The organism is Rhodospirillales bacterium (genome assembly GCA_028824295.1).
In the GTDB taxonomy this organism is placed as follows: Bacteria; Pseudomonadota; Alphaproteobacteria; order TMED109; family TMED109; genus VXPW01.
In genome coordinates this window covers 1-55,329 of sequence record JAPPED010000016.1, presented here as the reverse complement: position 1 = coordinate 55,329, position 55,329 = coordinate 1, and the positions used below count along the sequence as shown (strand labels likewise).

Genomic DNA, 55,329 nt, shown 5'->3' with positions numbered 1-55,329 from the left:
TCACCGAGGCGCCAGCCATCTGCGCCTATCTCGCCGATGCCTTCCCGGAGGCCGGGCTGGCCCCGCCCGCCGCGTGGCGCGGCGCCTATTACCGCTGGTTGTTCTTCGCCGCCGGGCCGCTCGAAGCCGCGGTCACCAACCGCAATTTTGGCCTCGCCCCGCCGGAGGATAAGGAAGCGATGGTGGGCTACGGCAATTTCGGCCTGACGATGGATACCCTGGAGAAAGCCCTCGGCGGCGGCGGTTATGTCGCGAGCGAGACGTTCACGGCCGCCGATGTCTACGTGGGCTCGCACATCCAGTGGGGACTCCATTTTGACCTGATCGAGAAGCGGCCGGCCTTCGAGGCGTACTGGTCCCGGCTCGAAGGGCGAGAGGCGTATCGCAGGGCGACGGCCCTCGACCATGCGGCGGTCGGCGGCGGCGAAGACTGATGCTTCGCGGCCGGCCTGACAGTTTCAAATTGCGAGAAAGCAGGGCGCTTCGTCTCCTCGCAACTGCGGCATGATCCGCTGCATGAAGGCGCCGAAGAGCGGCACGGTGAACGCCTTGTCACCGTGCGCGGGGCTGAAGATCATTCCCTTGGCGATCAGTGAGTTCCGCAGGGGTGCCACCGTGGTGACCTTCCACTCGAGGACATGGGCGACATCGCCCGACCGGTGGGGGCCCGGGTTCAATCGCGTAGCGGTGACGCTCGGAGCCGAGCTGGTCGCGTTCTCCGTGGGCTTCATCCCGATATCCGCGCAGCGACTGGTGCCGGATGGTCCGGATCGGGCGTTGGCTTTCGAGGGCCGGATGCAGTTCCCGCGCGGCGGTCGTACCGAGGGTGCCGGAGCATGCCGCGCCGGGTCACATCGCTGACTGCTGCCTGCACGTCATCGGGGCTTCGCCCCTGCCGGGCAAACCCTCCTGATATACACAGTAATCCTCTAAATCTATGGTTAAGGCGTACATATTGGGTCGGGGCAACGCCATGAAGTCACTCGAAGCGGTCAAGACGCTGGCGCTGTGGGACCGGCAGGACAAGTCCGTCTTCGCGGTGGCCGACCTGCGCCGGATCTTTCCCGAACGCTCGGAGAAGACCTTTTCCGAGGGGCTGCGGCGACTGGTTGCGCAAGGTGTGCTCGAACGGGCGGCGAGAGGCACTTACGTAAATGCGCTGTCGCAGCGGTCCCGGAAGTATCTGGTCGAGGAGATCGCGGCCTGCATGCGACGGGGCGAATACAGCTATGTCAGTCTGGAGTCGGCGCTCTCGGAATTCGGCGCGATCTCGCAGGTCCCCATCTCCCGGATCACGGTCGTGACGACGGGCCGGGGTGGGCTGATTGATACCCGCTACGGGGAGATCGAGTTCACGCATACCGCCCGCCCGGTGCGCAACATTCTGGCGAACACCCTGGTCATGGAGGGCCGGCCGCTGCGGATCGCCAGGATCGAGACCGCGCTGCGCGACCTGAAGCGAGTCGGACGCAATCTGCACACGGTCGACATGGAAGCGTATCGCGACATTCTCGCCGAGCAGGCTGTGGCATGAGGCAGGATTTCCACTACCTGGTGGATACGGCCATGCGGGATCCCGATCTCGACGGACTGCGCCCGGTCGTCGAGAAGGAACTGTTGCATCACGAATTGCTGTTCATGATGGAACGCGGAGGGTTCCTCGACGAACTGACGTTCCAGGGCGGTACTTCCCTGCGACTCTGCCATGGCGCCCCGCGGTTTAGCGAGGACCTGGACTTCTCGGGCGGGCCGGATTTCGAGGCGGAGCGGTTGGCGGGTCTGGCCGACGCCCTGGAGAAGGGACTCGCGGAGCGCTGCGGCCTTGACGCATCCGTAACCCTCCCGAAGTCCGCGCGGCGGCGCCCGCTGTCGGAGAGCGTGTCGGTCGCCTCCTGGCGAATCGCCATCCCCTCTCCTTCCGGCCGCAGCGACCTTCCCATGCTGAGGGTCAAGCTCGACATCGACAACGCGCCGAGCCACACGCGGGAGGTGCGAAGGATCGCCCGACAATATGCCGTGCTGCCCGATCTGGACATGCTGATCGCCGTGCAGAGCCGAGAGGAGATCCTCGCTAACAAGCTCGTAGCCTTTCCCTCGTCCGTAGCAACACGGGACCGGCCGCGCTATCGCGACGTCTGGGACATGCACTGGCTGCACGTGCAAGGCACGGAGATCCGCGCGGACCTGTTGCAGGCGAAGATGCGGGACCACCGCACACCTCCATCCTGGCTGGAGATTGCCGCCAACAGCGTGGGGGACATCGTCCGATTCCCGGCGTTCGGCATGGAAATACGGCGCTTCGTGAGCCGGGACGCCGCCCGAGAAACACTCGATAGTCCGCGCTCCATGGAGTTCCTGGCGCAGGAAGTGGAACGTCTGATGGAAGCAGCAGTGCGAAGCCTGGAGCGGGAACCCTGACCGGCAGGTGAGCCTGATCCCGGCTTGCTGGCCGACCACGTCATAGAAGGATATTCACCGGGATTGGCGCGACAGCGGGACCACTGGCGAAACTGTCGACCTCAATTGAGCGTGACGGACACGGCTCCGCCATGCCGGTCGGGCGTCTCTGATTCAAACCGACGGCGCACCGCGGCCACCACGACAGCAGTCACGAGCATCAGGCCGGGCGAGGTCGCGAGACGCGCATGCCGGTGGATCAGGGGTCCCGACCAGCGCCCCGAGCACGGCGGGCACGGCCAACGCTGGGAAGAACCGCAATCCCTGCCTCGCGGTCGACGCGAGCCCGAACGCCAGGATGTTCATGCGAGGTGATGCTGCTGTCGATCGTCATCGCATACAGTGTTGCGCCCCTCCTGGCGAAGTGGCCGGACCCGCACACTTGGGAAAGTCTCCGATCGACGACAATGCGCTCTTGTCTTCGTACGACTACATTCTTGTATTGTTAGCGAACGCCGACATCTGAATCATCATGCAAATCCGAACCCCCTTGGAACTCGGCCTGACCATCCGGGACAGACGCCGAAAACTCGGGCTGACCCAAGCCGAACTCGCCAGCAAGATCGGGGCAGGACGGCAGTGGCTCGTGGCCTTCGAACGCGGTAAATCGCGTGCCGAAGTCGGTTTGGTCCTCCGCGCTCTAGCAGCGCTGGATCTCTCGTTGACGATCCATCCGGACGATCTCCCGCGGGAACCAGGCAACGGCCCGATCCCCGTCGACATCAACGCCGTCGTCGACGCTGCCAAGAAAGCTCGGGAATGACCGAACCCCTGGAAGAACCGGTCTTGGGCCCGGAAGTCCCAGACTGCGAGTTCACACCCGCTCGGACAGCCAGATCGCGAGCCGGGTCGACGCCCGCACCGATCGCCTGAGCACCCGATATCCCGGGGCGGCCGCGGCCCCTTCCGCGCGGGCGGTGTCCCGGTGCCCGAGTTCGTCCGCACGGAATTCACGGATCTTCTCCCTGAGTTCCGGCTCCGACTCGCCGAGCGCCCGCTCCTGCCTTGCGTAGTGCCCGTCGATCACCTCCTCGACGGCCTCCGTGCAGGCCATGGCCCCCTCCCGACCCAGGAGTGCGGTCGCCGCACCCAGCGCGTACCCCGCCACGTGCCAGAGCGGCAAAAGGACCGTCGGCCTGACCTCGCGGTCTGCGAGATCCTCCGCAAACGACGCGAGATGCCGCTCCTCGCCCTCGGCCATCTCCCGGATGACGGGCCCGGCGGACGTGTCGCCCAGCACGGCGAGCTGACCTTCATAGATGCGCTTCGCCCCGTACTCGCCCGCATGGTCCACGCGGAGGATGCGCGCGATCCGCTGTTCGGGGGTCGGATCGCCGGGGAGGCGCAGAGCCTGCCGTCGTCGTGTCCGTCGCCGCTTGGTCACTGAGCAACCCCCCGGCTCCGGGCAAGCGCCACGGCCGCGAGCCCTGCCATCGCCAGCGCGCTCACCACCACCCAGCCCGCGATCGACAGGCCGAGCAGGCTCGCCGGGATCTCGTCGCAGCGGACCAAGGGGGCGTTCATGATGGCGTCGAGGAGTTCATCCGTCGTCTGGGCGTCCGCACCGGTCGCCGTGCAGGTATCGGGCCCCGGCCACCATTGTTGCTCCACGCCGACATGCCGGAAACCCAGTCCCGCGGTCACCAGGAACGCCGCGCCGACCGCGGCCACCATCGCCCGTCGTGCGATCCCCGCCCGGTGCGCGAGGAGGCCCACCGCCGCGAGGGCGCCGGCGCCGGCGAATCCCCAGCGCTGCTCGATGCAGAGATCGCACGGCGGCAATCCGAAGCCGTACTGCATCACCAGCGCCGACGCCAATGCCACGATCGAGGCAACCACCGCCAGCGCGAGATACCCGGGCGGCGTGCCTGTCACCCATCGCACGACCGCCACCACGGCATCCGCCCGCACGTCCCGCTCCTAGGCCAGCGCTGCTACGGCGACGACGGCAGCCGCAAGCACCAGGCCTGCCCAGGTCGCCACACGCGCATGCCGGCGGATCAGGGCCTCGGCCCGCTCCCCGAGGAAGGCGGGCAGCGCCGCCACGACGAAGAACCGCAATCCGCGCCCCGCCGCCGACGCCAGCCCGAACGCCACGAGATCCATGCCCACGACGCCGCTCGCGATCGTCACAGCCTTGTAGGGGAGCGGCGTGAACGCGGCGAGGAACACGATCAGCGCGCCCCCGTCGGCGTACCAGGCCTGGAACTTCACGAACGCATCACCCATCCCATAGAACGCGAGGATCGCCGCGCCAATCACATCCCAGAGCAGGTACCCGATTGCGTAGCCGAGAAAGCCGCCGGCCACCGATCCCACCAGTGCGATCAGCGCCGTCCGGATCCAGCGCTCGCGGCGGGCGAGCACCATGGGGACGATCATGGCGTCGGGCGGCACGGGGAAGAAGGAGCTCTCCGTGAACGCCACCGCGGCGAGCGCCGGCTCCGCGTGGCGGTGCCCCGCGAGCCTCAGCACCCACGCGTAGAGACGCCCCAAGCCAGCGGTGAGGGCGTCCACCATCGTCAGAGCCGCCCGCGCCCCGGCGCCGCGGCCAAGAGCGCCCTGGAATACGGGTGCCGGGGGTTTCCGAACACGTCACTGACGGGCCCGGTCTCCACGATCTCCCCCTTCGACATCACCGCCACTCGGTCGGCCACCTGCGCCGCCACCCGGAGATCGTGCGTGATGAAGAGCATCGCGAGCTGGAAGCGCTCGCGCACGTCCGCCAGCAAGTCGAGCACCTGCGCCTGCACCGAGACATCGAGCGCTGACACCGGCTCATCCGCGATCAGGACGTCGGGCTCCAGGGCGAGCGCGCGGGCAATGCAGATCCGCTGGCGCTGGCCGCCCGAGAACTGGTGCGGGTAACGCCCGAGCGCATCGTCCCCGAGCCCCACGAGGCCCAGCAGCCGCTTCGCGCGCTCCAGCGCCTCCTCCCTCGACACCCCGTAGTTGACTGGGCCCTCGATCAGCGCCGCCGCCACGTTTCGCCGCGGATTGAGCGAGCGGAACGGATCCTGGAAGACCATCTGGATGCGCCGGCGGAACGGCCGGAGCGCCCGGGGCTCAAGCTGCGCGATGTCCTCGCCGGCCAGCAGCACCTCCCCGCTGCTCGCCCGCGTGAGGCGCACCGTGCAGCGGGCAAGCGTCGACTTGCCCGAGCCCGACTCGCCCACGACCGCCAGCGTCTCGCCTTTCCGCACCACGAGCGAGACGTCGCGCACCGCCTCCACCGTCCGGCCGCGCTGGAACCAGCCGCCCCCGGCGAACGTCTTGGACAAGTTCCGCACCTCGAGCGCGGCGCTGTCGGCCTTGCCGTCCCGCGCCTCCGGTTCGAGGCCCGGCACCGCTTCCAGCAGCATGCACGTGTACGGGTGCGACGGCGACCGCAGGATCTGGTCACGGGGCCCCTGCTCCACCACGCGCCCCGTCCGCATGACGACGACCCGGTCGGCGATGTCGGCCACCACCCCGAAGTCGTGCGTGATGAACAGCACGGCGCTGCCGCGCGCCCGCTGGATGGTCCGCATGATTTCGAGGATCCGCGCCTGCGTCGTCACGTCGAGCGCGGTCGTGGGCTCGTCCGCGACCAGGAGCGCGGGCTCCAACGCGAACGCCATCGCGATCATCACGCGCTGGCGCTGGCCGCCCGAGAGCTGGTGCGGGTACGTGTGCACGAGACGCTCCGGATCCGGGAGCTGAACCGAGCGGAACAGCTCGATCACCCGCTCGCGCCGCTCGGATGGGTTCAGGACGCCATGCGTCTCGAACACCTCGCGGACCTGCTCGCCCACCGTGAGGACGGGATTGAGCGCGGTCATTGGCTCCTGGAAGATCATCGCCATGGCGCGCCCGCGGAGCGAGCGGAGCCGCGCCGGCGGCGCCGTCCGCAGGTCCTCGCCCTCGAGCTCAATCGCGCCGCCCGTGACCCGGAGCTGGCCCGGCGGCAGGAGACCCAGCACCGCCTGCGCGGTCACCGACTTCCCCGACCCCGATTCGCCCACGAGGCACACGATCTCGCCGGCCTGCACGTCGAACGACACGTCCTCGACCGCGTGGGCACGCTCCGCGTCCACCGGGAGCTCCACGGTGAGGTCGCGGATCGAGAGGACCGTGCGGTTCGCGGTCTCCGTCACTGGAACCGCCCCCGGAGCCGCGGATCGAGCGTGTCCCGGAGCCCGTCGCCCAGCAGGTTGACCGACAGCACGGTCACCGCGAGGAAGGCGCCCGGGAAGAACAGGATCCAGGGTGCGATCTGGAAGAAGGTGCGCCCCTCGGCCATCACGTTCCCCCAGCTCGGCACCTCGGGCGGCATGCCCGCGCCCAGGAACCCGAGGATCGACTCGACGATCATCGCCGAGGCGCAGACGTAGCTTCCCTGCACGATCAGGGGAGCCAGCGTGTTGGGGAGCACGTGGCGGACCAAGAGCCGCGGCAGCCGGGCGCCGGCCGCGACGGCCGCCTCGACGTAGGGCTCTTCCCGGACCGCCAGCACGACGCTCCGCACGAGGCGCACCACGCGCGGCACCTCCGGCACCGCGATCGCGACGACCACCGTCGTGAGCGTGGCGCCCGAAAGCGCGATCAGCGCGATCGCGAGCAGGATGCCGGGGATCGCCATGATCCCGTCCATGACCCGCATCACGATCCGGTCGACCCCCCGGACGTAGCCGGCGACCAGGCCGATCCCGAGCCCGGCCGCGAGCGCCACCGCGGCCACCATGAGCCCGACGCTCAGCGAGACGCGCCCGCCGTGGAGCGTCCGCGCCAGGATGTCGCGCCCGAACATGTCGGTCCCGAAGGGGTGCGCCGCCACGGGGCTCGTGAGCCGGTCCTCCGGAGTCATCCGGAGGGGGTCCATGCCGGCGATCGGCGGCGCCAGCACCGCGGTCACCACCACCAGCGCGAGGAGCGCCATCCCGATCTGGACCGAGCGGTTCCGGCGGATCGCGTTCATTCGCGGATCCTCGGATCGAGCACGCTGTACAGCAGATCCACGATCAGGTTGGTGATCACGTAGGCGGCGCTGAACACGAGGATCAGCCCCTGGATCACCGGGTAGTCGCGCCGGAGCACCGAATCGACCGTGAGCCGGCCGAGGCCCGGAATGTTGAAGACGCTCTCCGTCACCACCACCCCGCCCACGAGCAGCGCGAAGGCAATGCCGATCACCGTCACCACCGGCACCAGCGCCGGGCGGAGGGCATGCCGACGGAGCAGCCGGAACGTGGTCACCCCCTTCGCGCGCGCGGTCCGGATGTAGTCCTCGCCCAGCACCTCGAGCACGCTCGCGCGGGTCACCCGGGCGATCAACGCGATGAAGACGAACGAGAGCGCCACCACCGGCAGCGCCAGGTGGCGGAGGAAGGGCACGGCGCCGTCCGCCAGGGGCCGGTAGCCCTGGACGGGCAGCAGCGAGAGCTTGATCGCGAAGACGTAGATCAGGATGTAGCCGATCACGAAGACCGGCACCGCGAAGGCGAGCGCCGCGCCACCCATGAGGCAGCGGTCGAGCCAGCCGCCTGCCCGCCAGGCCGCGGCCACGCCCAGCGGCACCGCGACCACGACCGTCAGGATCAGCGTCCCGATCGAGAGCGCGAGCGTCGGTTCGACGCGCTGCGCGATCAGCTGTGCGACCGGCAGGTTCGAGAAGATCGAGATCCCGAGATCGCCCGTCAGCACCTGGCCGATCCAGGTCAGGAACTGCACGTGGAGCGGCTCGTTGAGCCCGAGCCGGTCGCGGATGCGCTCGATGTCCTCGGGCGTCGCGTAGTCGCCGGCGATCACCGCCGCCGGGTCACCCGGTCCCAGGTGCAGCAGCAGGAAGACGACGACGGCCACGACCGCCATCACCGGGATGGTGGCCAGCAGCCGCTGCAGCAGGAAGCCGGTCACCGGATCGGGCTTCCGCTCAACGCTTCGCGATGTTCCAGAAGAGCGGGATCGGCGATTCGAGGATGCCCTCGAGGTCGGACCGGAACGCCACCGGGTTGAACCATTCCCCGAAGTTCACGTACGGCACCAGCGCGAATGCCTGCTGCTGCACTGCTTCGGCGCGCGCGAAGCGCTGTCCCGGGTCGTTCTCGAACGCGAACGCCTCGCGGAGCTCCTCCATCACCGGATCGCACGGCCAGCCGAACCACGCCCGCTCGCGGCACCCGCCACTCGTCACCACGCTCGCAAGCGGGTGCACGACGTCCATGCCGATGAACCACGTGGGGAAGATGTTCCAGCCGTTCTCCTCCGGCGGCGCGTCGAGCGCGCGGCGGCTGGTGAGCGTGCTCCAGTCCATCGCCTGGAGCTCCACGTTCACCCCGGCGTCCCGCAGGACGCCCGCCAGCATCAGCGCCGCGCCGCTCAGGATCGCGACGTCGGTCGGCTGCATCAGCACGACGGGCCGGCCGTCGTAGCCCGCCTCCTCGAGGAGCGACTGTGCCAGCTCGGGGTCGAACCCCATCAGCGCCTCCGCCCCGGCGTCGGTCTCGTAGGGGCTGCCGCAGCCGAAGTACGCCGGGCACGAGCGCCAGTGCTCCTCGTTCCCCACCACGGCGCGGAGGAACCGGGGCTGCTCCACCAGCCACAGCATCGCCTCGCGGGCCTTCGGGTGGTCGAACGGCGGGTACAGGTGGTTGAGGCGGATGTGCCCCTGCACGCCGACCGGGTCCAGGCGCTTCACCGTGACGTCGGGCGACGCCTCCATGATCGGCAGGAGGTCGTGCGGCGGGAGCTCGAAGTAGTCGATCTCCCCGGCGAGGAGCGCGTTCATGGCCGTCGCGGTGTCGGGGACGTAGAGCCACTCCACGCGGTCGACCTTCGCCACCTTGCCGCCGGCACCCCAGCTCGGCGGTTCGCTCCGCGGCACGTAGGCCTCGTTCCTGACGTAGACGACCCTGGCGCCCGGGACCCACTCGTCGGCCACGAACACGAACGGCCCGGACCCGATCACCTCGGGGACCTGCTCGAAGGGATCGGTCAGCGCGTGCCGCTCCGGCATGATGAAGAGCACGTTCGAACTCGCCTTGGAGAGCGACTCCAGCACCAGCCCGTACGGCTGCGTGAGGGTCAGGCGGAACGTCGCGTCGTCCACCGCCTCGAGCGCCGCGGTGACGTCCATGAGCTTCTGGCCCATGCCGTCGCGCGCCCCCCAGCGACGGATCGAGGCGACGCAGTCGGCCGCCGTCACCGGCGCGCCGTCGTGCCAGGCGAGCCCGTCCCGCAGCCGGAACGTCCAGGTCAGCCCGTCGTCGGACACCTCCCAGGTGTCGACCATCTGCGGCTGCACGTTGAACTCCGCATCGACCGCGAACAGCGTGTCGTAGACCATGTACCCGTGGTTGCGGGTGATGTAGGCCGTGGTCCAGATCGGATCGATGTTCTTGAGATCCGCGTGCACCACGGCCCGGAGCACGGTCTCCGCGCTGGCCGGGAGGGCCAGCGCGATCGAGGCCGCGAGCGCGAGGGCGGCGCTAGTCCGTGACACGCAGCGCATCTTCGGCGATCCGGGCAAGGAAGCTCGCGCCGATCGCAAGGTTGTCGTCGTTGAAGTCGTAGCTCGGGTTGTGGAGGGAGGCCGAATCGCCATTTCCGATCCAGGCGTAGGCTCCCGGGCGCTCCAGGAGGAAGAACGAGAAGTCCTCCGATCCCATCACCTGCATCTGCTCGGTCGTCACGGCTTCGCCGGTGATCTCGGAGGCGACCCGGCCGGCGAAGGCCGTTTCCTCGGCGTGGTTCACCGTGGGCGGGTAGCCCCGCTGGTAGTCGACGTCGGCCGTGGCGCCCAGCCCGCGGGCCACGGTCTCGCACACCTCCGGGAAGCGCTTCCGGACCATCTCGCCGGTCTCAGGCGAGAAGTAGCGGATCGTCCCGCAGAGCTCGGCGCTGTCGGGGATCACGTTGTACGCGTCGCCCGCGTGGAACTGGGTTACCGAGATCACGAGCGTGTTCTTGGGATCGCTCGTCCGCGACACCAGCGTCTGCACCGCCTGCACGATCGCCGCTCCGGCGATGATCGGATCGACCGACTGGTGGGGCATCGCGCCGTGCGCCCCCTTGCCCTGCACCGTGACCTTGAAGTTGTCGGCTGCGGCCATGATCGGCCCGGGCGCCACCCGAAGCTTTCCCTGCTCGAGGCCCGGCATGTTGTGCATGCCGAAGATGTTGCGCACCGGGAACCGCTCGAAGAGGCCGTCGTCGAGCATCGCCTTGGCACCCGCGAAGCCTTCCTCCGCCGGCTGGAACACCAGCACCACGTCGCCCTCGAAGTTCCGCGTCTCCGACAAGTACTGGGCGGCGCCAAGCAGCATGGTCGTGTGCCCGTCGTGGCCGCAGGCATGCATCACGCCGTCCGCCGAGGAGGCGTGCTCGCAGGAGTTCTGCTCGTGGATCGGGAGCGCGTCCATGTCGGCGCGGAGCCCGACCGAGGGGCCGCTGCCGTTCCGGATCCGACCGACCACGCCGGTGCCCCCGATTCCCTCGACGACCTCGTCCACGCCGAAGGAGCGGAGCAACTCGGCGACCCGCTTCGCGGTCCGGTGTTCCTTGTAGGCAAGTTCGGGATGGCGGTGAAAATCGCGGCGCCACTCGATCATGGCGTCGCTTCCGCCCGCAATACGGTTAATGACCGGCATGGGACCTCCTGTTTGGCTCCAAGGTACCATACCGGAGCCCGGCGACCGCCATCCGGAAGCCGTTGGACATACCTGACCATGCTTGTCAGGTATCCCCGACTCGTACGGTGTAAGCTGACTGGCCCGCGACCCTCGCCGCGACGGAGGCCGGATGGCGCGCGACCCGTCAACCGTAGTCCGGCTCGACCGCATCTACACGCGCGGTGGCGACCAAGGCCGAACGTCGCTCGGCAACGGACAACGGGTGCTGAAACATGCTCTCCGGATCCGCGCGGGCGGCGCGATCGATGAAGCGAACGCCTACATCGGCATTGCTCGGCTGCACGTCTCGCAGGCCGCCGACGCCATGCTGGCCCGCATCCAGAACGACCTCTTCGATGCCGGCGCCGACCTCACCACGCCCGCCCGGCGCGGCCGGCGGGCCGGGAATCTCCGGATCTCCGCCGCACAGGTGCAGCGCCTCGAGGGCGAAATCGACGAGCTCAACGCGCGGTTGGCGCCGCTGACCTCGTTCATCCTGCCGGGTGGCACCAGCGCTTCGGCCCATCTCCACGTCGCCCGGGCCATCGTCCGGCGGGCCGAGGTCGAACTGAGCGCGCTCGCCGCCCGCGCCGTGGTGCGGAATGAGCTGCTCGCCTACGTCAACCGCCTCTCGGACCACCTCTTCGTCCTCGCACGGACCGAGGCGGCGCGGGCTGGCGGCGACGTCCTCTGGGTACCGGGCGCCAACCAGTGAACCCAGCACAATCGAGGCGCTTCCGGCGCCTCCTGCTGACCGGTGCCGCCGGCGCCCTGGGCACGGTGCTCCGCGAGCACCTCCCGGCCCTCGCCGACGTCCTCCGGGTGTCGGACCGCGAGCCGCTCGGCCCGGCGCGGGAGCGCGAGGAGGTGGTCCCGTGCGACCTCGGCGACGCGGCCGGGATGCAGGCGCTCACCCGCGACGTCGATGCCGTCGTCCACATGGGCGGGGTCTCCGGCGAAGCCCCGTTCGCCGACCTCCACCACGGCAACATCCTCGGGATGTACCACCTGTTCGAGGGATGCCGGAAGAACGGGGTCGGACGCGTCGTCTGGGCCAGTTCCAACCACGCGATCGGCTTCTATCCCCGCACCCGGACCATCGACGCGACGGTACCGCAGCGTCCCGACACCAACTACGGGCTCACCAAGGCGTTCGGCGAGGACCTCGCGCAGTACTACAACGACAAGTACGGAATCGAGGCGGTGTCGCTGCGGATCGGCTCCTGCCGGGACCTGCCCATCGACCGGCGGATGCTCGCGACCTGGCTCTCGTACCCGGACCTCGTGCACCTCGTGGAGCGCTCCCTCATCGCACCGGCGGTCGGACACACGGTGGTCTTCGGGGTGTCGGCCAACCACGAGTCGTTCTGGGACAACCGCGCGGCCGCCGCGCTCGGCTTCCGGCCCAGGGACAACGCCGAAGCATACCGCGCCGACATCGAGGCCTCGACGCCGCCCGTCGGCCCGGACGACCCGCTGGTCAAGTACCAGGGCGGCCAGTTTGTGGCCATGCCGCACGCGGACGACGACGCGACGTAAGCCCGCTACATTTGGCGCCCGACGCGCCAACCCGCCGCCAACCTGAAAAGGGCATGCGCATGCCAGCCGACACCGCCAAACCGGGCCCGGAACAGGCCTACTTCGATGCCCTGGCCGACGGGCGCTTCATGCTGCAGCACTGCGACGACTGCGGGCGCAGCATCTTCTACCCGCGCGCCCTGTGTCCCCACTGTGGCGGCAGCGAACTCAGCGAGTGCGAGGCATCCGGGCGCGGCACCGTCCATGCCACCAGCGTCGTCCGCCGCCGCCCCGAACAGGGACCGCCCTACAACGTCGCGCTGATCGACCTCGAAGAGGGGCCCCGCATGATGAGCCGGGTTGAGACCATCGCGCCCGAGGCCGTGCGGATCGGCATGGCCGTCACCGCCGTGATCGACCGCTCCGGCGACGATCCCATGGTCGTGTTCCATCCGGCGGAGTCGAGCTCATGACCGGGCTCCGGGGAGCGGCGTCGATCGTCGGCGCCGGCACGTACGGCCTCGGCGAGGCCCCCGGGCTCAGCGAGCTCGAGATCACAGCCGGCGCGGTGCAGGCGGCGCTCGACGACGCAGGGCTGCGTCCGTCCGACGTCGACGGGGTCTTCTGCGCCTCGATGACCTTCAACATGGGCTCACTCACCCTCTGCGAGTACCTGGGCATCGCGCCCAAGTTCTCGGATTCGTCGATGATCGGCGGCTCCTCGAGCCTGGCGCATCTGCTGACGGCGATGATGGCAATCGCAACGGGGCAGTGCGACGTGGCCCTCGTCGCCTACGGCAGCAACCAGCGGTCCATGTCAGGCCGCCTCGTGTCGACCTCGAGGCCCGATCCGTTCGAGAGTCCGTACGGACCACGCCAGCCGATCACCTCCTATGCGCTCGCCGCCTCGCGCCACATGCACGAGTACGGCACCACGCGCAAGCAGCTGGCGGAGGTGGCGACGGCAGCGCGCGCCTGGGCGGCCATGAACCCCGACGCCTTTCTCCGCGAGCCCCTCTCGATCGAGGACGTCCTCAATTCGCGACCGATCAGCGATCCCTTCACGGTGCGCGACTGCTGCCTAGTCACGGACGGCGGCGGCGCGGTCATCCTCACCTCGCCCGAGCGCGCCCGCGATCTCGAGCGCCCGCCGGTCCCGGTGCTCGGTGGCGCGATGGCCCACTGGCACCGCGCCATCACCAACATGCCGGATCTGACGGTGACGGCCGCGAGCGACTCGGGCCCACGCGCCTATGCGATGGCCGGCGTGTCGGTGGACGACATCGACCTCGTGCAGGTGTACGACGCGTTCACGATCAACACGATCATGTTCCTCGAGGACCTCGGCTTCTGCGCCAAGGGCGAGGGCGGCGCCTTCGTCGAGGACGGCGCGATCGCCCCCGGCGGCAGGCTCGTGGTCAACACCAACGGCGGCGGCCTCTCGTGCTGCCATCCCGGCATGTACGGGATCTTCCCGCTCATCGAGGCGGTGCGGCAGCTGCGCGGCGACTGCGGCGAGCGCCAGCAATCCAACCCGGAGATCGCCCTCGCGCACGGGAACGGCGGCCTGTTCTCGAGCCAGGTCACGTTGATCCTCGGTGCCGACGGGACGGTTTAGCCCGACGGCAGGCACGGGAAGCTGGCGGCGGCCGATATCCGGACGACGTCTACCGGGCAATCTTGCGTCATTTAACGGCTGGACCAGGAGGTGCAGGTCCGGAAGGGGGCCGCTCCCCTCTCTCGTTGCTCGCCCTTATTCCCGGAACAGATCGGCGTGGGTTCCGGTACGGGCCAAATACAGTTTCCCCTCGCGAACCCGGTAGATCAGGATCCAGTCTGGTTCGAGGTGGACATCCCGATAACCGGTCCAGGGACCGCGCAATGCATGGTCCCGATACCGTGCCGGCAGGGGGTGTTGTCGAACCAGTGCGGTCAGCAACGCTCGCAGTTTGGCCAGGTGCTTGCCCCGTCTGCGCGCCCTTGCGACGTCTCGCTTGAATTGCGTCGAACGGACCGGGGTCAGCAGTTCAGATACCAACGTCCTCGAACAACTCCTCGGCGTCGGCGAACGGTTTGCCCCTGCCCTCTTCAAGCTCCTGGATCGCCTGGACGGTCAAGGAATTCGGCACCTCAACCGCGAACGGAAGACGCCTTTCCTCTGCCACCCGCAACAGCAAGAGACGGATTGCATCTGACATCGAAAGACCCATCGCCCGGAGCGCGTCCGCCGCCCGGTCCTTGGTGTCCCGATCAATCCGGGCTCGCACGACTGCATCCGCCGGCATTGACTCCCCTCCCGATTGTAGTCCTATTGTAGCTACTTACTCAGACTGTTGAAAGCCCTTTATGACGATGAAGGCTTCCCCAAGTGATCATCGACACCTCGGCCATCCTCGCCATCCGTTTCGGGGAAGCGGATGCAGTCCGCTACGAACATGCCTCCGCTGCCCACCGGCCGACAGACAGCGCTTGCCTGGTGCCACCGCACGGAGACCGGTGCATCGGGTGCCGATCCAGACATGGCAAACCAGCCCATAAAGCGGTATTCATATCGGCCCAACCAAGGCCTGATTGTTATCCTAACTACATGTTAATATGAATTAATCGTAGTACACGAAGCGGCCATGAATCCGGTCATATCTGCGGCCTCCGGCGAGGCTGAGGACCACGGCGAACGCACTGCTCGGATGGGTCCCCTGCTCATTACCGAAGGATCCAAGCACCGCGCGGAACTCACCGATCTGGTCGTCGAACTGGCGATCCGGTCGACCGGATTCCGGCGCAGCCTGCCGGACGGCGTGCTGATGGGGCTCGCCACGCTCGTCCGCGCGATGAACTGCTACTACAGCAACCTGATCGAGGGGCACGACGTCCATCCGGTTGACATCGAACGCGCGCTCAAGGGCGACTACAGCACCGAGCCCGAACAACGCGATCTCCAGCTTGAGGCGAAGGCCCATATCGAAGTCCAGAAATGGATCGACGGCGGCGGCCTGAAGGATCGCGCGGTGACGGTTGCCGGCCTCACGGAAACCCATCGCCGATTTTGCCAGCTGCTCCCTGACGCACTGCGCTGGATCGAAGAGCCAGACACGAAGGAGCGTGTTGCCGTTATCCCTGGCGCCTTTCGCGAACGCCACGTGCGGGTGGGTCGGCATTCCCCGGTCAGCCCCAGCGCGGTGCCGCGTTTCCTTGACCGGTTCGAGGCCGTCTACAGCCGCCTTGGCACGACGGACACGATCATGGCCTCCGCCGCTGCCCATCACCGCCTCCTCTGGATCCATCCGTTTCTGGATGGCAACGGGCGGGTCGCCCGCATGATGTCTTACGCCATGCTCCGGGACGCACTCGACACCGGTGGCGTCTGGTCGATCGCACGGGGGCTTGCGCGCCACGCCGACGCCTACAAGGCGCAACTGGCAGCCTGCGACCTGTCTCGCCGGAACGATCTCGACGGACGCGGAAACTTGAGCGAACAGGCACTGGCGGAGTTCACGCGGTTTTTTCTCCGCTTGTGCATCGACCAGGTACAGTTCATGGGAGGGCTGGTTACCCTTGAGCGCCTGCACAGCAGAATCATGGTCTGGGCGGAAGAAGAAGAACGCGTCGGCACCCTGCCCATGAAATCAGGCGCCGTGCTGGAGGCGGTGTTGTTCCGCGGCGAACTGCCGCGCGGCGACCTTCCGAACCTGTTGGGAACGAGGGAACGGCAAGCCCGTCGGGTGACCTCTGCCCTGCTGAAGCACGGAGCCTTGCAGTCCGAATCCTCGCACGCCCCGCTTCGGCTCGCTTTCCCGGCACGACTGGCGTCGCGTTGGCTGCCGGGACTGTTCCCGGAAGCAGCAGACTAATCGGCATGCCCTGCTCACGGATGTCCCACTGCTCTGCCCGCCTTGACTGCAACACCGACCGACGAGAACTCCGGCGAACAGGTTTCAGGATCGCTAAGGCGCGGTCGGCCGTCGCTTCGCCCAATTGCCAACATGGCCCGGTCAGCTTGGGGCCCCTCCCTCTCGAACGGCGATGCCAACCGTCTCGCGGGATCGCCACAGTCCGCGTGCCGCACAGCGGTGGTTCGCGCCGTCGACCTGGCGGCGGATCAGGCAGTCACTCGGGCACTATGGTGCCAACAGCGGCTCAAGGCGGGCAGAAGCATCTTCCGTGAAGGGATTGAAGAACTCGACGCCGCCCAGGCGCCGGCCATCCTGCATGTCCTCACTGAGGATCGCCGAGCAACCGCTCTGCCGGGCCGTGGCCCAGAGCATCGCCTCCCAGAACGACAGCCGGTGTTCCCCGACTGCATCCATCGCTTCGACCAGGGCCACCGTGTCGGCCGAAGTCACGTGAAAGACGTCGAGCCAATCGCGCACGAGAGCGCTTGCAGCCGCAGGCGCGAGAAGGCCCTTTCGTGTCGTTGCGTGAAAGAACTCGGCAAGTGCCTGCGCGGCGAGCACGCAGTCGCTCCGGGCGGCCCGACCCACGAGCGCCCGGGACAGTTCGTGGCGTACTCCGGCATCGCGGTCAACGGCATAGACAAGAATGTTCGTGTCAAGGGAGAATCGGCCCTTAACGGTCATAGAGCTCGTCGCGCCGGATTTTCAGGCCGCCGAGCGAGGCACCGTCTTCCAGCCGTGCCATCATGCGCTGGTACGCCGCCGTCCAAACTGGGTCCACCGTCCGATCGCCCCGGTGGGGGACGAGCATCGCGATGGGCACACCGCGCCGGGTGATGACCAATTCATCGCCGCCCTCCACCTCCCGAATCAGCTTCGAGAATTCCTGATTGGCGGTCATTAGGGAGACGGTTCGCATGGACTCAGCCGTTGTCTAGCAAGTGCAATGTTGGTACTTGCGTCAGTGGCAGATTGTAAGGCGCAAACTGGCGATTTTTTCGCTGTTCTCCTGGGCAACCTCTGCTCGATCTTCGAATGGACCGGTGCTCGCGAGAGGCGGCGGCATGTCGGCGCTTGCGTGCCGGAGTTGTCGGCCTCGGCGGTTGCGGGATGTTCAGCTGACCTCTTCGCACTGACTGCAACACCGGCGGGGCAGAAACCTGGTGAACCAGATCCGTGACCGTAGTGGCGCGACCGACGAATGCTTCGTCCAACCGCCAAGATGGCCCAGTTTGGCTTGGGCCCCCTCTTTTGAATGTCAGCGGTAATCGTCTTTCAGGTTCGCCAGAGGGGAGTGAGCCGCCCGAGTATTCACCGAAAGGGTGGTTTGGGCCGCACTCGACTAGCACATTTTATGACGCTAACATGCGTGAACATACCTGAGGTTGTGACATGCAATTCCGGAATTTCGTCGAAGACCAAGTCTTCTCGCCGACTCTCATTGCCAATGCGCTACGGACTACCAAGTCCGAGATCGCGGGGACACTGGGGCTCGGAAAGGATGCGTTCTCGCGCCAGACCAGAATCCGAGCGCGGAAGACCCAGACCCGTTTGCGCGAGATGTTGGAGATCCTCAACCGCATTGAGGCCGAGACAGGGTCTCCGATCGGAGCCTATGCCTGGTTCCGGGCAGAGCCCTTGCCCGGCTTCGGAGGCATGACACCGGATCAACTGGTGCGTGACGGCCGGGCCAGCCACGTCCATGCGTATCTCGACCGCGTCATGGCCGGCGGCTATGCGTGAATCTTCCGCCAACTGATGCACTTCAAAGAGCTGGTGTACCGGGCACACAATCCGCAGTGGGCATGGACTCCCTTATCCGGCGAAGGCGCGCGACGCCACGGTGGGCGCTTTAATCGGCGTGGTATTCCGGCAATCTACACCTCGCTCACGGTGCTGACCGCCATACGCGAGGCCCAGCCCGCGGGCCGGCCAATCCAACCACTCACGCTCTGTGCGTACGAGGTTGACGCGGAACCCGTCTTCAATGCATCGGACGAAGAGCAGCGCCTCACATTGGGTATAGAAGAAGCCGATCTTGCATGTCATCGCTGGGAAGCAGAAATGCTGGCTGGTTCGATCCCCGCCTCACAGGCTCTGGCAGACCGGCTGATCGCGGCGGGGTATGTGGGCATGCGGGTCCGAAGCTATGCCATTGGCAGCAGTCCCGACGACATCAATCTGGTCATGTGGAAATGGAGCTCTAGCCTACCGACGAAGCTGATTCTGATCGACGACGACGGGCGCCTCTCCGGACATTGATCGGGTGTCCCGGAGGTTCGACCCTCCGATCGCATCACGAGAGGAATCCACAGCAAATCAACCTGAACGGCATTGACGCAGGTGCACGGCCGCCGGCCAAGTCGCACGCCGAAGCTGCTGGGCCACCGGCTGCAGGCAGTGGCTGAGAAAGCAACTTGCCGCATTCCCGTCGGACCCGGTCGTCAGGTCCAGCCATCGCCTTTCCGCCGCCGTCCGGCGTCAGTACGGCCATCGGACCATGCAGCCATGCCGGCCTGGCGCGCCATGGCTTCCTTGACGAGTTCCGCGCGCGAGCGCGGCCCTTGGAACAGGTCCCCTTCCGCGTGCAGGTTGAATTTCTCGACCAAGCGATCCATCGCGTCGGCATGACGTTCCACCCTCCTGTCGGCGTGGATGTGCCGGATCTCCAGACCCCATAGATCCAGCGCCCTGGCGACGAGCAGCGTTCGGTGGCAGTCCAGCGGTTCCCTTTCCGCACACATGAGAGCGATCGATTGCCTCGCCGCTCCCCGCAGGACGCGGCCGATCCCTGCCCGGAACGGCTCCGTGCGCATGACCCGTTCATAGCTGACACGTCCATGCTCGTAGAGCGCAGGATCCCTGGGCCGTCCGCCCAGCTCTCCACCGAGGAACACGTAGTCGATGCCGCGCGTCTCGAGCGCCGCGGCCAGTGCTTTGCGATTGAAGTGCGGGTGGCGGCGGCTATGGGGCACCGAACGCACGTCGGCGAGCGCGGTGACGCCGTGTTGCAATAGAAGGGCCAGAAACCCGTCCAACGGGTGGTTGGAGTGGCCGATCGTGAACACGGCTTTGGTGGTCGTACCGCCCGCTGTCATCTCGTCACCGACCGCCATTGAGAATTTCGGCTACCCGCTCCCCGAATCCCGGTGTTCAGGCCCGCGGAGCCCGATCACCAGATGGTAGTTGTTCGCTCCCCGCGACAGGCTCGCCGGGAGTCCGGCGCCGTCACGCATACGACCTGCCGCTGCCGGGTCGCGTGGTCGTACCCTGTCTGCCGCCCCCGCGTGAAGTCCTCCCGTGTCTCCGGGACCAACCCGACACAGCAGAGCCGAGGAAGGGCCGCCACGCGTCGTCGGGCAGCGTATGCTCGGTCGATTGCCGTGGGCCGGCCAGGTCGCCCCGCAGGTTGATACGAACCCGGGGAGGCCCTCGTGACCAGACCACTCGCCTATTGCGCCATCGCTGCGCTGTCCATCTCGTTCGCCGAACCGGGCCCCGTCCACGCACAGGCAACGGAGAGCGATGCTGCGCGGGAACGGGTGGCTGCCTGGAATGATCGGTGCGGTACGTTGTGGGCGGAACTCCAGCCGTGGGGGACGTCTCGTCTGCACAGTCCGGACGAGGCCGTCGCGCGCGGATTCATCGCGGTTCTCGCCGGCCGAGGTGGACCAGTTCGGATGGCCGAGGAGTACCTTCACTCCTGCGTACCAGTGATCGACCAGATCCTGAAGTCCGAAGTCGGCGGGCTGTGCCGGCAGTGGATGCGGGAGCTCGCCCAGGGACCCGGCGTTGGTGTCGATGCCCTGTTGCGCGAGCCCGAGCAGGTTCTGGCAGGGCTGGAATCCCTTGACGAACTCCAGCAAGCCGCCGAAGGGTACCTCGGGATCTGTGTTCCGCAGTACGCGGCCGCCATCGACAGCACCGGCCCCTACTCCGAATAACAGCGCCGAAGCGCTCCGGTAGAAACGCCGCAGCGCGTCGAAGACGCGCGGCCGAGCCCGGCAGCCAACCCCTGAGGATCGCCGGGCAGCGCCCATCCGAAGTGCCGTCCAGGTCAAAGCGGCGGTTCCACCAACTGCCGGGGGTCTTGGCGGACCGCTTGTTCCCCGGCAGTGGGCTTCGGTAACCCTTCGCGCGCCGGTGCGTCGGCGCGGTACCGGTGCGTTCACGATGCCGCGCAAGGCGGGTAGCATGTGGGACAACCACGGTTCCATCCGGATGACCCGGCATTGCCGGGAACGGACGAGCAGGACAAGGCGCGCGGCAGGTAGTCTGCGAACGCCGGCGCCGCGACGGCCAGGGTGCAGAGACCTGAAGCCAGGACCGTGGAGGAGAAAGCGATGGACCGAGCACGCCGCCACCACGACATGGGAGGGCTTGAGGCCGGGTCCATCGACCGCGCGGAACGCGACCCCGCGCCGTGGGAGAAGCGGGTCGACGCGCTCATGGTGCTCCTGAGGCAGCAGGAAATCCTCACGGTCGACGAGCTTCGCCGCGGGATCGAGGAACTCGGCGCCGACGCCTACGACCGCTACAGCTATTACGAGCGGTGGATGGCCTCCATGACGAACCTCCTGCTCGAAAAAAGGGTCATCGAGGTCGACGAGCTTGGCGAGCGCATGGCGGAGATCGAAGCGGGGCGCCACGAGGCGCTCCGGTGAGCGGCCCGGCACCAAGATATGCGCGTGGCGGCCGCGTCCGGGTCTCCGAACGGTTCCCTCCGGGGCACGTGCGCACGCCTTGGTACTGCCGCGGCAAGATCGGCCAGGTAGAACGGATCTGCGGACGCTTCCGGAATCCGGAGCAGCTCGCCTACGGCGACCGGGAGGCCGCTCTGGAGACGCTCTACCGCGTCGGATTCCCCAGCAGGTCGCTGTGGCCCGACTACCGTGGCAGCGAGCGCGACCGCGTCGAAATCGAAATCTACGAGCATTGGCTCGAACCGGTGTCGGGAGATACCGAATGACTGGGCCTGCCGGCGGGAACACGCACGGCCACGACCACGACGGCTACGACGTGGATCCCACGCACCACCACCCCCCGCAACCGGATCTGGAGGACACCCCTCTCGTCCGACACCAGGTGATGCAAATGGCGGTGACCTCGCTTCTTGTCGAGAAGGGGATCTTCAGCGCGGACGACATGCGGGCACAGGTCGAGCGGATGGACGCCCTAAACCCGAGCACCGGCGCACGTCTCGTAGCCAGGGCTTGGGTCGACCACGCCTTTGGCAAGCGCCTGCTGACCGATTCCAATGCGGCCGCAGCGGAGCTCGGCATCGATATCGGGCCGATTCCGATCCTCGTGATGGCGAACACACCCCGAACCCACAATCTGGTGGTGTGCACCTTGTGCTCGTGCTATCCGAAGTTCCTGCTCGGTCTTCCCCCCGACTGGTACAAGTCCCGGAACTACCGCCGCCGGGCAGTGCGCGAGCCGCGCCGCGTGCTGGCCGAGTTCGGCACCGATCTCGACCCTGACGTCAGCATCCGGGTGCACGACAGTACCGCCGACATGCGTTACCTGATCCTGCCTATGCGCCCGGCCGGCACGGACGGCATGAGCGAAGAAGACCTGGCCGGCCTGGTCACCCGGGACGCACTCATCGGGGTCACCGTGCCGGTTGCCACCTAGTGGCACGAGCGGACGCGCGGCGCGGTGACGGTTCGCAAACCCTTTCTCGCCAAGATGTCTTCGTAAGCCGCCGTTCCGTCCGCGCTGGCCACCGCAGGCAGCGTCCCTCCCGGCAGTGCTCGCAGTTCACCAGATATTTCGGACGCGCAGTTACAAGTGTCATCAGCCGTGGGCCCTGCATCAGGTAAACGAATAGAGTCTGTCATTATTATCATTATTTTAGATGGTTGACGTTCCCACAAGTGCGCCTCCCTGAACCCTGGGAACCGGCCCCGGATCGCCTCGGAGGCGGGCGGATGCCCTTGGCCTTCCTTGGCGTCGGGTTCTCAGCCCGTATGCTCTGCCCGCAGAGGATGGATGCTCATCCTCGATGGGAGGAAACTGCAATGACTACTCAAACCGTTCGGAGGACCGGTTCCCTCATCCTGGGAGCAGTCGTCGCCGGCGCGGTAGCACTGGTTACGAGCACAGCTTCGGCGCAGGACTACGTAACCGATGAGATGCTGCTTGAGGCAGCCCAGGATCCCAACAACTGGCTCATGGCGCCACGGGACTACTCGGGCACTCGGTACAGCCCGCTTGCCCAGATCAACACCAAGACGGTCAAACGCCTGGTACCCAAGTGGACCTTCTCGTTCGGCGTTCTCGACGCGCAGAACACCACGCCGCTCGTGAACAACGGCGTGATGTACGCGACCGCCTCGCACGGCCGGACCTTCGCGATCAACGCTCGCACTGGCGACGAGATCTGGCGGTACTACGACGAGATTCCGGAGGGGGTCGCGGGCAACATGTGCTGCGACATCGGCAACCGTGGCGTCGCGCTGTACGGCGACAAGGTCTTCGTCGCGACACCGGATTCCGATGTGGTAGCCCTCGACTCCAAGACGGGTGAAGTCGTCTGGCACACCAACATCGGGAACTGGGAAGAGGCGTACACCATGACCGTTGCCCCCCTGGTCGTGAAGGGCAACGTGATCGTGGGCCTGTCCGGGGCGGAATACCCCACCCGGCTCTACATCGAAGCGCTCGACGCCGAAACCGGTGAGCAGGCGTGGCGGCGCTACACCATCCCGGCGCCGGGCGAGCCGAATCACGATACCTGGGGGAGTGCAGAATCCGCCGCGTACGGCGGCGCCTCGGCGTGGATCACCGGTGCCTACGATCCGGAACTCGACACCCTGTACTGGGGCGTCGGCAACCCGAACCCCGACTGGGACGGCGTCGACCGCCCGGGGGACAACCTCTACTCCAACACCACGCTCGCCCTTGATCCCTCGACCGGAGAGATCAAGCACTGGTACCAGTACACCCCGCACGACGTCTGGGACTACGACGGCAACAACGAGCCCGTCCTGATGGACGTCGACGGCAGGCAGCTGTACTTCCACGGCGACCGCAACGGTCTCCTGTACGCGATCGACCGGACCGACAGCAGCTTCGTCTGGGGGGTCCCGATCTCCAAGGTCAACTGGATGACCGGGTTCACGCCCGAGGGCCGACCCATCGTGAACCCCGAGAAGGTGCCGAGCTACGACTACGAAGCGAAGGACATCTGTCCTGCGTCCGAAGGCGGCAAGTGGTGGAATCCCATGTCGGTCAATCCGCACACCAAGATGATCTTCGTGCCCAGCCGCGAGATCTGTGTGGACATCAAGAGCGCCCCGCTCGGCGAGGGGCTCAACCCGCCGGTGCGGACCGTCGGCAAGCCCTACTGGGGCATCGGCACGATCGGCTGGAACCCCGGCTACGGACAGCTGGTGGCGTTCGACGCACGGACCGGGGAGAAGACCTGGACCGTCAAGGCGCCGTCCCCCTACACCAGCGGCCTGCTCACCACGGGCGGCGGTCTGCTGTTCGCGGGGACGCCGGAGGGCTACTTCAAGGCGTACCGGCAGGAAACCGGCGAAGAGCTCTTTTCCTACAACATCGGCACCGGCATCTTCGGCAGCCCGATGACCTACGCCATTGACGGCAAGCAGTATGTTGCCGTCCCGGCCGGGTTCGGCGGCTGGACGGGCTGGGCCATCTTCGGGAAAGGTGGAGCACCGCAACTGAAGGACAGCCGCAAGGGTGGCTACCTGATGGTGTTCGGTCTCTTCGACAGATGATTCGGCGCAGCGTCAGCCCGGGCTGACGCGCCGCAACCGCAGGGCCCCGGGGAGAGCACACACTCTCCCCGGGGTCTATGTCTGCAAACGTTCGCGGGGAACCCGGCAGGATGCGTTTCAAGCCTGTTCTCAATGCCATGCTCGGCGCCGCGCTGGCGGCGACCGTCGCGAGCGCCGCGGCGGCTCGTGCCGCGGATGACGCGAATCCCTTCACGGGCGATCCCGATGCCATCGCGGAAGGCAAGCGGCTGTGGGCCCAGACCGGCTGCTATGCCTGTCACGGCAAGGAGGCGGGCGGCGCTGTCGGTCCCGACCTCACGGACGACCAGTGGGTGTATCGACCGACCGACGCGACGATCTTCAAGGCAATTGCCAAGGGTCGGAAGGGAACCAACATGGTCGGCTGGTCGAGCAGCCTGACCGACGAGCAGATCTGGAAAGTCATCGCCTACATTCGATCGCTGTACAAGGGCGATCCCGGCAAGATCATCTGGTAGCTGTCAGAACCGACGATCATCGCCGATTGGCCGCACAGCGCTGGGTGCCGGAACGAAGCGGACCTGCGACGCCATCGCCCGCTGGCTATCCTGCAGCCTTCGGGCGTTCGTACTACGTCCGCCCCGAAGGTCCGAGAGGTGGATGGGCTCATGAAGACGTTGCGAATTTGTGCGCTAGCCGCGGTGATCATCGGTGGTTCCACTCCGCTGCACGCCGAAGAGCCCTTTGGCTCGATCGCCCTGTCACGGGATTCCATCGGTAGCTTCGCCTGGGGTATCGCTTGGAACCCTGACAACGCTCAGGAGGCAGAGGCGGAGGCGCTCGTCCTGTGCCAGACGCATGGCGGACGGGACTGCCAGGTGGTCGGCCAGTCCCGCAAGGCCTGCGGAGCCCTCGCAATCGGCAACGACGGCGGCTACGGAACGGGGTGGGGCGTGCTGCGGGTAGCGGCCGCTCAGGAGGCGCTGGCGGAGTGCCGGGCCGAGAGCGCCCGGTGCCAGCTCGAGCTCGCACGATGCTCACAATTGCAACAGGCGGGCGGCTCCGGTCGCATCGAGCAGCCGGTGGTCTTGGCAAGACCTGCAGGCGAAGACGGGCCCGCCACGGTGTTGGACGTGATCTGCCCGGGGCGAAATCCATTCGGCCAGCCGGTGTGGTTCAATTGCTGGAGCGAACTGGCGAATCAGCCCGGGTGCTACTTCTGGTACCTGGATCAGACTCGCTGGATCGGCTTCCCCACCCACGAAAGTGCCAGCTGGTCGGGAACGTGCCGAGGCGGCGTGGCTGACGGGGAGGGCGTGCTGTCGGGGACGTCCAACCGGGACTTCAGATGGCGGGTTGCACACGAAGGCACCCTCTCGAAGGGGAAGAAACACGGCCGCTGGGTCGAGACGAGAACCACTGCCCGTGGCAGCACCCGCGAGGAAGGACACTATGTGCACGGGGGCCGCGACGGCGAATGGACCGTCGACCACTGGTCGAAATGCGAGATGATCAACTACCCCGTGGCAAACTGGATGGATGCCAGGGACCCCTGCTAGTACATCGCTAGCCCACCGGACGCGGTCGTCACAAGGCGGTGCGAGGCACCCGGACGACCACGTCTAGCCGTCCGCGACAGCGGCCAACGCATACCTGCGAAGGTGGCGCTGCCGTTGGCGGCCGTTGATTCCCTCAGGCTAGGGCTCTATCGAACAGGGCCAGCAGCCGGCCCCAGGCTCGCTCCGCCTGCGCCTCGTGGTACACGGCAGAGTCCAGCGAGCACCAGCCGTGGAGCGTGCCGGCATAAACCTCGATCTCCGCCGGCAGTCCGGCGGCGGCAAATGCTCTACGGAGCGTGGTCTTGGCCTCCGGTTCCTTCGCGTCATCGTTCTCGGCGATCGCCACCAGGTAGTGCGCGCCCATCGTGCTGACGAGCAGATGCGGGCTGTCGGGCGCGTCGGTCACCAGCCTCCCGCCATGGAACGATGCGCCGGCGCCAATCCGGTCGGGAAACTCGGCCGCGGTGCGCATGGTCATGGCACCACCCATGCAGTATCCCGTCGTTCCCATCTTGCGGTCCCCGGCCACTGCGTCCTGGCTGTCCAGGAAGGCAACGAAGGCTCGGGCGTCGGTCACGGTGTGCCTCGGGCTCAGGGCGCGCATCAGGGGGATGATCTTTGCGCGCGTTGACTCGTCGCGAAAAGAGGCGCCCTCCGGCGCGACGGGCGCCTTCGCGGTTCGGTAGTAGGGATTGACGACCAAGACCGCGTAGCCTGCTTCGGCCAGTCTCCGCCCCATCTCCTCGAACGCCGGTCGCAATCCGAGCGCATCGGGCCAGACCAATACGCCTGCATGGGCACCGCTCGAGGGATGAACGAAGTGACAGTCAGCCACGCCGTCGGGCGTCGGCACCTCGATATCCGTGGCCGTCACCGCATGCGCGGCTGCCGTCAAGGGGAGGAGTGACGCCGCTCCCGTCCCGAGGGACAGCGCCCCGAACCTGCGCCGGGTCAGGTTCCCTGAACGGCGCAGGTAGACCTCCGCGTCTTGCTGTGTTCTCTCGTCGCACATATCGCTCCTCCACTCGCATCGGCTCGCATGGCCGCCGCACGGTGTCGCCATGCGGACCGGCAGGCCGGCTTTCCTTGCGGCACAACACCGGGGCGCGGACCGGGCTCCACCTGACGGTACCCGCGAGTCTCCATCTCGGCAGCCTCCGTCCCAATCGTGTCGGGACGGAGCGGGCGGTGCCCGGCGCGTCGGTTCATCTAGCGGCTGACACAGACTCGCTGAACTTGCGGACCCGCGATCAGTGGTTCCACCAGGGCAGGTCGGAGAACGCCCGCAGATCCAGCTCGTGCGTCCAGGCCGAGCGATGCTGTTGCGCGAGATGGAAGTACGTCTCGGCGATCTTCGCGGGAAGCAGCAGCCCGTCATGCTCCATGCCCCGTTCCTCACGAAGCTTCTGAAAGGCCTCGGGCCCGAGCATCTTGCCGAGGGTGTCGGGCGCATCCACCGACCCGTCGATCAGGATATGGACGACGTGGATCCCCTTGCCGCTGAATTCAGCATTGAGGGACTGGCACAGCATGCGCCGCCCTCCCATGGCCGCCGCATGGGAGTGCTGCTCCTTGTTGCCGCGCATCGCCGCAGTGGCCGAGGTCACCAGGATCGTTCCCTTGCCCCGCTTCACCATGAGCGGACACACGCTGGTGGCCACGCGGAACAGGCCGAACGTGGCCATGCGCCACCCGCGTTCAAACGCCTTGTAGGTCGTATCGGAGAGGGTGCGGTTGCCGATCTGGGCTCCGAGGTTGTAGACGACGACCTCGATGGGCCCGATGTTCGCTTCCACGTCCGTGATCCGGTCCTCGATGCTGTCGGGTTCGACGGCATTCAACAGGAACCCCGACGCGCTGCCGCCTTCTCGCTCGATGCTGGTGACCGACTTCTTCAGACCCTCTTCGTCGGTACGGCGGCACAGGACCGCGTGGTAACCCTCGCTGGCAAAGCGTCTGGCGACGTTACTCCCGATACCGGCGCCGGCACCGATCACAAGACAAACTGGCTGCATGGAACTGGAACTCACGGGCGATTGGCGGATGGGCGGACCCTCGACAACCCGTAGCAGCGGCACCGGCAAGTCATCCGGGCGGTTCGGGCCGTCATTGCCTGCCTGATACAGGTGGTACACTCGCGGGCCGCACCTTACAGCACGCGGCGACGGACGCATCCGCGCGATCGAACTCCGCGCCGACATTCAGCGCAGCGGCGTTGCGAAGCGACGGGAGCGGCGCGGTGCCGCTGTCCCAATCCCCCGACGCCCGCCTGCCCGGGCCTCCGAGAAGCTGCCGATGCACGTTCATCTCGATGCCGTAGGAGGTGCCGCCGGCGACATGTTCGCGGCGGCAATGGTCGACGCCCGTCCCGACTACGGTGAGGCCGTGGAGGCGGCGGTCCAGGCGCTGCGGCTCGGCGACCGGGTATCCATCGCATTCGAAGCGCACAGCGACGGCATCCTGAGCGGAAGCCGTTTCCGGGTGGCCTGCCCGGCTCCCCCGCATGCAACGCCGGCGGACACGGTACGGGAATGGATCGCGCAGGCCTCACTGGAGCAGGCGGTGCAGGAGCGAGCGCTCGACATTCTCGAGCTGCTCGCCAATGCCGAAGCCGAGGTCCACGGGATACCGGTGGCCGAGGTGGCGTTTCACGAACTGGGCGGCCTGGACACGCCAGTGGACCTGGTCGCAGCGGCGGCGCTGATCGAGGCCGCCGGATCGCCCACCTGGTCGTGCGGCGCGCTCCCCCGCGGTCGGGGAATGGTCAAGACGGAGCACGGGCTGCTCCCGGTTCCCGCGCCAGCCACTTCCCTGCTGCTGGCCGGCATGGTGATGGTCGACGACGGGGTCGAGGGCGAACGCATCACGCCGACCGGCGCCGCCATCCTGCGCCATCTCGCACCGGAGCAGGCGGCAGACTTCGTGCCTCGGCGACTGCTCGCCACCGGCCACGGGTTCGGCAGCAGCACGTTCGAGGGCCGGAGCAACGTCCTCAGGGCCCAGTTCTACGATCCGGTGGCTGTTGAGCTGCAGGGTGATCAGGTCGCCGTGCTGACCTTCGAGGTGGACGACCAGTCGCCGGAAGATCTTGCGGTCGGGCTCGAGCGGGTGCGCGCCAGCGACGGCGTGCTCGACGTCACGCAGCAGGCCGTCTCCGGCAAACACAATCGGATGGCGGTCCGGGTCCAGGTGCTGGCTCGCCCCCAGCAGGTCCGCGCAGTGGCTGAGCGCTGCTTTCTCGAGACCACGACCCTGGGGTTGCGCTGGACGCTGACCGATCGCCTTCTTCTGCCGCGGACCATGGTAACCGTCGGTGGCACGGCAGGATCTGTCCGCGTTAAGGTTGCCGAGCGTCCCGGCGGCCGGCGCTCCGCGAAAGCGGAGATGATCGACGTCAGCGCCGCCGATTCCGGCCGAGCCGGACGGGCCGAACTGCGTGCCAGCGCCGAACAGCAGGCGTTGGCCCGAGCCGATGGAAATCATGATGGAATTGAGCGTGCCGACCGCGACGACTGACTTGCTGGCCTCCCTGCACGGCGTGCTGGACGCGATGGGACCCGTTGCCGTCGCGGTCAGCGGAGGCGTCGACAGCACCACGCTTGCCGCGCTTGCGCTGACACGGAAACCATCCGAAACACGGCTGTTCCACGCGGTCTCCCCGGCCGTTCCCGCCGCGGCCACCGAACGGTTGCGGGCCCTGGCTGAACCGGCCGGCTGGCCGCTCAGCATCATCGACGCCGGCGAGTTCTCGGACCCGAACTACCTCCGCAATCCGGTCAACCGCTGCTTCTACTGCAAGCACAACCTCTATCGGACGATCCGCCAGCACACGACGTCGACCGTGCTCTCCGGGGCCAATCTGGACGACCTCGACGACTTCCGCCCCGGCCTCCGGGCGGCCAAGGATCACGCCGTGCGTCATCCGTGGATCGAGGCCCGCATCGACAAGGCGGCGATTCGCCGGCTGGCGGCCGAACACGGTCTCGAGCAGTTCGCAGGCCTCCCGGCGTCCCCCTGCCTGTCGAGCCGTGTCGAGACCGGCATATCGATTGCCGATGATGTCCTCGACGCCATCGATTCGGCTGAACAGATGCTGCGTCAGGAGCTGACGCCTGCCACGGTCCGCTGCCGCGTGCGCGCGGACGCCGTCACGGTGGAACTCGACGGTCCGACCCTGGAACTGCTGGATGAGGACGAGCGGCGCGACCTTGGCGAGCGCGTGCGCGCACTGTTTGCCGGGACCGATCGCCACGGGCCCGTGGGGTTTGCGTCGTACCGGCGCGGGAGCGCAGTGATCCGAGGGCAACCCGGTGAGTGACGTCAGCCGCGAGGTCCTGCTGGATGCCGGACGGCGGGCCCGCATCGGCCTGGACGAAGCGATCCTGTGCGAAACGAAGACCCTCGCGCAACTTTCGCACATCCTCGATGAAGCTACGGCCGCTAACCGCAGCACGTTCCTGACCCGGTTATCGGAGCGGCAGGTCCAGGCGTTGCGGGAAGAGCATGCGGCTGCCCTCGACTACCACGCGCTCTCGCAGACCGCCATCCTTGGTGACGTCCTGCCGCCGGAAGGCCCGGCCCGCATTGCGATCGTGGCGGCCGGATCATCTGATGCGGCCGTCGCCCACGAAGCCGCCCGTACGCTGGCCTACGCCGGAGTTCCCAGCGATCTCGTGTGCGACGTCGGCGTGGCGGGGCTGTGGCGCCTGCTCGACCAGGTCGACCGGCTCGCCGAGATGGACGTGGTCATCGCAGTCGCCGGGATGGATGCCGCCATGGTCAGCGTAATCGGCGGTCTCGTCCCGGGGCTGGTGATCGCCGTGCCCGTCTCTACCGGGTACGGGGCCGCCAGGAACGGCGAGACCGCGCTTTATAGTTCGCTCACCAGCTGCAGTCCCGGTGTCGCCGTTGTGAACATCGACAACGGCTTCGGGGCCGCCTGCGCCGCCTTGCGCGCAATCGGGCACGCGCGGGCGAACCGGGCCGACCCTGTCGGAGTCGACCATGCACGTTGACATGAACTACGACCGCGGATCCCTGGCCGTCAACGTGGCACCGGACTGGCGGGCAACCGTCCTGCACAAACCGGCTATGCCGGTGCTCGCCGATCCGTCCGGGGCCGTCGGAGAGGCGTTGGACGCCCCAATCAAGGCACCAGGTCTCCGTGAGGCCGCTGCCGCATCAAAGTCGGCCTGCATCCTGATCTGCGACATCACGCGTCCCGTGCCCAACGGCGACATCCTGCCGGTCGTCCTGCGCACGCTGCTGGCGAGCGGGATGCCGGCCGAGGCGATCACCGTCCTCGTGGCGACGGGGTTGCACCGACCCAACGAGGGCGAGGAACTGCTCGAGCTGGTCGGCGACAGGTGGGTCCTCGACGCGGTCCAGGTGGCGAACCATTTTGCCCGCCGCGACGAAGATCACGTGGAGGTCGGCACCACCCGGCGCGGCAACGTCATCAAGCTGGACCGGCGGTTTATCGAGGCGGACCTGCGCCTGGCCATCGGCCTCGTGGAGCCGCATTTCATGGCGGGCTACTCGGGCGGGCGAAAGATCATCGCTCCCGGTGTCGCGCACGCCGACACGATCACCACGTTCCACAGCGCCCGTTACATGGAAGACCCGAACGCGGCCAACTGCGTGCTCCAGGACAATCCACTGCACGATGACCAGCTTGAGGTGGTCCGAATGATCGGCGGCGCGTACGCGATCAACACGGTGCTCGACGACGAGCGACGGATGTCCTTCGTCAACTACGGCGAGATTGTGGATAGCCACCTGCAGGCGGTGGCGTTTACCCGCGCTTATACGGAGCTCCCGGTGCCTGAGCGCTATCCGACGATCGTCACGTCAAGCGCCGGCTACCCGCTCGACAAGACCTATTACCAGACGGTCAAGGGGATGGTCGGCCCCCTCGACATCCTGGAGCCACGGGGGCACCTCATCGTGGTCTCGGCCTGCTCGGAGGGCATGGGATCTTCGGAATACGTGGATGCGCAGCGGCGTCTCATCGCCCTAGGGCCGGACCGGTTCCTGGACAGTCTTCTCGACAAGCAGCATGCCGACATCGACGAATGGCAAACCGAAAAACAGCTTGCCCCCATGCGTGCCGGTACCGTCTCGCTGTACACAACGGGCCTGAATCAAGAGGAGCGTGCTCTGACCGGTGTCGCGATGATCGATTCGGTCGAAGAAGCCATTGCCCGGAGCGTGGCCGAAGCCGGCGACCCCCGGGTGGCGTTCGTGCCAGAAGGCCCCTACGTCGTACCGCAATACACCCCCTGAGAGGCGACCGGCTCTCGGTCGCTATCGGCCCGAACCAGGTCGGTGCGCTCAATCGTCTCCCCGGTTGCCGGGGATACGGCATTCGCCGCAGGCTTGACGAATACGGTCGCCAAAATGTTGCGTGCTGTTTGAGGCCCCGGCCGGGAATCCCAAAACCACCTCGACACGGCACGATGGCCGTTCCGCGGGGCGGCTCTCACGACGGGCGCAGGCGCACTTGGCGCCGCCGGAACCTGCTTCGCTACGGCATGTGGACGAACTCGAATGCCCTGACCTACGACACGTCGACGTCGGTCAACGAAAAGTCCGATCCCTTGAACAGCAGCGGCTCTCCGAGCGTTCTTGCCAAGGCGTACGCAAAGCAATCTCCGAAGTTGAGGCCAGCGGGATGACGCCGTTTGCCGTAGGCGCGGAACGCAATTCGGGCAGCATGAGCTTGCTCGGCGTCGACTGGGACAAGCTCGATGCCGGCTTTCGCGATGACCAGATCGAGCGCTCGCACGCCATCCGGTCCAAATCGTGTCTCAAGGATCATCGATGCCTCGACGAACGAAACGACTGACATGGACCGCCGGTCGGCTGCCTCGATGGCTTCGTTGAACGCTCCGCGCTCAGGCTCATCCTGAAGAATCGCGACCAAGGCCGAGGTATCGATGACCATCAGTCCGGCAAGCCGCGGTCATCGTAGCCCAGGATGTCCGTTGCCGTCCGGTCGTCGAGCACCGGCAAGGATGCGCAGTGCAGGGCGATCTCGTCGAGTTCCGCTGCGAGACTCCGACCTACGCGGCGCCGCCGAATTCGTTCCAAGCGATCCTGCAACGCTCGAGTAACTGCCTGTGTCTTGGTTTCTCCCGTCAACCTGGCCAGGGTCGCGGCGAGCTCCTCGGTCGCTCGATTCCGAATGTTCAATGCCACGAGTGAATCCCTACGTGTAGAAAGACTGCTACACAGTAACATCCATTGATGCCCGCCACTAGCCTCCGACGGGACGTGCGCCCGCCGGCGGTGCCGTGGCCTCCCCGCGACCCGACACTCCGGCGTCCTGAGCCGCGGTTGCAGACACTCTTCCGAGTACAGCCGGAAGATTCCGCCTGGCGTTCCCTTCGCAGCCCCTGCGCCACAGGAACACGTGAAGCCGGCGGTAGCCGTAGCGCCCGCCGGTCAGCGGATGCACTTCCTGACAACCAGGTTGATGACTTGCAAGTGGCCCGTGCGCAGCGTCAGGCGACCTTGGTGGGCGGCAGCCGCTGATCCCGGGCCACGGAACTCCGGGTGGTATGCGCATGGGCACAACCGTGAACGACTGGTGATGCAGCAAGAGACCGGACGACGGCCGGCCGCCGAGGCGCCGGACCGCATCGATCGGCGTGCAATTCAGCAAGCCGAAAGCACGATGGTGGTCGATGGCGCCCGCTACACGGCGGCCGCGGCGCTTGCAGCCGAGAGTATTGCCCGGACGCGCTCGCCGGCAATCGCGCGAAGATCGCGATGGCGTTGCTGAGGCCATGTCATGGGACTCCCAGTAGTATGCGCGAACACGCAGCCGCGAACGGATAGCGATGCAGCGGGAAACCGAACAACGACTGGCCGCGGAGGCGCTGGACCGGATTGAACGGCGCGCAGTACCGCAGGCGGACAGCACGATGGTGGTCGACGGCGCCCGATACACCGCCGCTGCGGCGCTCGCGGCCGAGAATGCGGCGCTGTTCCGCCGGCATCCGCTGCTGGTGGCCCTGGGATGCGAGTTGCCCGAACCGGGCAGCTATCTGACCTTCGACATCGCTGGGGTGCCGGTGCTGCTCGTGCGTGATGACGAGGGTGCGGTGCGCGGGCTCCTGAACACGTGCCGCCACCGGGGCGCGCGGCTGCTTTCCGGTGGAGGCAAGGTGGGCAAAGCCTTCGCGTGCCCCTACCACGGCTGGGCCTACGACCGCTGCGGTGTCCTGCGGGCTCTTCCGGGAAGCGAGCACTTCCCCGAAGTGGATGTCGATGACACGCGCCTCATGCAGTTTCCAACCGAGGAGCATGAAGGTCTGGTCTGGATGCTGCTCGACCCTTCGGCGTCACGGGTGCCCGACCCCGGCCTCGGCGCCCTCGGGCCGGAACTCGGCAGCTATCGACTGTCAGGGCATACCCACCGGGGCAGCCACGCCTGGACCAAGCGAATGAACTGGAAGCTTGGCGTCGATACGTTCCTGGAACTGCACCACGTGGCCGTGCTCCACCGGAAGACGATCGCCAAGACGGTGCTGAAGAGCGCGTTCCTGTACGAACCGTTCGGGCGGCATGCGCGCCTCGTGGCGCCTCGCCGCAGCATCGAGGAACAGCGCGGAAATGACCCGACGGACTGGCGACTGGTCCCGCACGCAACCGTCATCTATCGCCTTTTTCCCAACGCGATACTGATCAGCCAGGGCCCGCACATGGAGCTGTACCGCTTCTTTCCCGACCCCGAGCAACCGGGCACGACGGAATGCCGCATGACCCTTTCGTCACCGGCCGACGAAGGGTGCGGGCGCGATTGGGACGAGGCGCTGCAGCTCGCGCTCGGCGTACTCGATCGTGAGGACTTCGCCATGATGGAGAGTGTGCAGTCCAACCTCTCGGCGGGGCTGCAGCGCGAAGTCATGTTCGGTCGGAACGAGATCGGCCTGCAAAACTTCCACCGCGTGCGCGACGCAGCGCTCGCGGAATAGTTGCACCTCAGGCCGGGGTTCGCACCCCGGGGGACCAGCCCCGCCATTTGTCGCCGTTACACGGGCGTGTGCGCAGGTCTGCCGCTGCCGGGCGCTCAGCCAGCTCGGACTCCTGGTCCGGACTGCTCGTCGATCCTGCGGGTCGGCGGCACCCTGGCCGATCTGTGTGGGACGGGAACCGCCGGCCGGCCGTTGCGGACCGGCCGACAGTCTTGACGCCTACCGGACGGCCATGGCCGTGCTGCCCGGGGCACCACCCAAGCCCTTGATCGGCAACGGTGAGAACACGAACAGGAATTCGTGCGGGTTTACATCACCGCCGACATCGGCCTTGACCGCGGCAGCCAGCTCCCCGAGGCGCATCCATTCCAGCAAGTGAATGCCGTGCTGGGTGATCAGGATGAAGTGCGCGGAGTTGAAGATGAATCCGTATTCCTCGCCCAGGAGGTACGGGTCTTCGAGCAACTCGGTGCTCCGGCCGCCGACAGCCGCTTCTGAATGCTGCGTATCGGTGCCGAGCATGGCGATGCCCCGCTCAGCCAGCCACCAGGCAACCTCGCTGCCAATGCCCGGGGAATTGAAGTGCCGTTCGTTGTCGATCCCGAACAGGGCGTCCCATCCGGTGTGGATCAGCACCACGTCCCCGACGCCGGGACCTTCTACTCCCTGGTTCGCCAGTACCGCCTCCAGGTCGGCAACCGTGATCGTGTAGGAATCCTCGACGATCTGCTGGCCGTTGAAGTCGACCTTCGGCACGTCCGAATTGTTCACAAAGTCGAGCAGGATTGCGCGCGTGAAGAACGGCTTCACGAGCTCGACTCCCAATGCCTTGGTGCGCCCAAGCTCGTCCGGGCCAATGTCTTCGTGCGTGAAGCAGTTGTAGTAGCCCATGTCGTGCCCGGCATGGGCGAGTCCGTCGAACTGGGTCGCGATCTGGCCGATCGACGCTACCACCCCACCGGAGTAGAACGACTGTGAGTTCTCCTCCTCGTCCGGGAAACTGAACGGGGCAATCGTGACGTCGAACACACGGCCAAACGGCGGCGTGCCAAGCGTCACCTCGTCGTACACGTGACCGAGTCGGATGATCTCGCCGGTCCGCACCAGCTTGATCGATTCAAGCACGTTTTCAGGTGTTTGCGTGCGCGTGGCACCAATCTGGTCCTCGGGATCATCCTGCTGCCAGGGACAGCGCTTTTCCGCAGCTTCGGCGGATCCGACCCACGCGATGACCAACGCCAAGAGCAGTCGTTTCATTGTGTGTTTCTCCCTCTCGATGGACAGTAAACTGTCATCTTGGCAAATAGCTTAAACAGCTTAGTTCGGAATTACAATCAAACTTCAGGAAACCAGAAAAGCTGTATTATGGATTCGCCTGTTCTGCAGTATGAAAAAGAAGGATAATAGACATAACTTACTGGCACAACATCATTGAATTGCCTTACTTGTTATCCCACCGCCAATCAATTGAAGGAGCAGCCCAACATCGATGGCTTTCTTTTGTCAGGAACAATCGGGTCCGTTCGGCCTCGTCTTCCAGGCGATTCTGGAAGATCTAGAAGTTGCTGGGCCGACAAACAACATCGGCTGTTCATGTACAACTACCGCCGTTATACCACAGTTGTTTCGTACAACTGTACTTGGTCACGTGATTGGTCTCTGTTGAAGCGACCAAGAGCAGCCATGCGACTTCCATTTGCCTGTCGTGGCTGGAGAGCTCGCAGCAGCCCGGCTCAGCAGCTGGCGGTGGTGCAGCCGCCGCGGCGACGGGGGCCGTTATGATGCGCCGGCGACTGAGCAGCGGCGACGGAGGGACTTCATGGCAATACATGACTACAGGACGGCCTTGGTTACCGGAGCGTCAGCGGGAATCGGCAGGGAGGCCGTACGTGCCCTGCGCGATGCCGGCCTTTCCGTTATCGCTGTAGCACGCCGTGCCGCCAGGCTGGAAGCGCTAGCCGATGAGACGGGCGCGACCCCCTTGGTACTCGACCTTTGCGATACCGATGCACTGTATGACGCGCTCGCACCCCTCGAGGTCGACGTCCTGGTCAACAATGCCGGTCTTGGGCGCGGCATGGCTAGCTTTGTCGATGCTGAACGCGGGGACATCGACCTGACGATTGAAACCAACGTGACCGCATTCCTGCACACGCTTCGCGCTGTCCTCCCGGGGATGCGCGAGCGCAAGCGCGGTCACGTGGTCGGGATCGGCTCGGTGGCCGGGCTGTATCCGCTCCAGTCACCGATTTACGGCGGCTCGAAGGGAGCCGTCCGGCTCGCCTCGCAAAACCTGCGGCTCGATCTGGCCGGCACGGGAATCCGCGTCACCGAAATCTGCCCGGGCCGCGTCGTCACTGAGTTCGTGGCGGGCGCCGCCGGCGAGGAAGCGGCTCGCAAGACCTACGGGTCGTTCGACGAACTGCAGCCGGAGGACATCGCAGAGGCGATCCTCTACGCCGTGAGCGCGCCCTGGAGGGTGAACGTCTCCACCATCGAGATCGTGCCCACCGAACAGGCCTTCGGCGGACTTCGGTTCACCCGGGTCGATCGCTGAGTCCCTGATCACGGAGCAGGAACGCGGGATCGGGTGCTGGCGGCGCCAGTGCAAGCTGTCGGGATTCCGGGGGAGTTGGACCAATGCAGAAAAGATTCAATGGCAGCTGTCACTGTGGGGCAATCCGCGTAACGCTCGAAGCAGAGGGAAACGCCCCTCTGTCTCCCCGCCACTGCGGCTGCGACTTCTGCCAGCGGCACGCAGCGCTGTACGTCTCGGTTCCTTCTGGCCACCTTACGTTGACCTTGGCCGAACCTGATTGCGTGAGCCGCTACCGTTTCGGCCACCAGACGGCAACGTTCCTGCTCTGCAGGCGATGCGGCGTATTCGCGGCCGCGACCTGCGAACTCGAAGGGCAGCTCTATGCGGTGCTGAACGCCAACGTCCTAGCGCCGCCGTTGTCCGTCGACAAGCCCTCCGTGCCGGTCGCCGATTACGAGGCCGAGGACATCTCGGTTCGGCTCGCACGGCGCAAACAGCGCTGGATTTCCCACGTCACAGTGGTGGAAGGGTCATCGGCGTGACGGACACCGGCAACGACGACCGCGAAGGTTCGCTTCGGGAACCTGCGGGTGCCGTCCGGACCCGGATCGATGCACGGACATCGAACGCGACGTCTTGATGGGCCGGAGACTTCCGGAATCGGCAATGCATTGAATGACCGCTTCGATCTGTTAGAAGTCCGTGCGGCCGGTCCGTACGGCGGTTGCCTCTTTTCCAACTGATCAAACCGTCAGGGCCCGAGCGATGACCACCACCCTCCCCTCACGAAGCTCCGCGCCCCGCCATGCCTGAGCCGCTGATTGCCTTCCTCTGGCCGGAAGTCGATTTCCGGGCGACCGGTCTCACGGTACCCGATGGCTTCGCGATCCGTTTCGGTCGGGCAACCGTTCGCGCTGAAGTGGAGGCCGGCGCCGCCGGCGCGGACTACATCCTGATCGGATCGGGCTTCGGTTTCGTCGACAAGCCGCTGCTCGACCTGGCGCCCAGAGTCCGGCTGGTTCAGCTGACCGGTGCGGGTTACGACAATGTCGATCATGCCGAGTGCGCGCGTCGCGGTATCCCCGTGTGCCACGTCCCGGGCCTCAATGCACCGTCGGTAGCGCAGCTGGCGGTCCAGCTGGCATTCCGCCTCACCCGCCCCCTCACCATGATCGAGGCCGGAGGCGAAACCGAGTGGCTCGCCGCTCGCAAGGCACACGCCGACATGGCGCACGAACTTTCCGGCCGGGTCGGCGTCATCGGTTACGGCCATATCGGCAAGCAGATCGCTCGCATGTTCCGCGGTCTCGGGCTCGAAGTCGTACGGGCTGAGCACGCGCGCCAACACGACCCGGAAATCCCGGGAGTGCCGCTGGACGAGCTCCTGGCGACCTCTGACATCGTTACCGTGTCGCTGCCCGCGCGACGTGACACCCACCATGTGCTCGATCGCGAGCGCGTCGGTCGCATGAAGCCCGGAGCCATGCTCATTCACGTCGGCCGGGGGGGAGTCGTCGATGACGACGCCGTGGCCGAGGCACTCGAGAACGGACGGCTCGGGGCAGCCGGTTTCGACGTGTTCGAGTCGGAGCCACTTCCCCCAGATCATCCCTTTCTCAATCTGTCCGAATCGGCGAGCAACCGACTGCTCGTCACCCCGCACGTGGGGGGTCAGACATTCGAATCCAAGCGACGGAATTTCGAAGTGGCGTTGGGCAACGTCGTCCGGGTGTCGCGCGGCGAGGAGCCGATTAACCGCGCACCAGGCCCCGGCTCCTGACCACGACAGATCCAGACCGCCTGATCGCGCCATTCACGCCGAGGTGACCGCCGAAGCGCTACGCTCCGCATCGGCCCACACCGACCGCCAGGCCGCCGACAGACGGCCTTCGACGCCTAGGCTCCGACCTTCTCTCCGGTCATCACGAAACCTTCATAGCCCTTGGCGACGACTTCGTCGCAGGCCTTCTTGTAAGTGTGCACACCGCCAACGTACGGCATGAAGACCCGCGGCTTCCCGGGGATGTTGGCTCCCATGTACCAGGAATTGGCCTGCGGATAGAGCGTGGCATCCGCCACGTCCCGGACGTGGTTGACCCAGTCCTCCTGGGCCTTTGCCGTCGGCACGATCCGGTTCTGACCGTCCCGCCGCATCCGCTCCAGGCAGTCCGCGATCCAGTCGACGTGCATCTCGATCGACAGGATCATTTGGCTCTTGACGCCGGGACTCTGCGGACCGGTGACCATGAACAGGTTGGGCAGCCCCGCCACCATCAGGCCGAGGTAGGTGCGTGGCCCTCCGGTCCATTGCTCCTCAAGGGTGATCCCGTCCTTCACCCGGATGTCGATCGCGAGCATCGCGCCGGTCATGGCGTCGAAGCCGGTCGCAAACACGATCGCATCCAGATCGAACTCCGCATCCGTCGTCCGGATTCCGCTTCGCGTGATCGTCTCGATCGGGGTCTCCCTGAGGTCCACGAGCGACACGTGCGGTTCGTTGTAGGTCTCGAAGTAGTTGGTATCGAGGATCAGGCGTTTCGTACCGATCGGGTGATTGTCCGGACACAGGCGTTCAGCGGTCACCGGATCCTTCACCGTCTGACGAATCTTCTCGCGCACGAATTCCGCCGCGGTCACGTTGGCGTCGATGTCCTGAAGCAGATCGGTGTACGAGAACAGGAAGCTGATGCTGCCGCCCTCCTGCCACTTGGCCTCGTACTGGGCGCGGCGTTCCTCCGAAGCAGCCTCCAGCGCCTTCTTGGTCGGTGGCGGATAGCCCGCGATCCCGAATGGCGTGTCAAACGCGGCGAGCCGGCGCTCGGCATACGTCGCCTTGTGCTCGCGCACGGTCTCGGGTACGTGCGGGCGATTGCGCGCCGGCAGAATGAAATTGGCGGTACGCTGGAACACGGTCAGCTGTGCTGCCTGCGCCGCGATATGCGGGATGGACTGCACACCGGACGAGCCCGTGCCGACGACGCCCACCCTCAGGCCGGTGAAGTCGACGCCCTCCTTCGGCCAGAGCCCCGTGTGGTACGACTTGCCCTCGAATGCATCGAGGCCCGGATAGGCCGGGCGGCGCGGCGTGGAGAGATTGCCGGCCGCCATGATGCAGACCGGCGCGGTCACCTGCTCCCCGGCCTCTGTCGTGAGCGTCCACAGCAGCGTGTCCTCGTCGAACTCTGCCGCCGTGATCCGCGTGTTCAGTTGGACGTCCCGCATCAGGTCGAACCGCTCGACCACGTGGTGAACGTACTTCAGGATCTCAGGCTGGGTTCCGTACCGTTCCGGCCATTCCCATTCCTGCTGCAGGTCCTCGTCGAACGAAAACGAGTACTCGAGGCTCTCGACATCGCAGCGGCAACCGGGATACCGGTTCCAAAACCAGGTTCCGCCGACACCGTCTCCCGTCTCGTAGGCTCGCACCCGGAGGCCGAGCTTCCGCAGGCGGTAGATGGCGTACAACCCCGCGACCCCGGCTCCGACAATGACCGCGTCGAAGTCGGCGTTCGGATTCGACAGGAACGGGCTGGCTGCGTCATCCGGCATCATCCGTCTCCTGGCTACACCCGAACAGTCCGATCGACGCGCGGAACACGTTGGCGATTTCGGCCCGAGACACTATAGGGGCGTTTCGGGCGGCCGCGTGCGTCCCTAGTCGCCCGTCTGCAAACGAGCGACCAGCTGACGGACGGAGGGTATGAAACCACCCTCGTAGAACGGGTCCTCGGCAAACCTCCAGGCGTTATGGCCCGCGAACATGAGCTGCGTGTCGACGTCGGCGTTGTGGGCAATGTCCTGCAAGGTCTTCTGGATACAGAAGCTCCGCGGATCGGCCTTCCGGCCGGTGCGGTGATCCTCGTTGTCGGCCCAGTTGGAGAACAGGCACTGAGACAGGCAGCCCATGCACTCGGTCTGGTCCCGGCGAATCGACCGGGCCCGATCCGGCGAGACGAACAGCATCGTCTGCGCCGGGGTCCGGAGGCCTTCCGTGTGCCCGGCCGCCATCCATTCCCGGGCACAGGATGCGTCGGCCGGGGTCATCCACACCCGGCGCTTCCTGGCCCCCACCTCGACCGCCTCCGTGCGGTCTTCCTCCGCGGCCAGCGCGTACGGCACCTGACGGAGGCTCCGCTCATCGAGTTCCTCGAGAAACTTGTTCCGTACCGCCGATGAATAGAAGCCCGTCGGGCTGTGGCGGTGCAGACTGACATCCCCGTGCTTGAGCGTGAGCAGGCGCTTCTTCCACTGCGGCGAAATCGGGCTCTCGGTGGTCAGCAGCGGACGCGTGCCGAATTGGAACGCGACGGGCCCCAACTCGGGATTGTCGATCCAGTCCGCCCAGTCGCGGAGATACCACACCCCGCCCGCGATGATGATGGGCGTGTCGGCGAGGCCGACCGCCGACATCTCCCTGCGGAGCGCGGTCACACGCGGATACGGCGGCTCCGGCTGTTTCGGATCTTCTGCGTTCGACAGTCCGTTGTGACCGCCGGCCAGCCACGGATCCTCGTAGACGACACCGCCCAGCCATTCCGGATTGCGGTGGTAGGAGCGCCGGAACAGCACGCGGAACGCCCGCGCCGAACTCACGATGGGGTAGTAGTACACCCCAAATCGCGCCGCGATTTCACTCAGCTTGTACGGCATGCCGGCGCCGCACGTGACCCCGTGGATCAGCCCCTTTGCGCGCGCCAGAATGCCCTCGAGCACCCGGCGGGCCCCGCCCATTTCCCACAGGATGTTGACGTGCAGCCGGCCTTCGCCGCGACGCTCCTCATGGGCGATCTGCGCCTGGGTGACGCCGCCGGCGATCGAGTACCGGACCAGCTCCTCGTGCCGTTCGACGCGGGTCCTGCCAGAATAGATCTGAGGGATCACGCGCCCCTTGGCATCCAGCGAGTCCGCGTTCACGCCGGAGAAGGTGCCCACGCCGCCGGCGAACGCCCACGCCCCCGCGCTCCGGCCGTTGGTCACCGAGATTCCCTTCCCGCCCTCGATGAGAGGCAGGATCTCCCGGCCAGCCATGCGGATCGCATTCAGGGTCTTCATCCGTGAACCTCTCCGGCGCGCGGCCGCCAGTCTACTCCCAAGCCGGGGGGCGCATGCGCCGGGCTGGTTCGGGAGCCGGCTTGGCGCGATTTGCCAGGTCCTCGCCGGACGCCTGATCCACCGCCTTCATCGACAGGCGGACCCGGCCGCGGTCGTCGACTTCGATCACCTTGACCTTGACCTCGTCCCCCTCCTGCACGACGTCCTGAACCGAGCGGACGCGGCGCGGAACCAGCTCGCTGATGTGGACAAGACCGTCGCGCTTGCCGAAGAAGTTCACGAACGCGCCGAAATCCACGACCTTCACGACGGTTCCGTCATAGATGCCGCCGATTTCGGGCTCAGCCACGATGCTGTTGATTTCCTTGAGCGCGAGATCGATGGATTCCTGGCTGCTGGAGGCGATCTGTACCGAGCCGTCGTCGTTCACGTCGACCGTGGCGCCCGACGTTGCACAGATCTCGCGGATGATCTTGCCGCCCGGGCCGATGATTTCCCGGATACGGTCCACCGGGATCTTGATGCCGACGATCTTCGGCGCGTGCGCGCTCATCTGGGAGCGAGCGCTGCTCAGGGCCCCTTCCATCGCATCGAGGATGTGGAAGCGTCCGTCGCGCGCCTGGTTCAGGGCCGTCTGCATGATCTCCTCGGTGATTCCGGTGATCTTGATGTCCATCTGCAGCGACGTGATCCCGTCCCGCGTCCCGGCCACCTTGAAGTCCATGTCACCGAGGTGGTCCTCGTCGCCGAGAATGTCCGAGAGGACGGCGAACTGGTCGCCCTCCTTGATGAGCCCCATGGCAATTCCTGCCACCGGGCGCGCAACCGGGACGCCCGCGTCCATCATGGCGAGCGACGACCCGCAGACGGTCGCCATCGACGACGATCCGTTCGATTCCGTGATCTCCGAGATGACCCGGATCGTGTAAGGAAAGGCTTCCGCATCGGGAAGGAGCGGGCGCAGGGCGCGCCAGGCCAGCTTGCCGTGACCGATTTCACGGCGACCGGGCCCGAACATCCGGCCGGTTTCACCGACCGAATACGGCGGGAAGTTGTAGTGCAGCATGAAGCGCTCGCGGGCAACCCCGTCCAGCGATTCCACCACCTGCTCGTCCGGAGTGGTGCCAAGGGTCACGCTGACCAGCGCCTGCGTCTCGCCGCGCGTGAACAGCGCGGACCCGTGCGTGCGCGTAAGCAGTCCGGCGCGGCACTCGATCGGCCGGACGGTCTGCACGTCGCGCCCGTCGATCCGGGTGCCGGTCTCCAGGATGGCGGACCGGACAATGTCCTTCTCGAGCTTCTTGAGCGCGTCGCCCACGGCCGTCGCGTCGTGCTCTTCGCCCGCCCGCTCGCCGACGTCGGCGCGCACCGCGGCCACCTGCTCGACCCGCTGCTGCTTTTCCTGCACCTGGTAGGCCGCGCGAAGGCCGTCGCCACCGGCCTCGGCGACGAATGCCTGCACCGCGCTGTGATCCTCGGCCTCTTCGGTCGCCCAGGGCTCCCGGGCGGCGGCTGCAGCCAGATCGGCGATGGCACTGATAACGGGCTGCATGTGCTCGTGGCCGAACATCACAGCCCCCAGCATGGTCTCCTCGGACAGCTCGTTGGCTTCCGATTCCACCATCAGCACGCCATCCCGCGTGCCGGCCACCACCAGATCAAGATGACTGTCGGCAAGCTCCGGAATGCGCGGGTTGAGGACGTAGGCGCCTTCCGCAAAGCCGACCCGCGCCCCCGCGATCGGACCCATGAACGGCGCGCCCGACAACGCCAGGGCGGCGGACGCGCCAACCATTGCCGGGATGTCGGGATCGTTCTCGAGATCGGCGCTCAGCACCGTGCAGATGATCTGGAGCTCATTGCGGAACCCGGCCGGAAACAGGGGACGAATCGGCCGGTCGATCAGCCGCGAAGTCAGGGTTTCTTTCTCCGACGGCCGTCCTTCACGCTTGAAAAAACCGCCGGGGATGCGGCCGGCGGCCGACATCTTTTCCTGATAGTTGACGGTCAGCGGGAAGAAGTCTGCGCCTTCGCGAACTTCTTTCCGCGCCACCGCGGTGCAAAGGACCTGGGTCTCCCCGTACGTGACCAAGACCGCGCCGTCAGCCTGCCGGGCCATCAGCCCGGTCTCAATGGCAAGGGGGCGTCCGCCCCAATCGATTTGCTGGCGTTCGATATTGAACATGGAATTAAACGCTCCTCTTCACATTTCTGGTCCAGACCGGCCGCGTCCGGTTCGCGGGCGTCTCGTCCGCGAGCGGACTCCGGACCCGCTCGCAGCAGGACCGGACGCCGGCGCACAGTCCACCGGCATCCGGAGCGCCGCCCGCCGGCTTGGGCCGGCCCGGTCTTTCACGGACAACTACTTCCTTAGATTGAGACGACGAAGGATGTCCTGGTACTTGGCCTCATTGGATCTCTGAAGGTAATCGAGAAGCCTGCGGCGCGAGTTGACCATTCCAACCAGCCCCCGCCGTGAGTCCGCGTCCTTGTGGTTCGCCTTGCAGTGTTCGGTGAGATTGTTGATCCGTTCCGTCAGGATCGCGATCTGGACCTCGGGGGAGCCCGTATCGGACCCGTCCCGAGAGTATTCGGAAATGAGCGCCGTCTTGCGCTCAGCTGTAATCGACATCACCTGTTCCCTTCGGACCGATTGCGCATCCCCGGATCGTTCCGGAAGACCCGCCGGGGAGAAAACTCCCGGTTGCTCCACTGGCCAACCGCCACTGCCCGGCCGTCGCAAGAGGCGACAACAGCCCCTTCCCTGATGAACATGCAGGGGACTTGCTCCGGACAGACACGACGACCCTGCCGGGCGCGTGCCGCTTCCCTCTCTGTCAGTTCCAGCACCGGGATGCCGGCCAGTGCTGCGTCAAGGGGCAGAAGTTCCGCACCAACCCCCCCTTTATCCGCGATTGCTGCAAGTTCTGCAACCGTCACCGCGTCATCCTCGACGAACCGGCCGGCCCGGGTCCGCCGCAGCGTGACCACGTGTCCCTCGGTGGCGAGGGCCTTGGCCAGATCCCGCGCCAGGCTCCGGACATAGGTCCCCTTGCCGCAGGCCATGTGGAAGTCCGCGTGATCCGCATCCGGCATGTCAACGAGCTCGAGCTCGTGCACCTGGACCCGGCGTGGCGCCGGCTCGACCGCGCTCCCGGCCCGCGCCAACGCGTAGGCGCGCTTGCCCTGGACATGGACGGCGGAGTACGCGGGCGGAATCTGCGTGATCGTCCCCGTGAACGCCGGCAAGGCCCTGCGGATCGCCCCGGAAGACGGTCGGGTCGAGCTGCATCCCGTGACCTTGCCGCCGGCATCGAGGGTGTCGCGGGCCTCGCCCCAGCGGACCCGGAAGCGATAGGCCTTGATGCCGTCCATCGCCCATTGCATCGTCTTGGTGGCCTCCCCGACGGCTATCGGCAGGACACCCGTGGCAAGCGGATCCAGCGTGCCCGCGTGACCCGCCTTTGAGGCACCGAGCAACCGTTTCACCTGCGCGACGGCACGCGCCGACGACATCCCGGCTGGCTTGTCCAGAACAAGCCAGCCGGTGGGCTCAAGCTGCATCAACCGGCGACGGGGCGTCGAGGAGGCGGTCGACATCCGCTGCCCGGTCCAGCTGCTGGTCCAGCCGGAAATGAAGTTTCGGTGCGTACCGGAGACGCGCCTGGCGGGCCACGGCTCCAGCGAGGTACGGCGCCGCCCGGACAAGGCGCTCCAGCAGTTCGGCCGGAGCATCCGCCCGGTCCGTACCGAACGGCAATATGAACACGTCGGCGCGGCGGAGGTCCGGGCTCATCCGCACCTCGAGGACCGTGACGTTGGCATCACGAAGCACCGGGTCCCGGAGCGAGTCGCCGGCAAGTACGTGGGCCAGCGCTTCCTGGACGGCGCGCCCGACCCGGTACTTCCGGGCGCTCTCCCATCGGCCTGCAGCCACGACCCCTAGTCTCCCAGCGTGCGCCGTTCCTCACGCGCAACGAAGCACTCGATGACGTCATCGGCCCGGATGTCCTCGTAGTTCTCGAACGACATCCCGCATTCGGTGCCGGAGCGCACTTCGTCGACGTCGTCCTTGAACCGCTTGAGCGTGGCCAGCGTGCCCGTGTGGATGACAACGTTGTCGCGAAGCAGGCGCACCTTGGCGCCACGGCGGACCACGCCTTCGGTGACCTCGCAGCCGGCCACGTTGCCGATCTTGCTGACCTGGAACACCTGCTTGATACGGGCGTAGCCGAGGAAGTCCTCGCGAATCTCCGGTGCGAGCAGGTCGGAGAGCATCGACCGGACGTCGTCGATCAACTCGTGGATGAGCCCGAAGTAGCGGATGTCCACGCCCTGTCGACGCGCCAGCTGCCTGGACACCGCATCGGCGCGGACGTTGAAGCCGATCACCAACGCCGGCGTCGCCGCCGCCAGGGTCACATCCGACTCGGTGATGGCGCCGACACCCTGGTACAGGATCTGGCAACCCACCTCTTCGGTGGTCAGGGCCGTCAGCGCCTGGGCGATCGCCTGCAGCGACCCGTGCGCATCCGCCTTGATGATCACGGCGACCGTCTGGCGCTGAGCGGTGCCCATGCTCCGGAGCATCTCCTCGACGTTGGTACCCTTCGCCAACGCCGCCACCCGCTTCTGCTTCTCCATGCGCTCGCGGTACTCGCTGACTTCGCGTGCCCGCGCGTCACTCTTGACCACGACGAACTCGTCACCCGCCTCGGGAACCTCGCTCAGGCCGAGCATCTCGACCGGCACCGATGGCGTCGCCCCAGGCACCTTCGCGCCGCGTTCGTCGGTCAGTGCCCGCACCCGGCCCCACTTGGACCCTGCGACCACGATGTCCCCCACCCGGAGCGAGCCACGCTGCACCAGCAGGGTCGCAACCACGCCGCGGCCCCGGTCAAGGCGCGCCTCAATGACGACGCCTTCCGCAGACCGCTTCGGGTTTGCCTTCAGGTCCGCCATCTCGGCCTGCAGCAGAATCGCGTTGATCAGGCCTTCCAGGTTGATCTTCTTGGTCGCCGACACCTCGACTGGGATCACGTCACCGCCATGGTCCTCGGTGATGATCTCGTGCTGCAGCAGCTGACTCTTTACCCGCCCGGGATCCGCCCCCGGCGTATCGATCTTGTTGATTGCGAGCACGATCTGCTTGTTGGCGGCCCGGGCGTGCTGCGCGGCCTCGATCGTCTGGGCCATGACCCCGTCGTCCGCGGCCACCACCAGCACCACGATGTCCGTGACGTCTGCCCCGCGGGCCCGCATCGCGGTGAACGCCGCGTGCCCGGGCGTGTCGATGAACGTGATCTTCTGGCCACTTTCGGTGCTGACCTGATACGCCCCCACGTGCTGCGTGATGCCGCCGGCCTCCTTGGCCGCCACGTCCGTCGAACGGAGTGCATCGAGGATCGACGTCTTGCCGTGATCGACGTGTCCCATCACGGTCACGACCGGACTGCGCTGGACCAGGTCCTCGGGGCTGTCCTCGGCAGCCTTGAGCCCGATCTCGACGTCCGCGGCCGACACCCGCTTCACGCGGTGGCCAAGTTCCTCGACCACGAGTTCCGCGGTGTCCGCGTCGATGGTCTGGGTCACGGTCGCCATGACGCCGAGGCCCATCAGCGTCTTGACCACCTCGGCGCTCCGCACGGCCATCCGGTTGGCCAGCTCCTGCACTGTGATCGCCTCAGGGACGACGACCTCGCGCACGACCTTCTGGGCGGTACTGCCCTGCGCCCGTCGCTGCGCCTGCCGCTCGCGCTCACGCGCACGGCGGACCGAGGCCAGCGAGCGCTGGCGCTCGGTGTCGTCCAGCGCCTGCTGGACCGTGATCTTTCCGGAACGCCGACGTTCGGTCTGCTCGGCCCGGTTCGCCTGCTTGCGTGCCTCCCGGCGCGGCCGGTTACGGGACTTGCGCGAACGCTCGGTCGTCTCCGGCGACCGGGGTACCGTCGGCCGCGGGGCGCCCGTACGCGGGGCGGCGGGGCGAGCGCCCTGGGGACGCTGCCCGGACGGGCGAGAGCCTGCAGGACGAGGACCGGCCGGCCGGGAACCGGGATGCCCCGGACCTCCGGTTCGGGCCTCGCTCGAGCGCGGGCCGCCGGACCTTGGGCCGGCTGGACCGTCTCCCGGAGCCCTCGGTCCGGTCGGTCGGTCGCGGTGCGGCCGCGGCCCGCGCATCGCGGGCGGCGGGACGTCCGGATCGGCGTCATCGCGGCCGGAAGGCCGGGGCGCTCTGGCGACCACGCGGACGTCCGGTCCAAGCGAACGGGAGGGATCTTCGGTGACACCCGGGTCGCCCTCTTCCATCGGCGGCGGCCCGGAGTCCAGCGGATCCGGGGTCGGTGCCGGACGTTCGGGCGGGCGCCGGCGCGCCTCGGGCGGCGCTTCGAGCTCCTGCTCGGGGGGCGGCACGATCGTCACCTGCTCGGTCATCTCGGGGAGAGGCTCGGCAAGCCGTCGGGCCCGTTCCTCAAGGGCCCGGAGCCGCGCTCGGCGCTCTCCTTCCGACAGACCGCTGGGAGCGCTCTTGCGCTGAGGGGTCGGGGGCGGAGGCGATACGGTGTCGGTCCGGCCGGGCGATGGCGTGACGGTCGGCCGCGGGGTCAGCGTGGACGTCGTCGCCTTGGCCTTGTCCTCCTCCATGCGCCCCCCGGCGCCCTTCTTGAAGACCCGCTTCTTGCGACGCTCGACCTCGACCGGCTTGCTCCGACCGCGTGAAAAGTTCTGGCGCACCGTGCCTCCGCTCACCGTGCGGCTGAGCTGGAGACTCTCGGGACTTCCGCCTTTGGCGTCGGGATCTAGGCCAAGGGGTTTATCGGTCATGCCTGATTTCCGTGTTCGGCCGGACGCAGGCCGGCCAGGCGTTGCAGATCGCGCTTGATCCGGTCACAGAGTGATCCGGCCCAAACCGCGACGTAGGCGGCGCTGTCAACGCCGAAAGGAGTTCCGAGCTTGGCCTTGGACGGGCCCGTGCCAGTGGCGACGCTGCACGCGTCGGCTGTGCGCAACATCCGTCGCGACTCCGTTCCGGCGTCATCCGCCACGATCAGCAGCCCGACGGCGCCCGAGTTGATGGCCTCAAGGCACCGGTCCCGTCCGTACACTGCATGACCTGCCCGGCGGGCGAGCCCCACTAGGTCGATCACCCGTCTGGCGACCAGCCCCTCCACCTGTCCGGCAAGGTCCGGAGGTACATCGACCCGGCGCTGGAAGGCCCGGGAAAACAGGTTGCGCCGCACCGCTTCGTCGATCCGGCTTCGCCGGGCTCCGACCCACGCCCCACGGCCGGGCAGGCGTTCTGCGAGGTCCGGCACGACGTCCGCGCCATTTGCAACGAACCGCACGAGGCCGGCCCGCGCTTCCACCGTCCGCGCCACGATGCAGCGGCGGGTGCCGGCGTCTTCGGTGGTCCGCGCGGCCGTCATGCAGTCGTTTCCGCCGTCGGGGGCGCGTCTGCCGTGGCAGTGCCCGAACCGGCTTCGTCATCGGCAAACCAGTGCGCGCGGGCCGCCATGATCACCTGGTTTGCCTCGTCCTGCTCAAGCTCCACGTCGGGCAGCTGGATGCCGGGCCCCATCTCCTCGTTGTTGGCCTGATAGAACACGCGGAGCTTCTCCACGGCCACCTTGTCGGCCAGCAGCTCGGTCAGTTCGTCGTTCGAAAGGTCCGCGAGCTGGTCGAGCGTCCGCACGCCGTTGAGACCCAGCACCACCAGCATCGACGGGCTGAGCTGCTCGATGGCCGCGACCTCGTCGGTCACGCCCAGCTTGGTCCGGACTTTCAGCAGCTCCTCGTTGCGCTCAAGGATCACCTTCGTGGCGCGCTCACGGAGCTCCTCGGCAACTTCCTCCCGAAGGCCTTCGATTTCCGCCAGTTCCTCGAACGGGACGAACGCGATGGCCTCCAGGGAGTCGAAGCCTTCCGTCACCAGCAGGTGCGCGACCACTTCGTCGACGTCGAGAGTCTTGACGAACATCTTGATGAGCTGCCGCAACTCGTCCTGCCGGCGGTCGGATTCCATCTTTTCGGTAAGGATCTTGATCTCCCAACCGGTCAGTTTCGTCGCTAGGCGCACATTCTGGCCACGCCGTCCGATGGCGTAGCTCTGCTGGTTCTCAGGAACCACCACTTCCACCCGCGTCGCTTCATCGTCGAGAATGACCTTTGTCACCTCGGCCGGAACCAGCGCGTTAACGATGAACGTGGCGGTATCGGGGGACCACTGGATAATGTCGACGCGCTCGCCCTGCAGCTCGCCCACAACGGCCTGAACTCGGCTGCCACGCATCCCGACGCAGGCACCCACGGGGTCGATCCCCGGGTCATTCGAAATCACCGCAATCTTGGCGCGACTCCCTGGGTCACGGGCGGCGGCAACGATCTCCACGATCCCGTCGTAGATCTCCGGAACTTCCTGGGCGAACAGCTTTACGAGAAATTCGTTGCACGCTCGTGACAGCAGGATCTGCGGACCCCGGGTCTCCTCACGCACCTCCATGATGTACGCACGGATCCGGTCGCCGGTCCGGTACGCCTCCTTGGCCAGCGTCTGGTCGCGGCGCATGAACCCTTCCGCGCGGCCCAGATCCACAATCACGTTGCCGTACTCGAAGCGTTTGACGATGCCGTTGATGATCTCGCCGACACGGCCCTTGAATTCCTCGTACTGGCGCTTGCGCTCAGCCTCACGGACGAGGCGGTACACCACCTGCTTGGCCGTCTGCGCAGAGAGGCGCCCCAGGTCGATCGGCGGTAGCGGCTCGTGCAGCCGATCACCAATCTTTGCGTCCGGATCGCGCGCTTTCCCGTCCTCGAGGCTGATCTGTCGATGCCAGTCGTCGACCGGATCCGCCACCTCCAGTACCCGCTGGAGCGTGATCTCGCCGGATTTCCGGTCGATGCTTGCCTTCACCTCGAGGTCCTGACCGTACTTTCGCAACGCCGCTACCTGCACGGCTTCTTCCATGGCGCCCAGCACCACGTCGGTATCGATCAAACGCTCGTTGGCGATGGACTGGGCGAACTCGAGTAGTTCCGGTCGTCCAAGTTCAGGAATTGCGTTCACGTTCTGCGTCAAGGCGCCTCATTACCGGCCGACCGTTCCCGCGACAGCGGGAAGCGTGCACCCGGTGATTCCTTCAAATTTGCGCCGGACCCGCCAACCCGGCTTGCACAGCCAAGCGCGAGACATGCCCGGATTAGTACGACCTACGGGATCCACGATGACGTCGCGGAAGGGGAGGGTCGTCCCCCGGCCATTGCGCGCGCAGGCACAAATGGCGGCTGCCGACCTTCGCGACGCCACACTTCACACATCTGAGGAGACGATCACGGAAAGCCCGCATGGACAACCATACAGTTTCTCGAAGCGGGTTCAACCGAGTTGGACCAGACGCTCGTGACCATTTGGCAGTGGGATCAAGGGGCTCCGCGCTTCTTTTCCTTGCATCGGACTACGCTGCGCAAAACTTTCCCTGGATGCACCAAGCGAAGCCGGCAACCCGTACCCGCGACGGGTGGAAAACCTGTGGACAGATTGTGGAGACGTCCGGACATCCGAATGGGCACCCGCCGCAGCCAGCATCACGGGACACCTTTCGGTGAATCGGCGCAGCTGTCGACCGGGAAGACCGAGACCAGAACAAGGCCCTGGGTCATGACGTCCGAGTCCTCGGCAAACCGGCTCATCAACCCGATGGCGTTGATGTCCGTAACGTCAGCTTGGAACTCTTCCTGGACGGCCACCACGTCGCATCGCGTGCTGCAAGCGAACTGGCGGCACGGCCAGAGAAGCTCCACTCCCGCCAGCTGGCCAACCGCAGACCAGCCCATGGCGTACCCGGCTCCAACTCGACGAGCGCAGGATTGCGCGAAGAGGCGCTACCGACCGGTCCGCGAGGGGATGTCGGCGAGCCGGAGAAGCGCCCCTTCGCGCCTGGCGCCAGCATGCCAGTCCGAGAGGAGGTGCCGGCCGCTACAGGTGAACGGACGGTCGGCCAGCCTGCTGGACGCCATGGGTTAGCGGATGCAGCGAACGGCACGTCGTTGCATCACACGTTCCCTCCCTCCTGCGGCATTGCCACAGTGACCAGACTGTAGCTGATATTACTTGCGAATGCAACTCATTCTCATATACATTCTCTTTCACGCAAGAGGAGGCCCAAACACACGAACGGACCACGACCATGAAAGTCCCCATCCTGGCCCTCATTCTCGCCCTTACATTGACCTCCGCTGCACGCGCGTGCGACTTGACCACCACATTTTGCTGGGGCAATTGGTTCGACGTTCAGACCTTCGACCACGACAGCCGGTACGGCATCGTCCAGGCGGACGGAGAATTCCATGTGCTCGGCTTCGGGCGGCGGGCGCTCCGCTCGGAAATTCCGCCTGATCGTGACGGCGTCAACGTGATCTACGACGGTTTCGTGTGGGCCTCCACCTCCGGCGGCGTGAGCCGCGTGGGCGACCAACTTCAGCGCGACCGGGACGCCCGGGTCCGCGGGAACGTCACCGTTGAATTCATTGCCGACGGCGCCAACGCCTACACCGTCAACGTTCGGCTGTGGGGCCTGGCAAAGGAACTCGCGGACGGCAGCTGGCAGGCGATAGCCGGCGATTCGTTCCAGCACCTCGCCGTCGCCAGGTACAGCCACTTTGCCGAGTTTCTGCCCCACGTCACCGTCATCGGAGCGTTCTTCGGGCTCAGGGGCGAGGCCGTGGCGGGCACGTTCAAGTACGACCGCAAGGGACACGTCGTCGAAGGCGCCTTCGGTGCCATGCGCAAGTCCGAGGCGGGCCCGCTGATCAGCATGACACGCTGAGCGGCGGGGCGCCATTGCCATGCTCGGCCAGTTCCTGGTGCGGGTGGTCGGACTCGAACCGACACTCTGTTGCCAGAACCGGATTTTGAATCCGGCGCGTCTACCAATTCCGCCACACCCGCGCGCAGCGCCTAGGGGGACTCAACTCCATTGGCGCCGACTTCGCAAGTCCGGAAAGCACCGGCCGATCCGGCGGCGCCGGCGCTGGATCGGTTGCATTGAGTTGCTGGCGCAACCATACTGCTGGACTATGGAAGGGCAGGCACAAACGACGCCCAGTGTATTGGCGGCCCGGGTCGTTTCACGACCGGGCCGGCGGGCATCAAGCCCGAAAAACGTCTTCCGGGACGGTGAAATCAGCCAGCTGGTCGGGCTCTTCTCGCGCATGCTGAAGGCCGGTTTCTGGCACGACTACTCGATCGACCATTCGGACACGCTGGCGGTGTTCTGCGTCTACCGGTACGCCCGCGAAGCGCCGGAATACCAGTTGGTGCGCGGCAACCAGGGCAGCCGGGTGCCCGAGTGGCAGGTCTTTCAGCGGGGAAGATTCCTCAAGCATTCGGCCAGTCTGCCGCTGCTGCTCACCTGGCTCGAGGCGCGCACCCGACGCGTGCGGCAGGGCTGACCCAACCGCGTGTCGAAGCCGTTCCGCTGGCGCATGCGGGTCCGTTACAACGAAGTTGACGCTCAGGCTCTGGTGTATTTTGCGCAGCATCTGACCTACTACGACAACGCCATCACCGAGTTCCTTCGTTCGCTGCCGTTCGACTTGTTCGACTACGCACGCGCGTCGGGTCTCGACTTCAACGTCGTCCACGCGGAAATCGATTTCGCCCGGCCGGTACGGCTTGACGACGAGCTGGACGTCGCGGTCGCGATCGCCCGGCTGGGAACCTCCAGCGTCACGTTTACCACGACCCTGCATCCGGCCGACGGCGACGACATCCTGTCCCGTGGCCGCGTCGTCTGGGTGCACGCGGATCAGGACACGATGCGCTCGACCCCGATCCCCGACGACCTGCGTCGCAATCTCGCCAGGCATGTGACCACGCCCTCCGACCCTTGACGCGCCGTCCGGCTCCGCCGCCCCGTCCACGGCAACCGAGGGCGTTCCTCCGCTCGCGGCCGGGCACGGGCTCCCGGCGTGCGATGGTCCTGGTGTCGGGAGGGCAGACCGGCGCCGACCAGGGCGCCCTGGAGGCCGCCCGCGCCTGCGGCATTCCGATTACCGGCTGGTGTCCCGGTGGCCGCTGGACCGAAGCCGGGCCGCTCAGCCGACGCTGGCCGTTGACGCCAACGCCCATGCGCCGTCCCATCCAGCGGACGCGCCGGAACCTGCGGCTGGCCGACGGTGTCCTGATCCTTGCCGGACATCGTCTGCGGGGAGGCAGCGTCGTGCTGCCCCGGACGGCCGGCGCGTCACGCCCCCGGCTCGTGCTCGATCCGCGCTCTTCGCGCGCCGTGACCGCGGCAATCCGTTTTTGCCGGCGTCACCGGATCAGGCTCCTGCTGGTCGGCGGCCCTCGCGAGAGCCAGGAACCCGGGATCCGGATAGCGGTCCGGGACATGATGTTGCGGTTCTACCGGGCGCTGGCGCCCGCTGCCTCACTCCCACTCGATCGTGCCGGGCGGCTTTGACGTGACGTCGTACAGCACCCGGTTGATGCCCGGAAGCCGGTTGACGATCGTGGTCGCCACGTCTGCGAGAAAGTCCGCCGAGAACGGATAGACGCCGGCCGTCATGCCGTCCACCGACGTCACCGCCCGCAGCGCCAGGGCATAGTCGTACGAGCGCCGGTCGCCCATCACGCCAACGCTCCGAACCGGCAGCAGGACGGTGAACGCCTGCCAGATGTCGTCGTAGAGGCCGGCCTTGCGGATCGCATCCAGATAGATCCGGTCGGCTTCCCGGAGCAACGAGATCTTCTCCCGGCTGACCGGGCCGGGAATCCGGATCGCGAGGCCCGGTCCCGGAAACGGATGGCGACCCACCAGGCTTTCAGGCAGGCCGAGTTCCCGGCCCAGTTCCCGGACCTCGTCCTTGAACAGCTCGCGAAGGGGCTCGACCACCTGCATCTGCATGCGCTCCGGCAGGCCGCCGACGTTGTGGTGGGACTTGATGGTGACGCTCG

58 protein-coding genes, 1 tRNA gene and 1 pseudogene (1 of these 60 only partly in view) are annotated in these 55,329 nt (G+C 66.6%); 29 read left to right on the top strand and 31 right to left on the bottom strand.

All coding sequences use genetic code 11. The features are described 5' to 3' along the window. On the top strand, positions 1-434 hold the 3' portion of the coding sequence (locus OXH60_07730) for a glutathione S-transferase family protein (protein ID MDE0712009.1). 190 nt of this gene lie to the left of the window's left edge; only the last 434 of its 624 coding nucleotides appear in the window; its start codon lies off the left edge, out of view; it ends in the stop codon at positions 432-434. 24 nt (positions 435-458) lie between these two features. Here the strand turns inward: OXH60_07730 and OXH60_07725 are convergent, their stop codons facing one another. After that, positions 459-731, bottom strand: coding sequence for a hypothetical protein (locus tag OXH60_07725; protein ID MDE0712008.1), 273 nt, complete (start codon positions 729-731; stop codon positions 459-461). A 242-nt stretch (positions 732-973) separates the two neighbouring features. Between OXH60_07725 and OXH60_07720 the strand changes: the two genes are divergently transcribed. The 3 genes from OXH60_07720 (at position 974) to OXH60_07710 (ending at position 3,220) form a co-directional block, all read left to right on the top strand. Next, entirely contained in the window at positions 974-1,534 is a 561-nt protein-coding gene (locus OXH60_07720) for a hypothetical protein (protein MDE0712007.1), read from the top strand. Beyond that, positions 1,531-2,418, top strand: a complete 888-nt coding sequence (locus tag OXH60_07715) for a nucleotidyl transferase AbiEii/AbiGii toxin family protein (GenBank protein ID MDE0712006.1) — start codon at positions 1,531-1,533, stop codon at positions 2,416-2,418. Before OXH60_07720 ends, OXH60_07715 begins: the two co-directional genes overlap by 4 nt. 511 nt (positions 2,419-2,929) lie before the next feature. After that, positions 2,930-3,220 (top strand): helix-turn-helix domain-containing protein, encoded by a 291-nt coding sequence (locus tag OXH60_07710; GenBank protein ID MDE0712005.1) that lies wholly within the window; start codon positions 2,930-2,932, stop codon positions 3,218-3,220. A gap of 51 nt (positions 3,221-3,271) precedes the next feature. On the opposite strand, the gene OXH60_07705 is transcribed toward OXH60_07710, so the two are convergent. The 8 genes from OXH60_07705 to OXH60_07670 are packed head-to-tail and all read right to left on the bottom strand — an operon-like array spanning position 3,272 to position 11,084. Further along, on the bottom strand, positions 3,272-3,841 hold the full coding sequence (locus tag OXH60_07705; protein ID MDE0712004.1) for a demethoxyubiquinone hydroxylase family protein: 570 nt from the start codon (positions 3,839-3,841) through the stop codon (positions 3,272-3,274). Further along, on the bottom strand, positions 3,838-4,368 hold the full coding sequence (locus OXH60_07700) for a disulfide bond formation protein B (GenBank protein MDE0712003.1): 531 nt from the start codon (positions 4,366-4,368) through the stop codon (positions 3,838-3,840). The genes OXH60_07705 and OXH60_07700 overlap by 4 nt, the downstream gene beginning before the upstream one ends. 9 nt (positions 4,369-4,377) lie before the next feature. Then, positions 4,378-4,977 carry a DedA family protein gene (locus tag OXH60_07695; GenBank protein MDE0712002.1) on the bottom strand — a complete coding sequence of 200 codons (600 nt, stop codon included), beginning with the start codon at positions 4,975-4,977 and terminating at the stop codon, positions 4,378-4,380. Positions 4,978-4,979: 2 nt separating this feature from the next. After that, positions 4,980-6,593: an ABC transporter ATP-binding protein gene (locus OXH60_07690; GenBank protein MDE0712001.1), complete on the bottom strand. Its 1,614-nt coding sequence runs from the start codon at positions 6,591-6,593 to the stop codon at positions 4,980-4,982. Beyond that, positions 6,590-7,414, bottom strand: coding sequence for an ABC transporter permease (locus tag OXH60_07685; protein MDE0712000.1), 825 nt, complete (start codon positions 7,412-7,414; stop codon positions 6,590-6,592). The genes OXH60_07690 and OXH60_07685 overlap by 4 nt, the downstream gene beginning before the upstream one ends. Further along, positions 7,411-8,352 (bottom strand): ABC transporter permease, encoded by a 942-nt coding sequence (locus OXH60_07680; GenBank protein ID MDE0711999.1) that lies wholly within the window; start codon positions 8,350-8,352, stop codon positions 7,411-7,413. Before OXH60_07680 ends, OXH60_07685 begins: the two co-directional genes overlap by 4 nt. A 16-nt stretch (positions 8,353-8,368) precedes the next feature. Next, entirely contained in the window at positions 8,369-9,946 is a 1,578-nt protein-coding gene (locus tag OXH60_07675) for an ABC transporter substrate-binding protein (GenBank protein ID MDE0711998.1), read from the bottom strand. Further along, entirely contained in the window at positions 9,924-11,084 is a 1,161-nt protein-coding gene (locus tag OXH60_07670) for a M20 family metallopeptidase (protein MDE0711997.1), read from the bottom strand. Before OXH60_07670 ends, OXH60_07675 begins: the two co-directional genes overlap by 23 nt. 151 nt (positions 11,085-11,235) lie before the next feature. Here OXH60_07670 and OXH60_07665 point away from each other — a divergent pair, with 151 nt between their 5' ends. Genes OXH60_07665 through OXH60_07650 form a run of 4 tightly spaced genes read left to right on the top strand, consistent with a single transcriptional unit; the run spans position 11,236 to position 14,241 of the window. Then, on the top strand, positions 11,236-11,820 hold the full coding sequence (locus OXH60_07665; protein MDE0711996.1) for a cob(I)yrinic acid a,c-diamide adenosyltransferase: 585 nt from the start codon (positions 11,236-11,238) through the stop codon (positions 11,818-11,820). Beyond that, complete coding sequence (locus tag OXH60_07660; GenBank protein ID MDE0711995.1) at positions 11,817-12,644, top strand: NAD(P)-dependent oxidoreductase; 828 nt, start codon at positions 11,817-11,819, stop codon at positions 12,642-12,644. The genes OXH60_07665 and OXH60_07660 overlap by 4 nt, the downstream gene beginning before the upstream one ends. A gap of 53 nt (positions 12,645-12,697) precedes the next feature. Continuing rightward, positions 12,698-13,096, top strand: a complete 399-nt coding sequence (locus tag OXH60_07655) for a Zn-ribbon domain-containing OB-fold protein (protein ID MDE0711994.1) — start codon at positions 12,698-12,700, stop codon at positions 13,094-13,096. Beyond that, a complete protein-coding gene (locus tag OXH60_07650) occupies positions 13,093-14,241 on the top strand; it encodes a thiolase (protein ID MDE0711993.1) in 1,149 nt (382 codons plus the stop codon). The genes OXH60_07655 and OXH60_07650 overlap by 4 nt, the downstream gene beginning before the upstream one ends. Positions 14,242-14,376: 135 nt before the next feature. Here OXH60_07650 and OXH60_07645 read toward each other — a convergent pair whose 3' ends face one another. Together OXH60_07645 and OXH60_07640 are read right to left on the bottom strand one after the other, a co-directional pair. Next, the gene (locus OXH60_07645; protein MDE0711992.1) at positions 14,377-14,661 is read right to left on the bottom strand and encodes a type II toxin-antitoxin system YafQ family toxin; all 285 of its coding nucleotides are present in this window, start codon (positions 14,659-14,661) and stop codon (positions 14,377-14,379) included. Beyond that, positions 14,651-14,908, bottom strand: coding sequence for a type II toxin-antitoxin system RelB/DinJ family antitoxin (locus OXH60_07640; protein MDE0711991.1), 258 nt, complete (start codon positions 14,906-14,908; stop codon positions 14,651-14,653). The genes OXH60_07645 and OXH60_07640 overlap by 11 nt, the downstream gene beginning before the upstream one ends. A 339-nt stretch (positions 14,909-15,247) precedes the next feature. Between OXH60_07640 and OXH60_07635 the strand changes: the two genes are divergently transcribed. After that, positions 15,248-16,474: a Fic family protein gene (locus tag OXH60_07635; GenBank protein ID MDE0711990.1), complete on the top strand. Its 1,227-nt coding sequence runs from the start codon at positions 15,248-15,250 to the stop codon at positions 16,472-16,474. A gap of 267 nt (positions 16,475-16,741) precedes the next feature. Here the strand turns inward: OXH60_07635 and OXH60_07630 are convergent, their stop codons facing one another. Both OXH60_07630 and OXH60_07625 read right to left on the bottom strand, forming a co-directional pair. Beyond that, positions 16,742-17,200, bottom strand: coding sequence for a PIN domain-containing protein (locus OXH60_07630; GenBank protein MDE0711989.1), 459 nt, complete (start codon positions 17,198-17,200; stop codon positions 16,742-16,744). Then, positions 17,190-17,435: a type II toxin-antitoxin system prevent-host-death family antitoxin gene (locus OXH60_07625; GenBank protein MDE0711988.1), complete on the bottom strand. Its 246-nt coding sequence runs from the start codon at positions 17,433-17,435 to the stop codon at positions 17,190-17,192. Before OXH60_07625 ends, OXH60_07630 begins: the two co-directional genes overlap by 11 nt. A gap of 473 nt (positions 17,436-17,908) precedes the next feature. On the opposite strand from OXH60_07625, the gene OXH60_07620 reads away from it, so the two are divergent. Together OXH60_07620 and OXH60_07615 are read left to right on the top strand one after the other, a co-directional pair. Further along, positions 17,909-18,259 (top strand): DUF2384 domain-containing protein, encoded by a 351-nt coding sequence (locus tag OXH60_07620; GenBank protein MDE0711987.1) that lies wholly within the window; start codon positions 17,909-17,911, stop codon positions 18,257-18,259. A 15-nt stretch (positions 18,260-18,274) separates the two neighbouring features. Next, on the top strand, positions 18,275-18,778 hold the full coding sequence (locus OXH60_07615; GenBank protein ID MDE0711986.1) for an RES domain-containing protein: 504 nt from the start codon (positions 18,275-18,277) through the stop codon (positions 18,776-18,778). 182 nt (positions 18,779-18,960) lie between these two features. Here the strand turns inward: OXH60_07615 and OXH60_07610 are convergent, their stop codons facing one another. Beyond that, positions 18,961-19,632 (bottom strand): DUF488 domain-containing protein, encoded by a 672-nt coding sequence (locus OXH60_07610; GenBank protein ID MDE0711985.1) that lies wholly within the window; start codon positions 19,630-19,632, stop codon positions 18,961-18,963. Positions 19,633-19,950: 318 nt separating this feature from the next. Here OXH60_07610 and OXH60_07605 point away from each other — a divergent pair, with 318 nt between their 5' ends. The 6 genes and pseudogenes from OXH60_07605 to OXH60_07580 all read left to right on the top strand — a co-directional run bounded on the left by OXH60_07605 (position 19,951) and on the right by OXH60_07580 (position 25,802). Beyond that, the gene (locus OXH60_07605) at positions 19,951-20,460 is read left to right on the top strand and encodes a hypothetical protein (protein MDE0711984.1); all 510 of its coding nucleotides are present in this window, start codon (positions 19,951-19,953) and stop codon (positions 20,458-20,460) included. 426 nt (positions 20,461-20,886) lie between these two features. Continuing rightward, positions 20,887-21,485, top strand: a pseudogene (locus OXH60_07600) (nitrile hydratase subunit beta). Continuing rightward, positions 21,482-22,153: a nitrile hydratase subunit alpha gene (locus OXH60_07595; GenBank protein ID MDE0711983.1), complete on the top strand. Its 672-nt coding sequence runs from the start codon at positions 21,482-21,484 to the stop codon at positions 22,151-22,153. The pseudogene OXH60_07600 and the gene OXH60_07595 overlap by 4 nt, the downstream one beginning before the upstream one ends. A gap of 386 nt (positions 22,154-22,539) precedes the next feature. After that, a complete protein-coding gene (locus OXH60_07590; protein ID MDE0711982.1) occupies positions 22,540-24,264 on the top strand; it encodes a PQQ-dependent dehydrogenase, methanol/ethanol family in 1,725 nt (574 codons plus the stop codon). 110 nt (positions 24,265-24,374) lie between these two features. After that, the gene (locus tag OXH60_07585; GenBank protein MDE0711981.1) at positions 24,375-24,761 is read left to right on the top strand and encodes a c-type cytochrome; all 387 of its coding nucleotides are present in this window, start codon (positions 24,375-24,377) and stop codon (positions 24,759-24,761) included. A 150-nt stretch (positions 24,762-24,911) separates the two neighbouring features. After that, the gene (locus tag OXH60_07580) at positions 24,912-25,802 is read left to right on the top strand and encodes a DUF4189 domain-containing protein (GenBank protein MDE0711980.1); all 891 of its coding nucleotides are present in this window, start codon (positions 24,912-24,914) and stop codon (positions 25,800-25,802) included. A gap of 133 nt (positions 25,803-25,935) precedes the next feature. Here OXH60_07580 and OXH60_07575 read toward each other — a convergent pair whose 3' ends face one another. Next, a complete protein-coding gene (locus tag OXH60_07575) occupies positions 25,936-26,814 on the bottom strand; it encodes a dienelactone hydrolase family protein (protein ID MDE0711979.1) in 879 nt (292 codons plus the stop codon). 238 nt (positions 26,815-27,052) lie between these two features. Then, the gene (locus tag OXH60_07570) at positions 27,053-27,817 is read right to left on the bottom strand and encodes an SDR family NAD(P)-dependent oxidoreductase (protein MDE0711978.1); all 765 of its coding nucleotides are present in this window, start codon (positions 27,815-27,817) and stop codon (positions 27,053-27,055) included. A gap of 280 nt (positions 27,818-28,097) precedes the next feature. Here OXH60_07570 and OXH60_07565 point away from each other — a divergent pair, with 280 nt between their 5' ends. Genes OXH60_07565 through larA form a run of 4 tightly spaced genes read left to right on the top strand, consistent with a single transcriptional unit; the run spans position 28,098 to position 32,087 of the window. Beyond that, entirely contained in the window at positions 28,098-29,318 is a 1,221-nt protein-coding gene (locus tag OXH60_07565) for a LarC family nickel insertion protein (protein ID MDE0711977.1), read from the top strand. Continuing rightward, positions 29,284-30,120: an asparagine synthase-related protein gene (locus OXH60_07560; GenBank protein ID MDE0711976.1), complete on the top strand. Its 837-nt coding sequence runs from the start codon at positions 29,284-29,286 to the stop codon at positions 30,118-30,120. The genes OXH60_07565 and OXH60_07560 overlap by 35 nt, the downstream gene beginning before the upstream one ends. Then, positions 30,113-30,817 carry a nickel pincer cofactor biosynthesis protein LarB gene (larB, locus tag OXH60_07555; protein ID MDE0711975.1) on the top strand — a complete coding sequence of 235 codons (705 nt, stop codon included), beginning with the start codon at positions 30,113-30,115 and terminating at the stop codon, positions 30,815-30,817. Before OXH60_07560 ends, larB begins: the two co-directional genes overlap by 8 nt. Further along, positions 30,807-32,087, top strand: coding sequence for a nickel-dependent lactate racemase (larA, locus tag OXH60_07550; GenBank protein ID MDE0711974.1), 1,281 nt, complete (start codon positions 30,807-30,809; stop codon positions 32,085-32,087). Before larB ends, larA begins: the two co-directional genes overlap by 11 nt. A gap of 274 nt (positions 32,088-32,361) precedes the next feature. Here the strand turns inward: larA and OXH60_07545 are convergent, their stop codons facing one another. Continuing rightward, positions 32,362-32,748 (bottom strand): type II toxin-antitoxin system VapC family toxin, encoded by a 387-nt coding sequence (locus tag OXH60_07545; GenBank protein MDE0711973.1) that lies wholly within the window; start codon positions 32,746-32,748, stop codon positions 32,362-32,364. Further along, positions 32,748-33,002 (bottom strand): type II toxin-antitoxin system VapB family antitoxin, encoded by a 255-nt coding sequence (locus OXH60_07540; protein ID MDE0711972.1) that lies wholly within the window; start codon positions 33,000-33,002, stop codon positions 32,748-32,750. Before OXH60_07540 ends, OXH60_07545 begins: the two co-directional genes overlap by 1 nt. Before the next feature lie 644 nt (positions 33,003-33,646). Here OXH60_07540 and OXH60_07535 point away from each other — a divergent pair. Beyond that, on the top strand, positions 33,647-34,783 hold the full coding sequence (locus tag OXH60_07535; protein ID MDE0711971.1) for an aromatic ring-hydroxylating dioxygenase subunit alpha: 1,137 nt from the start codon (positions 33,647-33,649) through the stop codon (positions 34,781-34,783). A gap of 219 nt (positions 34,784-35,002) precedes the next feature. On the opposite strand, the gene OXH60_07530 is transcribed toward OXH60_07535, so the two are convergent. Next, the gene (locus OXH60_07530; GenBank protein MDE0711970.1) at positions 35,003-36,040 is read right to left on the bottom strand and encodes a cyclase family protein; all 1,038 of its coding nucleotides are present in this window, start codon (positions 36,038-36,040) and stop codon (positions 35,003-35,005) included. A gap of 562 nt (positions 36,041-36,602) precedes the next feature. Between OXH60_07530 and OXH60_07525 the strand changes: the two genes are divergently transcribed. The 3 genes from OXH60_07525 to OXH60_07515 all read left to right on the top strand — a co-directional run bounded on the left by OXH60_07525 (position 36,603) and on the right by OXH60_07515 (position 39,102). Further along, positions 36,603-37,340, top strand: coding sequence for an SDR family oxidoreductase (locus OXH60_07525; protein MDE0711969.1), 738 nt, complete (start codon positions 36,603-36,605; stop codon positions 37,338-37,340). Positions 37,341-37,603: 263 nt separating this feature from the next. Beyond that, positions 37,604-37,864: a hypothetical protein gene (locus tag OXH60_07520; protein ID MDE0711968.1), complete on the top strand. Its 261-nt coding sequence runs from the start codon at positions 37,604-37,606 to the stop codon at positions 37,862-37,864. Between the two features lie 263 nt (positions 37,865-38,127). Then, on the top strand, positions 38,128-39,102 hold the full coding sequence (locus OXH60_07515; GenBank protein ID MDE0711967.1) for a hypothetical protein: 975 nt from the start codon (positions 38,128-38,130) through the stop codon (positions 39,100-39,102). Positions 39,103-39,218: 116 nt separating this feature from the next. On the opposite strand, the gene OXH60_07510 is transcribed toward OXH60_07515, so the two are convergent. From OXH60_07510 to OXH60_07465, 10 genes are all read right to left on the bottom strand, one after another. Then, a complete protein-coding gene (locus tag OXH60_07510) occupies positions 39,219-40,871 on the bottom strand; it encodes an NAD(P)/FAD-dependent oxidoreductase (protein MDE0711966.1) in 1,653 nt (550 codons plus the stop codon). A 105-nt stretch (positions 40,872-40,976) separates the two neighbouring features. Then, entirely contained in the window at positions 40,977-42,374 is a 1,398-nt protein-coding gene (locus OXH60_07505; protein MDE0711965.1) for a nitronate monooxygenase, read from the bottom strand. A gap of 31 nt (positions 42,375-42,405) precedes the next feature. Further along, entirely contained in the window at positions 42,406-44,559 is a 2,154-nt protein-coding gene (gene pnp / locus OXH60_07500) for a polyribonucleotide nucleotidyltransferase (GenBank protein MDE0711964.1), read from the bottom strand. A 177-nt stretch (positions 44,560-44,736) separates the two neighbouring features. Further along, positions 44,737-45,006: a 30S ribosomal protein S15 gene (gene rpsO, locus OXH60_07495; protein ID MDE0711963.1), complete on the bottom strand. Its 270-nt coding sequence runs from the start codon at positions 45,004-45,006 to the stop codon at positions 44,737-44,739. Further along, positions 45,006-45,974, bottom strand: a complete 969-nt coding sequence (truB, locus tag OXH60_07490) for a tRNA pseudouridine(55) synthase TruB (protein MDE0711962.1) — start codon at positions 45,972-45,974, stop codon at positions 45,006-45,008. The genes rpsO and truB overlap by 1 nt, the downstream gene beginning before the upstream one ends. Further along, positions 45,928-46,311, bottom strand: a complete 384-nt coding sequence (rbfA, locus tag OXH60_07485; GenBank protein ID MDE0711961.1) for a 30S ribosome-binding factor RbfA — start codon at positions 46,309-46,311, stop codon at positions 45,928-45,930. Before rbfA ends, truB begins: the two co-directional genes overlap by 47 nt. Before the next feature lie 5 nt (positions 46,312-46,316). After that, entirely contained in the window at positions 46,317-49,196 is a 2,880-nt protein-coding gene (gene infB, locus OXH60_07480) for a translation initiation factor IF-2 (protein ID MDE0711960.1), read from the bottom strand. After that, entirely contained in the window at positions 49,193-49,798 is a 606-nt protein-coding gene (locus tag OXH60_07475) for a DUF448 domain-containing protein (protein ID MDE0711959.1), read from the bottom strand. The genes infB and OXH60_07475 overlap by 4 nt, the downstream gene beginning before the upstream one ends. Beyond that, the gene (gene nusA / locus OXH60_07470) at positions 49,795-51,438 is read right to left on the bottom strand and encodes a transcription termination factor NusA (protein MDE0711958.1); all 1,644 of its coding nucleotides are present in this window, start codon (positions 51,436-51,438) and stop codon (positions 49,795-49,797) included. Before nusA ends, OXH60_07475 begins: the two co-directional genes overlap by 4 nt. A 518-nt stretch (positions 51,439-51,956) precedes the next feature. After that, a complete protein-coding gene (locus tag OXH60_07465) occupies positions 51,957-52,205 on the bottom strand; it encodes a hypothetical protein (GenBank protein ID MDE0711957.1) in 249 nt (82 codons plus the stop codon). Positions 52,206-52,558: 353 nt separating this feature from the next. Between OXH60_07465 and OXH60_07460 the strand changes: the two genes are divergently transcribed. Beyond that, complete coding sequence (locus OXH60_07460; GenBank protein MDE0711956.1) at positions 52,559-53,197, top strand: hypothetical protein; 639 nt, start codon at positions 52,559-52,561, stop codon at positions 53,195-53,197. A 35-nt stretch (positions 53,198-53,232) separates the two neighbouring features. Here OXH60_07460 and OXH60_07455 read toward each other — a convergent pair. Continuing rightward, a tRNA-Leu gene (locus tag OXH60_07455) sits at positions 53,233-53,319 on the bottom strand. A 161-nt stretch (positions 53,320-53,480) separates the two neighbouring features. Between OXH60_07455 and OXH60_07450 the strand changes: the two genes are divergently transcribed. From OXH60_07450 to OXH60_07440, 3 genes are all read left to right on the top strand, one after another. Beyond that, a complete protein-coding gene (locus OXH60_07450) occupies positions 53,481-53,822 on the top strand; it encodes a DUF2794 domain-containing protein (protein MDE0711955.1) in 342 nt (113 codons plus the stop codon). Between the two features lie 9 nt (positions 53,823-53,831). Then, positions 53,832-54,263 (top strand): thioesterase family protein, encoded by a 432-nt coding sequence (locus tag OXH60_07445; protein ID MDE0711954.1) that lies wholly within the window; start codon positions 53,832-53,834, stop codon positions 54,261-54,263. Positions 54,264-54,355: 92 nt separating this feature from the next. Then, on the top strand, positions 54,356-54,835 hold the full coding sequence (locus tag OXH60_07440) for a hypothetical protein (protein ID MDE0711953.1): 480 nt from the start codon (positions 54,356-54,358) through the stop codon (positions 54,833-54,835). Here OXH60_07440 and OXH60_07435 read toward each other — a convergent pair. After that, positions 54,803-55,329: GMP synthase (glutamine-hydrolyzing) (locus tag OXH60_07435; protein MDE0711952.1), on the bottom strand; the 527-nt coding region annotated here is incomplete at its 5' end. The two genes, OXH60_07440 and OXH60_07435, sit on opposite strands and share 33 nt — an antisense overlap.

Excerpts from the sequence above, each read along its gene's own strand:
- OXH60_07535 (MDE0711971.1), top strand. The coding sequence starts at position 33,647 with ATGCAGCGGGAAACCGAACAACGACTGGCCGCGGAGGCGCTGGACCGG.
- OXH60_07595 (MDE0711983.1), top strand. The coding sequence starts at position 21,482 with ATGACTGGGCCTGCCGGCGGGAACACGCACGGCCACGACCACGACGGC.
- OXH60_07695 (MDE0712002.1), bottom strand. The coding sequence starts at position 4,977 with ATGGTGGACGCCCTCACCGCTGGCTTGGGGCGTCTCTACGCGTGGGTG.
- OXH60_07515 (MDE0711967.1), top strand. The coding sequence starts at position 38,128 with ATGCCTGAGCCGCTGATTGCCTTCCTCTGGCCGGAAGTCGATTTCCGG.
- OXH60_07510 (MDE0711966.1), bottom strand. The coding sequence starts at position 40,871 with ATGCCGGATGACGCAGCCAGCCCGTTCCTGTCGAATCCGAACGCCGAC.
- OXH60_07655 (MDE0711994.1), top strand. The coding sequence starts at position 12,698 with ATGCGCATGCCAGCCGACACCGCCAAACCGGGCCCGGAACAGGCCTAC.
- infB (MDE0711960.1), bottom strand. The coding sequence starts at position 49,196 with ATGACCGATAAACCCCTTGGCCTAGATCCCGACGCCAAAGGCGGAAGT.
- OXH60_07675 (MDE0711998.1), bottom strand. The coding sequence starts at position 9,946 with ATGCGCTGCGTGTCACGGACTAGCGCCGCCCTCGCGCTCGCGGCCTCG.
- OXH60_07465 (MDE0711957.1), bottom strand. The coding sequence starts at position 52,205 with ATGGGCTGGTCTGCGGTTGGCCAGCTGGCGGGAGTGGAGCTTCTCTGG.
- OXH60_07530 (MDE0711970.1), bottom strand. The coding sequence starts at position 36,040 with ATGAAACGACTGCTCTTGGCGTTGGTCATCGCGTGGGTCGGATCCGCC.
- OXH60_07590 (MDE0711982.1), top strand. The coding sequence starts at position 22,540 with ATGACTACTCAAACCGTTCGGAGGACCGGTTCCCTCATCCTGGGAGCA.
- OXH60_07585 (MDE0711981.1), top strand. The coding sequence starts at position 24,375 with ATGCGTTTCAAGCCTGTTCTCAATGCCATGCTCGGCGCCGCGCTGGCG.
- OXH60_07575 (MDE0711979.1), bottom strand. The coding sequence starts at position 26,814 with ATGTGCGACGAGAGAACACAGCAAGACGCGGAGGTCTACCTGCGCCGT.
- truB (MDE0711962.1), bottom strand. The coding sequence starts at position 45,974 with ATGTCGACCGCCTCCTCGACGCCCCGTCGCCGGTTGATGCAGCTTGAG.
- OXH60_07545 (MDE0711973.1), bottom strand. The coding sequence starts at position 32,748 with ATGGTCATCGATACCTCGGCCTTGGTCGCGATTCTTCAGGATGAGCCT.
- OXH60_07685 (MDE0712000.1), bottom strand. The coding sequence starts at position 7,414 with ATGAACGCGATCCGCCGGAACCGCTCGGTCCAGATCGGGATGGCGCTC.
- rpsO (MDE0711963.1), bottom strand. The coding sequence starts at position 45,006 with ATGTCGATTACAGCTGAGCGCAAGACGGCGCTCATTTCCGAATACTCT.
- OXH60_07560 (MDE0711976.1), top strand. The coding sequence starts at position 29,284 with ATGATGGAATTGAGCGTGCCGACCGCGACGACTGACTTGCTGGCCTCC.
- OXH60_07630 (MDE0711989.1), bottom strand. The coding sequence starts at position 17,200 with ATGACCGTTAAGGGCCGATTCTCCCTTGACACGAACATTCTTGTCTAT.
- OXH60_07610 (MDE0711985.1), bottom strand. The coding sequence starts at position 19,632 with ATGGCGGTCGGTGACGAGATGACAGCGGGCGGTACGACCACCAAAGCC.
- larA (MDE0711974.1), top strand. The coding sequence starts at position 30,807 with ATGCACGTTGACATGAACTACGACCGCGGATCCCTGGCCGTCAACGTG.
- OXH60_07580 (MDE0711980.1), top strand. The coding sequence starts at position 24,912 with ATGAAGACGTTGCGAATTTGTGCGCTAGCCGCGGTGATCATCGGTGGT.
- OXH60_07620 (MDE0711987.1), top strand. The coding sequence starts at position 17,909 with ATGCAATTCCGGAATTTCGTCGAAGACCAAGTCTTCTCGCCGACTCTC.
- pnp (MDE0711964.1), bottom strand. The coding sequence starts at position 44,559 with ATGTTCAATATCGAACGCCAGCAAATCGATTGGGGCGGACGCCCCCTT.
- OXH60_07505 (MDE0711965.1), bottom strand. The coding sequence starts at position 42,374 with ATGAAGACCCTGAATGCGATCCGCATGGCTGGCCGGGAGATCCTGCCT.
- OXH60_07635 (MDE0711990.1), top strand. The coding sequence starts at position 15,248 with ATGAATCCGGTCATATCTGCGGCCTCCGGCGAGGCTGAGGACCACGGC.
- OXH60_07720 (MDE0712007.1), top strand. The coding sequence starts at position 974 with ATGAAGTCACTCGAAGCGGTCAAGACGCTGGCGCTGTGGGACCGGCAG.
- OXH60_07665 (MDE0711996.1), top strand. The coding sequence starts at position 11,236 with ATGGCGCGCGACCCGTCAACCGTAGTCCGGCTCGACCGCATCTACACG.
- OXH60_07650 (MDE0711993.1), top strand. The coding sequence starts at position 13,093 with ATGACCGGGCTCCGGGGAGCGGCGTCGATCGTCGGCGCCGGCACGTAC.
- OXH60_07710 (MDE0712005.1), top strand. The coding sequence starts at position 2,930 with ATGCAAATCCGAACCCCCTTGGAACTCGGCCTGACCATCCGGGACAGA.
- OXH60_07615 (MDE0711986.1), top strand. The coding sequence starts at position 18,275 with ATGCACTTCAAAGAGCTGGTGTACCGGGCACACAATCCGCAGTGGGCA.
- OXH60_07570 (MDE0711978.1), bottom strand. The coding sequence starts at position 27,817 with ATGCAGCCAGTTTGTCTTGTGATCGGTGCCGGCGCCGGTATCGGGAGT.
- OXH60_07725 (MDE0712008.1), bottom strand. The coding sequence starts at position 731 with ATGAAGCCCACGGAGAACGCGACCAGCTCGGCTCCGAGCGTCACCGCT.
- OXH60_07525 (MDE0711969.1), top strand. The coding sequence starts at position 36,603 with ATGGCAATACATGACTACAGGACGGCCTTGGTTACCGGAGCGTCAGCG.
- OXH60_07565 (MDE0711977.1), top strand. The coding sequence starts at position 28,098 with ATGCACGTTCATCTCGATGCCGTAGGAGGTGCCGCCGGCGACATGTTC.
- OXH60_07670 (MDE0711997.1), bottom strand. The coding sequence starts at position 11,084 with ATGCCGGTCATTAACCGTATTGCGGGCGGAAGCGACGCCATGATCGAG.
- OXH60_07460 (MDE0711956.1), top strand. The coding sequence starts at position 52,559 with ATGAAAGTCCCCATCCTGGCCCTCATTCTCGCCCTTACATTGACCTCC.
- OXH60_07475 (MDE0711959.1), bottom strand. The coding sequence starts at position 49,798 with ATGACGGCCGCGCGGACCACCGAAGACGCCGGCACCCGCCGCTGCATC.
- OXH60_07640 (MDE0711991.1), bottom strand. The coding sequence starts at position 14,908 with ATGCCGGCGGATGCAGTCGTGCGAGCCCGGATTGATCGGGACACCAAG.
- OXH60_07625 (MDE0711988.1), bottom strand. The coding sequence starts at position 17,435 with ATGCGAACCGTCTCCCTAATGACCGCCAATCAGGAATTCTCGAAGCTG.
- OXH60_07715 (MDE0712006.1), top strand. The coding sequence starts at position 1,531 with ATGAGGCAGGATTTCCACTACCTGGTGGATACGGCCATGCGGGATCCC.